The organism is Sphingomonas tabacisoli (assembly GCF_042678385.1).
In the GTDB taxonomy this organism is placed as follows: Bacteria; Pseudomonadota; Alphaproteobacteria; order Sphingomonadales; family Sphingomonadaceae; genus Sphingomonas_B; species Sphingomonas_B tabacisoli.
In genome coordinates, this window is record NZ_JBHUDY010000001.1 from 867,035 (window position 1) to 922,359 (window position 55,325).

Genomic DNA, 55,325 nt, shown 5'->3' on the forward strand with positions numbered 1-55,325 from the left:
GCCGCTCCGCCGCATGCAGCGCCGCCAGCAGCACGCCCGGCGAAGGCGCGACGCGGCCGTCCAGCCCCAGTTCGCCGACGATCAGGTAATGGCTGAGCGTCTCCGCATCGACGACGCCCATCGCCGCCAGCAGGCCGAGCGCGATCGGGAGATCATAGTGCGAGCCTTCCTTCGGCAGGTCGGCCGGCGAGAGGTTCACGGTGATGTGCTTGGGGGGCAGTGACAGGCCGAGCGCGGCGATCGCGCTCCGCACGCGCTCGCGACTTTCGGCAACAGCCTTGTCCGGCAAACCGACCACCACGAATTTCGGCATGCCCGGCGTCAGTTGCACCTGAACTTCGACGGCACGCGCCTCCAGCCCGAGATAGGCTGCCGTCGATACAATCGCGACCATGAAAGCTTCCCCCTGAAGTCAGGCACATAGACGCGAGATTGACGTCATGTCGAGCCGTGCGGCTTGCGCCGCGCGGCGCGTCATCCCATCTGCTCGGGCGTGAAAGCGCCGCCCGATTCCGTCCTCCGCATCGTTTATCTGAGCCTTGGCTGGCTGCTGATTGTGCTGACTCCGGTGATCGGCGCGCTGCCTGGCCCCGGCGGCGTTTTCGTGTTCGCAGCCGGCGCGGCACTGCTGTTGAAGAACTCGAACTGGGTGAAGCGCGCCTATGTTCGGTACACGAAGCGCTATCCCAGCCACGGCCGTTTGGCGGACAAGGTGCTGCGCCGTCCGCCGGCACCCCGCGGTCGCGCAAAACCCGAGACTTCCGATTGACTTTTGCGGCGGCCTTGCCTAACCGCCCGCCAACGGTGTGGCCGCCCTTGCTTGGCGGCCCTTTTTGTTCAGATTTTTGAGGAATGAGCGATGAAGCGCACGTTTCAGCCGAGCAACCTGGTGCGCAAGCGGCGTCACGGGTTCCGCGCGCGGATGGCGACGGTGGGTGGCCGCAAGGTGCTGGCGGCGCGCCGCGCCCGCGGCCGCAAGGTCCTGTCGGCCTAACCAAACTGACGCGCCGCGCGGATTTCCTCGCGGCGAATGCGGGAAAGCGGGCGCCGATGCCCGGTTTCGTCCTTCTCGTCCGTCCGCGTGACGATGGCGATTCGGCGATGCGCTACGGCATCACCGTCACCAAGAAGATTGGCGGCGCGGTCGTCCGCAACCGGATGAAGCGCCGCTTTCGCGCGCTCGTGGCCGAGTTGCTGCCGGAGCGCGGCATGTTGGGCGCAGACCACGTGCTGATCGGCCGCGCCGGCGGCGTGGAGCGCGATTTCGGATTATTGCGGACGGAGCTTGCGAAGGCGCTTAAGCGCTTGTCCCCAAACGCGGTTCGGCCTGAGCTTGTCAAAGGCCTCCCTTCTTCATTCTCCGAAACGGGAAGGGAAGGGAGGGCTTCGACAAGCTCAGCCCAAACCGGAGAGAGAGCGTGAAGCCTCTGCTCATCGCCGCCGCCCGGTTCTGGCAGCGTTACCCTTCGGTGATCCTGCCCCCTTCGTGCCGCTACACGCCTTCCTGTTCGGCCTATGCAATCGAGGCAGTGGAACGCTATGGAGCGGCGCGCGGCGGCTGGCTGGCGGTAAAACGCGTGTGCCGGTGCCACCCCTTTGGCGGGCACGGATACGACCCCGTCCCATGATTGGAGCGAGACTTGGATAACCAGCGCAACATGATCCTCGCGATCGTGCTTTCGGCCCTTGTGCTATTCGGCTGGAGCGCGCTGTCGAATCGCTTCTTTCCGACCGCGAACCCGCCCGCGACGAAGGTCGTGAACGGCAAGCAGGTGCCCGTGCCGAGCCCGACGATTGCGCCGGCTCCCGCTGCAACCCAGGTGGTGCGCAGCCGCGACGTCGTCCTCCGCGAGACTCCGCGCGTGCTGATCGACACGCCCGCGGTGGCCGGCTCGATCAACCTCGCTGGCGCGCGCGTCGACGATCTCGTCCTGAAGAAGCATCGCGAGACGATCGCGAAGAACTCGCCGCCGGTGCGCCTGCTTTCGCCGGAAGGCGCGCCCAATCCCGTCTATGCGCAATTTGGCTGGTCGGGGCAGGGGCTGCAGCTTCCGGGCAACGACACGGTCTGGCAGGCGGACGGCAGCCTGCTCGCGCCGGGCAAGCCGGTCACGCTGAGCTGGACCAATGGCAGCGGCCAGATTTTCCGGATCAAGCTGTCGATCGACCAGAATTACATGATTACGGCGGAGCAGAGCGTCGCGAACGGTGGTGCCGGCCCGATCGCGGTGCGACCGTTCGCTCTGCTGAAGCGCAAGGGCGTTTCCGCCGATCCGAGCACCTGGACCCAGCACACCGGCCCGATCGGCGTGTTCGACGGGACAGCCAACTACAAGATCAACTTCAAGGACCTGGATACCGCCGGCGCGCAGGGCCAGAGCTTCAGCTCCACCGGTGGCTGGCTGGGCTTCACCGACAAATATTGGCTGACGGCGCTCGCGCCGGCCCCGAATGGGCGCACCAGCGGCACTTTCCGGGCAATCGGCGACAAGGTCTATCTCGCGGCGCTGACGCCCGCCGATCAGATGGTCGTCGCGCCCGGCAAGGCGGGGACGACTACGACGCGCCTGTTCTCAGGCGCCAAGGAAGTGGCGACGCTCCAGCATTACGAGAACGATCTGAACATCGCCGGCTTCGACAAGGCGATCGACTGGGGCTGGTTCAGCTTCTTCGAGCGGCCGATCTTCTGGCTGCTCGACACCTTGTTCAAGGCAGTCGGCAATTTCGGCGTGGCGATCATCCTGCTGACGCTGATCGTGCGCGGCGCGATGTTCCCGATCGCACAACGCCAGTTCGCCTCGATGGCGGCGATGCGCGCGCTGCAGCCCAAGGTGAAGGCGCTGCAGGAGCGGCACAAGGAGGACAAGCAGAAGCTGCAGCAGGAAATGCTGGAGCTGTACAAGCGCGAGAAGGTGAACCCGCTCGCCGGCTGCTTGCCGATCGTGCTGCAGATCCCGGTGTTCTACGCGCTCTACAAGGTGCTGATGCTGACGATCGAGATGCGGCACCAGCCCTTCGCACTGTGGATCAAGGACCTGTCCGCGCCCGATCCGGCGACACCGATCAACCTGTTCGGCTATCTGAACTTCACCCCGCCGCACATGCTCGCCCTCGGCGTGCTGCCGATCTTGCTCGGCATCACCATGTACATCCAGTTCAAGCTTAATCCGGCGCAGACCGATCCGGTGCAGCAGCAGGTCTTCTCGATCATGCCGTGGATTTTCATGTTCATCATGGCGCCGTTCGCGGCGGGCCTGCAGCTCTACTGGACGGTCTCGAACCTGCTCGCGATCGCGCAGCAGAAGTTCCTTTATAGCCGCTACCCCGCGCTCAAGAACGCGCCCGGCACAGCGACGACGTGAGCGAGCCCGACGATCTGATCGAACAGGCGCGCAAGCTGTTCGCCGGGCCCATCGCGTTCCTGAAATCTGCGCCGGAGCTGAAATTCCTGCCGGATCAGGACGTGCCGGAGGTAGCGTTCGCGGGTCGCTCGAATGTCGGCAAATCATCGCTGCTGAACGCGCTGACCGGCCGTAACGGCCTCGCGCGTACGTCGAACACGCCGGGCCGGACGCAGGAGCTGAACTTCTTCGATGTCGGCGAGCCGCTGGTCCTGCGGCTGGTCGACATGCCCGGCTACGGCTTTGCGAAAGCGCCGAAGGATCTGCTGCGCAAATGGCGCTACCTGGTGAACGACTTCCTGCGCGGCCGCGCCGTGCTGAAGCGCGTGCTGGTGCTGGTCGACAGCCGTCATGGCCTGAAGGATGTCGATCGCGAGCTGATGGACATGCTCGACAAGGCGGCCGTGTCCTATCGCCTCGTTCTCACCAAGGCCGATAAGATCAAGGCGAGCGAGCTTGCCGACGTGCACCGTCGCACGACCGAAGAGGCGCGCAAGCACCCCGCCGCGCATCCGGACGTGATCATGACATCCAGCGAGAAGGGCATGGGAATTCCCGAACTCCGCGCCGCGGTGCTGGAATCCGTCACCGCTTAGCGGCTAGAGGGGCGCCATGTTGAAACTCTTCATCGGCAACAAGGCCTATTCGAGCTGGTCGATGCGCGGCTGGCTGGCGGTCAAGCAGTCGGGCCTCGCGTTCGAGGAAGCGACCGTGCCGCTGTTCGACGCGGATTGGGATCAGCGCCGCCAGGGCGACGAGTTCGCGGCCGGCGGCGGCAAGGTGCCGATCCTGTGGGAAGACGATTGCGTCGTCTGGGATTCGCTCGCGATCATCGAGTTCCTGGCGGACAAGGTTGGCCGCGATGTTTTCTGGCCGAAGGACGAACAGGCGCGGGCGATGGCGCGCTCGATGGCGGCGGAAATGCATTCCGGCTTCGCCAATCTTCGCCGCGAGCTGCCGATGAACGTGCGCAAGCAATATCCGGCGCGTCAGTTGTCCGCGGAGACGGTGCAGGAAATCGGCCGCGTCCTGTCGACCTGGGCGCACGCCCGGGCGCGGTTCGGCGGCACCGGCAAATTCCTGTTCGACCGCTATTCGGCTGCCGACATCATGTTCGCGCCGGTGGCGACGCGCTTCGTCACCTATTCGGTGCCGCTGCCCGGCTTTGCCGCCACCTATGTCGAGGCGCTCTACACGCATCCGCACATCCGCCAGTGGATCGAGGACGCGCAGAACGAGGACTGGACGATCGAGAAATACGAGCAGGAAGTCGCGGCTTAGTTGTCCTCCGGGAACGGATTGAGCCCGGTCGCGTCCGCCTCGGCGTAGAAGCGATTGACGAGCTGCCGTTCCTGCAGCGTGATGTGCGGGTTCCACACGTCGAAGATCAGCACCGCGCGAAGTTGATCGCTGTCGTTCCATGCTTCATGCTCGATGGTATCGTCGAAACCGAAGGCCGCGCCTTCCTGCCATTCGCGCGTCTCGCCGCCGACGCGGAAGCCGCATTTTTCCGGCACGATCAGGCCGAGATGGATGATGGTGCGCGCGTTGGTGACGCCGGCGTGCGGCGGAATACGCGTCTTCGGGTGAAGCAGCGAGAAGAACGCGGTCGGCGCCCGCCCGGCATGATCGGCGAGCGGCAGCTTCGCCAGAGTAGCCGCGGTCTGGGGGCAGCGTTCGCAATGCGCATCGATGCGCTTGCCGTGCCGCCACAGGAAATAGGCGCTCCACCGGGCGCTATGGTCCAGCTCCGACCATTTGCTCTCCGGGTAACCCGATGGATACTGGACGTAAGGCGCAAAGCCGTCGTCGCCCTTATCCAGCAGGTCCCGCAGCTCAGCCCGAATCGCGGGAGCGGCGGCCTCCAGCTCGTCCATCCAGGGAAAATGGGCACGCTCGAAATATTCGTCGGCGGGGAGGAAGGGGAAGTGCAGCCCTTCGCAGTGATTCGCATAGATTTGCCGCCGGCCCAGCATGGCGTCGATCGCACCCTGCACGCGCCGCGTCTCGCTTCTGGCGAGGCCGGCGAAATGCGGCGCCATCGCCTGATCGAGCATGTCTCCGAAATGCTGCTGATGGCGGAAAGCGAAGGCTCGGCCTTCGGTCAGCAACTGACGGATCTCCGGCGTGAGCTGATCGTCAGGAGGGGCGACCATGCTCGCCTGACTCCAGATCGCAGCCGCTGCGGCGTCGCTGCCCTGTCGCTGCAGCAAGTGCGCTTTGCGGAGCAGCGCGACGAAATGGCGTGCGTCGATGGCGAGAATGCGATCCAGCGCGGTGCGTTCGCCGCTATCGTCACCCAGCTCGCGGCAAGCGCGGGCGAGGTTCAGCCACAGCACCGGTTCCCGAGGATCAGCGGCAGCGGCTCGGCTGAACAAGTTACGCGCTTCATCGAACGCGCCGCGCGCCAGTGCATGCGTGCCAAGCGAATTGAGTGCTTGCGGATGGTCCGGGGCGATCGCCACCACCTGCTTCAGATATTCGACGGCTGCGTTCGGCCGCTGGGCCCGCTGCTCCGCCGCCGCCGCCGACAAAAGTTGCGCCACCTGCGCTTCGTTCACCCGTTATCCCCAATTCCCGTCACCCCGGGCTTGACCCGGGGTCCCGCTTTCTCTTGACAGCTTTCGTAAAGAAGCGGGACCCCGGATCAAGCCCGGGGTGACGTGATACAGCAGGACCGAATATGAAATTCTTCGTCGATACGGCTGACACCAACGACATCCGCGAACTCGCCGAAACGGGTCTGCTCGACGGCGTCACCACCAATCCGTCGCTGATCCACAAGGCCGGCCGCGACTTCCTCGATGTCGTGAAGGAAATCTGTGCGATAGTGCCGGGCCCGGTCTCGGCCGAAGTCGTCGCGCTCGATCACGACACGATGATGAAGGAAGCGGAAGTCCTCCGGAAGATCGCCGACAACGTAGCGGTGAAAGTGCCGCTGACGCTCGATGGTCTCAAGACCTGCCGCAAGCTGACCAGCGACGGCACGATGGTGAACGTCACGCTCTGCTTTTCGGCCAACCAGGCGCTGCTGGCGGCCAAGGCCGGCGCCACTTTCATCTCGCCTTTCGTCGGCCGCCACGACGATGTCGGCTTCGACGGCATGCAGCTCATCAGCGACATTCGCTTGATCTACGACAATTACGATTTCGGCACAGAAATCCTGGTCGCGAGCGTCCGCCATCCGATCCATGTGCTCGAATCGGCGAAGCTGGGCGCCGACGTGATGACGGCGCCGCCCGCCGTCATCCGCCAATTGTTCAACCACCCGTTGACGGACAAGGGCATCGAAGGCTTCCTCGCTGACTGGGCGAAGACGGGACAGAAGATCGGTTGACCTCGCTCGCCGCCGACTTCGCCGATCATCTCCGCCGCGACCGGCGGCGCTCGGTGCATACGGTGCGGGCTTATGAGGCGACGGCCGAGCGCCTGGTCGATTTCCTGCGCGAACATCACGGACGCGAAGTCGATACCGCACTGCTGAAGACCATCGGCGTCGCCGATCTCCGCGCCTTTCTCGCCGATCGACGCAATGACGGGATCGGCAATGCCTCGGCCGCGCGCGAGCTGTCGGCGGTGCGGACCTTCCTGAACTTCGTCGGCGCCGAGCCGCCCAAGCTGCGCGGCCCCAAGGTCAAGAAGGGCGTGCCGCGCCCGGTCTCTCCGGCCGAGGCGATCGCGCTCGCCGAGGATGTGGCGGAAGAACGCGAAGGCTGGACCGGCGCGCGCGACCTGGCGGTTCTGCTGCTGCTCTACGGGGCCGGCTTGCGTATCGGCGAAGCGATGGGCCTGACCGGTGCGGCGCTGCCACTGGGGCAAACGCTCAGCGTGACCGGCAAGCGCAACAAGACGAGGATCGTGCCGCTGCTGCCGCAAGTGCGCGAAGCGATCGAGGCGTATGTCGCGGCCTGTCCCTATCCGCCTGCGAAGGATATCGCATTGTTCCGAGGCGCGCGTGGCGGGCCGCTGGAGCCGTCGCAGATCAGGCGCGCGGTGCGGCGCGCGCGCGGCCGGCTCGGCCTATCGGACCGCACCACGCCGCATGCCCTCCGCCACAGCTTCGCGACGCACCTGCTCGGGCGCGGCGTGGATCTGCGCGCGCTGCAGGAGCTGCTTGGCCATGCAAGTCTCAGCTCCACGCAGATCTACACCGCCGTCGATGCCGCGCACCTGATGGACGTCTATCGCAACGCCCATCCCCGCGCTTGAACCGTCATTGCGAGGAGCGCAGCGACGAAGCAATCCATTGGCCGGTCACTGCACTGGATTGCTTCGCTGCGCTCGCAATGACGGCGGAGAGATCTAGCGCCGCGCGGCAACCTTTCGTTCGATCGCGTCCCAGATCAGGCCGGCGGTATCGGTGCCATTGAAGCGGTCGATCGCAACGATGCCGGTGGGGGAGGTGACGTTGATCTCGGTCAGCCATTCGCCCCCGATCACGTCGATGCCGACGAACAACAGGCCGCGCCGCTTCAGCTCCGGCCCGAGCGCTTCGCAGATTTCCAGCTCGCGCGGGGTGAGATCGGTCTTCGCCGCCTTGCCGCCCACCGCCAAGTTGGAGCGAATCTCGCCTTCGCCGGGGATGCGGTTGACCGCACCGGCCACTTCGCCGTCCACCAGCACAATGCGCTTGTCGCCGCTCGCCACGCCGGGAAGGAAGGCCTGCACCATGTGCGGCTCGCGATAGGCGGTGTTGAACACCTCGATAAGCGAGGAGAGGTTCGCACCGTCGCGGCCGACCTTGAAGATCGCCTTGCCGCCATTTCCGTGCAGCGGCTTGACGATGATCTCGCCATGCTCGGCGAGAAAGGCGCGCACCTCGTCGAGGTCGCGGGTGACGAGCGTCGGCGGCATGAAGCGGGCGAAATCGAGCACCCACACCTTTTCGGGCGCGTTGCGGACGGAGGCGGGGTCGTTCACCACCAAAGTCTCGTCCGCAATCCGCTCGAGCAAATGCGTGGCGGTGATATAGCCGAGGTCGAACGGCGGGTCCTGCCGCATCAGCACCACGTCGACGTCGCGGCCGAGGTCGATCTTGGCGGGCTCGCCGAAGCTGTAGTGATTACCGGGCTCGGGTCGCACCTCGACCGGATGAGCCTCGGTCCAGACGCGGCCGTCGCGATAGTTCAGCCGATCCGCCGTGTAGTGCCAGACTTTATGCCCGCGTTCCTGCGCCTTCAGCATCAACGCGAAGCTTGAATCGCCGGCGATGTTGATGCCCTCAATCGGGTCCATCTGCACGGCGACACGTAGGCTCATCGTCATCCTCCCGGCGGGTCAGCCGACCCAGGCGTTGCGGATGTGGCGAGGCAGCGACCAGGGCGCAAGCAGGATCACGTCGATCCGCAGATCGTCGCCGGGACGACCATAGCGCGCCGCTAGCAGTTGCGCGGCGGAGGCGACGCGAGAGAGACGGTATTCGTCGATCGCGAAATCCAGCTCCGTGCCAGTGGCGCGAGTCTTCACCTCGACGAACAGGGTGGTGCGGCCGCGCCGGGCCACCAGGTCGATCTCGCCGACGGGCGTGCGCACGCGCCGCGCGATCACGCTCCAGCCCTGGAGGTTGAGCCACAGCGCGGCGAGCGATTCGCCGACACGTCCGCGGCGTTCCGCGCGCTTGCGGTCACGCATCCGATTTCAACGCCATCGCTTGAGCGTAGAGCGCCTTCCGGTCGGCGCCGAACGCCTTTGCGACTTCGCCTGCAGCCTTCGCTGGCGGCAGGCGCTTGAGCGCGTCGCGAAGGGCGGCCTCGATGTCATCGGCGGCGGCAGGCGGCGCTTCTCCCGCGGGCGCCACGACGATGACGATTTCACCCTTGGGCGGTGCCTCGGCGTAGCGCCCAGCCAGTTCATCTAGCGTACCGGTGACGGTCTCCTCAAACGCCTTGCTGATCTCGCGCGCCACGGCCGCCTCGCGAAGCCCTAGCCCTTCGGCGAGAGCTTGAAGCGCGGCGCCGAGGCGTGGGCCTGACTCGTAGAAGACGAGCGTCGCCCGAATGCTGGCCAGCTCCGCGATCGCGTCCGCGCGCGCCTTGGCCTTGTTCGGCAGGAAGCCGGCGAACAGGAACCGATCGGTCGGCAGGCCCGCGAGAGTCAGCGCAGCGACTGCGGCGCTCGGGCCCGGAATCGTCGTCACTGCCACGCCCGCTGCGCGCGCATCGCGGACCAGCTTGTAGCCGGGATCGGAGATCAGGGGCGTCCCCGCATCCGAGACCAGCGCCACCGCTTCGCCTGCCATGCGCGCGATCAGATCGGGGCGGACGCGATCGGCATTATGGTCGTGATAGGGAACCATCGGCCGCCTGACGCCGATATGATGCAGAAGTTTCGCCGTCACGCGGCTGTCCTCCACCGCGAGCACATCGGCTCGAGCGAGGATGTCGGCAGCGCGCGGCGACAAATCGGACAGGTTGCCGATCGGCGTCGCGACAATATAGAGGCCGGGTTTCAGCTTTTCTTGCATGTAAGGATCGTCATGGCAGAGGCAGCGACCGCGCCGCAACCTTGGGTCGGAAGAGTAGCACGACTCGGCACGGTCGCCGGGCTGCTGACACTCGCCGCCTGCGTGTCCGGCCCGCGTCGCGGACCGGTAGCGCCGCCCCCGCCGCCCACCGCCGTCGAGACGCCGCGGCCGATCGGGCCTGAGCTGCCGGAGGATCAGAATCGTCATCGCATCGCGCTGCTGGTCCCGCTGTCCGGCGCGAATGCTGCGGTCGGTCAGTCGATCGCGAACGCCGCGAATCTCGCTGTCCTGGATACTGGCGGCAAGCGCATCCGCATTACCTTCTACGATACCGCGACGGGACCCGCCGCTGCTGCGAATCGGGCGGTCGCGGAAGGCAACAAGCTGATCCTGGGGCCGCTGCTCGCCGACGACGTCAAACTGGTCGCGCCGGTTGCTCAGCGCGCGCACGTGCCGCTGATCAGCTTTTCGAACGACACCAGCGTCGCCGGAAACGGCACGTTCGTGATGGGCTACACGCCTGCCCAGTCGATCGACCGCGTCGTCCGCTTCGCCCGCTCGAAGGGCATCAGCAAGTTTGCCGGCCTGACGCCCAGCGGCGTTTACGGTCAGCGCGCGGCGAACGCCTTGCTGCGCTCGGTCGAAGCGGCCGGTGGGCAAGTCACCTCGCTGCAGACCTTCGACCGCAGCAAGGGCGGCATCGCCGCCGCTGTCACCAAGCTCAACGGCGCCTCGCCCTATGACGCCGTGCTGATCGCCGACAGCGCCCGCAACGCAGCGCAGGCCGTCGTGCTGCTGCGCAAAAGCGCGCCGATTGCCAAGGTGCTCGGCACCGAGCTGTGGAATACGGAGACCGGTATCGCCGGCCTGACGCCGCTCCACGGCGCCTGGTTCGCCAGCGTTTCGGACAACCTCTATCGGCAGCTCTCGTCCAAATATCGGCTGCGCTACGGCACCGGGCCATACCGGATCGCTTCGATGGGCTATGATTCGGTGCTGTTGGTCTCGCGCATCGCGCAGGGGTGGCAGGTCGGGAGCGATTTCCCGATCGCTCGGCTGATGGATGAAGGCGGTTTCACGGGCATCGACGGCCCGTTCCGCTTCCGCCGCGACGGCGTCGTGGACCGGGCGCTGGAAGTGCAGCAGGTCGGGCCGGGCGGGCTAACGGTGGTGAGCGCGCCGCCGGGTCGGTTCGAGGACTAGGCGGCCAGCTCCGCGAGCAGGCTGTTCAGCACCAGCATGCCGGCGGGGGTGGCGCGTAGCCGCTCCGATTCGTTCGTGAGCAGGCCATGTTTCCGCAGACGGGCGAGCGCGTTCCGGTCGATCGCCTCCGCCAGCCGCGCGAGCTCCACGCCTTCTTCCAACCGCAGCCCCATCAGAAGCGCCTCGCTCGCCCGCACCGCAGGAGACAGCACGTCTTCGCTCTCGATGCCGTGGCCGTTGCGGGTGATCGCCGCCAGGAAATTCTCCGGCTTCTTGCGGCGGAAGCTCGCACGGTTGAGCCGCCGGCCGTGCGCGCCCGGACCCACGCCGACATAGTCACCATAGCGCCAATAGGTGAGGTTATGCCGGCTCTCCTCCCCGGGGCGGGCGTGGTTGGAGACTTCGTAGGCGGGAAGGCCGGCCTCCTTCGTGGTTGCGCGGGTCAGCTCGAACAGGTCGGCGGCAAAATCAGGGTCCATCTCGGCCAGCTCGCCTTTGCCAGCGAGCGCGGCGAAACGCGTGCCTGGTTCGATGGTGAGCTGATATAGCGACAGATGGCCGGTCCCGAAGCCTAGGGCGCGCCGTAGCTCGGCTTCCCAATCCTTTAGGGACTGGCCCGGCCGGGCATAGATCAGGTCGAAGCTGACCCGGTCGAACGAAGTCTGTGCGGTATCCAGCGCCAGCAGGCCCTCGGTCAGCGAATGGGCGCGGCCGAGAAAGGCGAGGGCGGCATCGTCGAGCGCCTGCAGCCCTAATGAAACGCGATTGACGCCGGCGCGGGCGAGATCGCCGAATCGCTCAGCCTCGACGGAGGAGGGATTGGCTTCCAGCGTGATCTCGATGTCGGGCGCGAAGCCCCAGTGCCGCTCGGCCGCCTCGATCAGTGCGGCGACGGTCTGCGGCGGCATCAGCGAAGGCGTGCCGCCGCCGAAGAAGATCGAGGAAAGCGGCCGGCCCGGCGTCAGCGCCGCTTCATGGGCGAGGTCGGCGAGCAGCGCTTCGCGCCATTGGTCCTGATCGACTTCGCTCCGGACGTGAGAGTTGAAGTCGCAATAGGGGCATTTGGAAACGCAGAACGGCCAATGGATATAGAAGGCGAGGGGGCTTTCGCTCAAAGAAGCGCTGCCCTTAGCTTCTCGAATGCCACCGCGCGGTGGCTGATCGCGTGCTTCGCCTCCGGCTCCATTTCGGCGAAGGTCTGGTCATAACCCAGCGGCACGAACATCGGATCGTAGCCGAAGCCCTTATCCCCGCGCGGCGGCCAGACCAGTGTGCCGTCAACCCGGCCTTCGAAGCTTTCGATATGGCCGTCCGGCCACGCCACCGATAGCACGCAGGCGAAATAGGCGGAGCGGCTGACCTCCGGGCCGAGCAACGCCAGCGCATCCTCGACCTTGCCCATCGCCAGCGTCCAGTCGCGGCCGTTCTCCGTCTCCGCCCAGTTCGCGGTGTAGACGCCAGGCTCGCCGTTCAGCGCCTCGACGCAGATGCCGCTGTCGTCGGCAATTGCGGGCAGGCCCGAAAGGTCGGCCGCTGTTATCGCCTTCAGCTCGGCGTTGAAGAAGAAAGTGGTGCCGGTCTCCTCGGGCTCGGGCAGGTCGAGTTCCTTGGACGAAACCAGTTCCATGCCATAAGGCTGGAGCAGCGCCTTCAGCTCTTTCACTTTGCCCTGGTTGTGCGTGGCGACGACCAGCCGGCCGGGCTCAAGTTTGCGATTGTCTTGATAGTTCAACGTCCCACGGCCTTGGCTTGGGCGGCGAAGATTTCGGCGCAGCCGATGCGGGCGAGGCGGAGCAGGCGGAGCAAGCCTTCCTCGTCATAACAGGCGCCTTCGGCAGTCACTTGCGCCTCGATGATGTTGCCGTCGTTGGTCAGCACGAAATTCCCGTCGCAGTGAGCGGAGCTGTCTTCGGGATAATCGAGGTCGAGGACGGGAGTTCCCTCATAGATGCCGCAGCTCACTGCCGCGACCTGCGAGCGGATCGGATCGGCGGGCAGGCCCAGCTTGTCGACAGCCATACGAAGCGCCACCCAGGCGCCGGAAATCGACGCCGTGCGGGTGCCGCCATCCGCCTGGATCACGTCGCAATCGATCGTGATCTGGCGCTCGCCCAAGGCCTTCAGGTCCACAACCGCGCGGAGCGAGCGACCGATCAGACGCTGGATTTCCTGGGTACGGCCCGATTGCTTGCCCTTGGCTGCCTCGCGACTCCCGCGGGTGTGCGTCGCGCGCGGCAGCATGCCGTATTCGGCCGTCACCCAGCCTTCGCCCTTGCCGCGCAGGAACGGCGGCACGCGTTCCTCGACGCTGGCGGTCACCAGCACCTTGGTGTCGCCAAAGCCGATCAACACGGAGCCTTCGGCGTGACGCGTGAAATTGGGTTCGATAGTGATGGCGCGCATCTGATCGGGCGCGCGGCCTGAGGGTCGCATTCAGTAAATTCCTTTCGTCATCCCGGGACTTGATCCGGGATCCACCGTATTCTTGTGAAGGCCCGATAAGGCAGGTGGACCCCGGATCAAGTCCGGGGTGACGAAAAAGAACAGATTCCCTACATCTCCCGTACCATGGCCACTCAGCCGATCGCCGAACTGTCCGACCGGGCGCGCGAAGTGTTTCGCGTGGTGGTCGAATCGTATTTGGGCACAGGCACCCCTGTCGGGTCGCGCACCATCTCGAAAGTCGGCGGGTTCAATTTGTCGCCCGCCTCTATCCGCAACGTGATGCAGGATCTGGAGGAAGCGGGCTTGCTTTCCGCGCCGCATATCTCCGCCGGGCGGATGCCGACGGAGCAGGGGCTGCGGCTGTTCGTCGACGCGATCATGCAGGCGGCCGAACCCTCGGCAGACGAACGGCGGCTGATCGAGCGGCAGCTTCACGGCGGCCCGATCGAGAACGCGCTATCGGCGGCGAGTGCGGCGCTCTCCGACCTCTCCGCCTGCGCCGGCGTCGTCATGGTGCCCAAGCGCGAACCGCGGCTGCGCCAGATCGGCTTCGTCCCGCTGTCGCGCGACCAGGCAATGGCCGTGCTGGTGGGGCAGGACGGCAGCGTCGAGAATCGGGTGATCGCCATCCCGCCGGGCACCCCGCCTTCGGCGCTGGTCGAAGCGGCCAATTTCGTCAGCGACCAGCTCGCCGGCCTAACGCTCGGCGAGGCGCGGGCGCGGCTGGCGAGCGAGATCAGGCGTGGCCGGGCGCGGCTGGATCAGGCGTCGCAAGATCTGGTCGAGCGCGGTCTCGCCGTCTGGTCCGAGGACGGGGATCGGCGCCCTGTGTTGATCGTGCGCGGCCAGTCGCACCTGCTGGATGCCGCTGCGGCCGATCTAGAGCGCGTTCGGCAATTGCTCGAAGAGCTTGAGGAAGCGCAGGAAATCGCCCGACTGCTCGACAGCGCCGCCGAGGGCGCTGCGACCAAGATCTTCATCGGTTCGGAGAACAAGCTGTTCGCCTTGTCCGGCTCATCGGTCATCGCGTCGCCCTATCGGGGGAGCGATGGGCGGGTCGTGGGCGTTGTGGGGGTGATCGGACCGACACGGTTGAATTATGCGCGGGTGGTCCCAATGGTGGACTTCACGGCACAAACGCTTTCGAGATTGATGGGATGATGGACGAGAACAACACGGTTCGCGAAGAAACGGCGACTGAAGCTCCGGAAGTGGCGGAGCATGATCGGTTGCAGGCGCTGGAAGCAGAGCTGGCCGAGGCCAAGGCCGCCGCGCTCTACGCGCAGGCGGAGACGCAGAATGTGCGCCGGCGACTGGAGAAAGACGCGCAGGACGCGCGCGCCTATGCGGCGACCGGCTTTGCGCGCGACATGCTGAGTGTTGCGGACAATCTGGAGCGTGCGCTGCAGGCTATCCCGAATGATCTGCGCGAAGACGAACGGTTCAAGAGTCTTGTGGTCGGCCTCGAAGCCACGGGCCGCGAGCTCGCGGGCGTGTTCGAGCGCAACGGGATCACCAAGATTTCGTCTCTCGGCGAAAAGCTCGATCCGAATCGCCACCAGGCGATGATCGAGCTGCCCACCGCCGATGCGGAGCCCGGCACGATCGTGCAGGAAATGCAGGCCGGTTACATGATCCGCGACCGTCTGCTACGCCCGGCGCTGGTCGGCGTGGCGAAGGCTGCGGAGCAGGTTGGGGCATAACGCCCCGGTGATCCTCCCCAACTCCGTTCGGGCTGAGCTTGTCGAAGCCCTACCTTCCTGCTCGCACCAGTTGCAGAAGAACAAGGAAGGCCTTCGACAAGCTCAGGTCGAACGGAGTTTAGGAGCTTTATTTGATAAGATGGCAGCGAGTCGCTAAGGCGCGCGCCACTTTAGGAATCGAAAGCCAGTCATGTTCACCTTCCTTCTTGTCGTGCAGGCGCTGATCGCGGCGTCGCTCGTCACCGTCATTCTGATGCAGCGCTCGGAAGGTGGCGGCCTGACCGGCGGCGGCAGCCCGTCCGGCTTGATGTCGGCGCGCGGCGCGGCAGACTTCCTCACCCGCGCGACGGCGATCCTGGCGACGATGTTCATCCTATGCTGCATTGCTTTGGCGACCATCGCTTCGCTTAATCAGCGCACCGGCAAGATCGACGCTTCGGCCGCGACGGGCCAGGCTGCGCCCGCGCCGATCACGGCTCCGACCACCACGCCCAACGATCCGCTCGCAGCAGCGGCCGGTCAGGCGGCAGGCAACGCCACGAACGGGACTGCACCGGCGACCAAGTAACGCGTTGGCCGATCGCCCGGGCGGGGAATAACGCTTGCCCCCGCCCGATTCCCGCGGCTAAGCCTTGTCTCCCATGGCGCGGTATATTTTTATCACCGGCGGCGTGGTCTCTTCGCTCGGCAAAGGCTTGATGGCGGCGTCGCTCGCTGCCCTTTTGCAGGCGCGCGGATACCGCGTCCGGATCCGGAAATTCGATCCTTATTTGAACGTCGATCCGGGCACGATGAGCCCGTATCAGCACGGCGAAGTCTATGTGACCGACGACGGGGCGGAGACCGACCTCGACCTCGGCCATTACGAGCGCTTCACCGGCGTGCCGAGCCGACAGTCTGACAACGTGACGTCCGGCCGCATCTATCAGACCGTCATCCAGCGCGAGCGGCGCGGCGACTATCTGGGTGCGACCGTGCAGGTGATCCCGCACGTCACCGACGCGATCAAGGCGTTTGCCCAGACCGAGGTCGACGATCTCGATTTCGTGCTGTGCGAGATCGGCGGCACCGTCGGCGACATCGAATCGCTGCCGTTCATCGAGGCGGTTCGCCAGCTCCGCAACGACCTTGGCCGCGAAAACACCGTATTCGTCCATGTGACGCTCGTTCCCTACATCGCCGCCGCCGGCGAGCTGAAGACCAAGCCTACCCAGCATAGCGTGCGCGAGCTGACCGCGCTCGGCATTCAGCCGGACGTGCTGGTCTGCCGCTGCGAGCATCCGCTGCCGGAGAGCGAGCGCGCTAAAATCGCGCTGTTCTGTAACGTGCGGAAAGAAGCGGTCGTCCCGGCGCTCGACGCCAGGAGCATCTATGGCGTGCCCCTCCAATATCATGCGGAAGGCCTCGACCGCGAAGTGCTGCGCGCCTTCGGCATCGAGACGCCGCCGGCCTCGCCGAACCTGTCGCGCTGGAGCGACATCATGGACCGGCTTGAGAATCCGGAAGGCGAAGTGACGATCGGCGTGGTCGGCAAATATGTCGGCCTGCCGGACGCCTATAAGTCGCTCCACGAAGCGCTGGTCCACGGCGGCATTGCCAATCGTGTGAAGGTCAACATCCAGTGGCTCGACGCCGAGCTGTTCGAGCATGAGGACGAAGTCGCGACGAAACTGGAGCCGATGCACGGCATCCTCGTCCCCGGCGGCTTCGGCGAGCGCGGCTCCGAGGGCAAGATTTCCAGCGTGAAGTTCGCCCGCGAGCGCAACGTCCCATTCTTTGGCATCTGCCTCGGCATGCAGATGGCCTGCATCGAAGGGGCGCGGAACGTCGCGGGCATCGAAAAGGCCTCGACTACGGAGTTCGGCCCGACCGACGAGCCGGTCGTCGGCCTGATCACCGAGTGGATGTCGAAGGAAGGGTTGCAGAAGCGCAAGGCGAACGGCGATCTGGGCGGCACCATGCGGCTCGGCGCCTATCCCGCGGCGCTCACCGGCAACAGCGTGGTCGAATCGATCTACGGCGGCCGTGAGATCAGCGAGCGCCACCGCCACCGCTACGAGGTCAACGTCCATTATCGCGACGCGCTGGAAAAGGGCGGCCTGATTTTCAGTGGCATGAGCCCTGATGGCGCGTTACCCGAAATCGTCGAGCGGCCGGATCATCCCTGGTTCGTCGGCGTCCAGTTCCACCCCGAGCTGAAGTCCAAACCATTCGACCCCCACCCGCTCTTTGCAAGCTTCGTCGAAGCCGCGGTAAAGCAGAGCCGGCTGGTCTGATCGCGGGCGTAACGGCCGGAACGCCCGGCCTTCCACTCCGTTCGACCCCCCGCAGCGGCGTGCGTCTGCGCCGCTGCATTCAGGAGGAAGATATGGAAGGCCAGACCGGCGCGCGCGACGAAACCTATGACGTCGTCGCGGTGCTCTACCATGCGCTGAAAGGCGCGGATAATTGCCGGAAATACATTCAGGACTCGCCGAATGGCGAACTGCGCCAGTTCTTCGAGCAGGCGCAGCAGATGCAGCGGCAGCTCGCCGAACGGGCGAAGCAGTGCATGCACCGGCAGTTGATGCAGGGCGGCGAGGACCAGTCACAAAGCGGGCAGGGTGCGGGCGCCTTCAGCTTTAGCCAGCAGGGATCGAGCAAGATCGGGCAGCAGAGCGAGACCGGATCGACCGGCATGGGCAGCTCGCAAAACCGTGAGATGAGCGGCAGCGAGTCGAACGAAAATTTCGCGCCTGCCGGCAAGTAAGGAAAACAGGCCTCTCCCCTCGCGGGGACGGGCTTGCTACATGCACTCCATAGAGTTCGAGAGGAGTGCCTCATGTCCACCTATGAAGCGCGTCTCCAGGCGCTGCGCGAGCAGCTGAAGCGCGACCGGCTGGACGGCTTCGTCGTTCCGCTGACCGACGAGCATATGTCCGAATATGTCGGCGCCTATGCCCAGCGGCTGGCTTGGCTGACGGGCTTTCAGGGCTCGGCGGGAACGGCGGTGGTGCTGCCCGAGGAAGCGGCGATCTTCATCGATGGCCGCTACACCCTTCAGGTTCGCGAGCAGGTCGATCCTAAGCACTGGGCCTATGTTTCCGTGCCCGAAACGTCGGTCTCCGATTGGCTCGGTGAGCATGCCGCGAACGGTGCGCGTATCGGCTACGATCCCTGGCTGCACACCCGCGCCTGGGTCGAGGCGGCGACCAGCGCGCTGGCCGAAAAGGGCGCCGAGCTGGTCGCGGTCGATACCAACCCGGTCGACGCGGTCTGGCCCGACCGGCCCGAGCCGTCGCGCGCACGGCTTGTCGTGCAGCCCGACGAATTCACCGGCAAGAACTCGGCCGAAAAGCGCGCCGAGATCGGCGACTGGCTGGCGGCGAAGAAGGCCGACGCGGTCGTGCTCTCCGCCCTCGACTCGATCGCCTGGACGTTCAACGTGCGCGGCAAGGACGTCGAACGCACCCCCGTCGCGCTCGCTTATGCGCTGGTGAACCGCGACGGCACCGCCGATCTGTTCGTCCAGCCCGAAAAGATCGGCGAGGACGTCGCCAAGCATCTGGGCAATGCAGTCCGCCTGCACGACCGCGCCGAGTTCCCCAAGGCACTCGCGGGGTTTGCGGGCAAGCGCGTCGCGGTCGATCCGGAGCGGGCGGTCGCCGCGATATTCGAGCGGCTGGAGAAGGGTGGGGCGCAGACGATCCAGCTTCGCGATCCGGCCGTGCTCGCCAAGGCACTCAAGAACCCGGTCGAGATCGCCGGCCACCAGGCTGCGCAGGCACGCGACGGCGCGGCGATCGTGCGCTTCCTCCACTGGCTGTCGATCGCGGCGCCAAAAGGCGGCCTCACCGAGATGAGCGCGGCGGCAAAGCTGCGCGCTTTCCGCGACGAGACCGGCGTGCTCGAGGACCTGTCGTTCGACACCATTTCCGCCGCCGGCCCGAACGCGGCGATACCGCACTACCGCGTGACCGACGAATCGAGCCTGCCGATCACGATGAACGGCATCTATCTGGTCGATTCAGGCGGCCAGTATCGCGACGGCACGACCGATATTACTCGCACCGTTATAGTCGGCGAGCCTACGCCTGAAATGCGCGACCGGTTCACGCGCGTGCTGAAGGGCCATATCGCGATCGCGACGGCGCTTTTCCCCAAGGGCACGCGTGGCCAGCAGATCGACGCCTTCGCCCGCCGGCCGCTGTGGGAAGCTGGCCTGGACTATGCCCACGGCACCGGACACGGCGTTGGCAGCTATCTCTCGGTGCACGAAGGCCCCGCCCGCATTGCGACCTTCGGCGGCGGCGACGAGCCGCTCGCGGCCGGCATGATCCTGTCGAACGAGCCCGGCTATTACAAAGGCGGCGAATACGGCATCCGCATCGAGAATCTGGTGCTGGTCGTGCCGAAGGACGTGCCGGGGGCCGAGCGTGAGATGCTGGGCTTCGAAACGCTCACTTTCGCCCCAATCGACCGGCGGCTGATCGCGGCCGACATGCTGACCGAGAAGGAGCGCGCTTGGCTCGACGCCTATCATGCGCAGGTCGTCGAAAAGATCGGTCCTCAGCTCGAGGGCGAAGTCAGGGCTTGGCTGGAGGAGGCGTGTCGTCCGCTTTAGGTGGCTCGGCACGCGCCTGCGCTTTCCGCTTGCGCAGATTCTCCCGCAGCGCCTCGGCGAGCCGGCGTTCGCGTTCGTCGTTCTTTGACATGGGCGTGCGCTAACGCGCTTCGCAACGCCTTGACAAGCATCGCCCCCTCGCCCAAGTGCGCGCCTCGCCCGCGGGCCAGTGCTGCCGTAGCTCAGTGGTAGAGCGCATCCTTGGTAAGGCTGAGGTCGTGAGTTCAATCCTCACCGGCAGCACCATTAACGCATCGAAATCGTTCGGTTAGGTGCAAGGCGGGGAGAGCGCGTCGGCCGCTCGATCCCCGAACGATCCGAAACGCCAATGCCGGCCCACCGGCGCGCTCCGCTCCAATATCTTTTCGTTCGGCGCAACGATGGCGCTCCGCGCGTGTCACATCGGCCAGGACAAAAGAAAGGCCGACGCGAACGCCGGCCCTGAAAAGTTTATAGGAGAGGATGCCTGAAAGGCAACTTCCTTGTGCACTGCAGCAATGGCATTTTCAAGTGCATAGGTAGAGATTCCGGTTGCATAAACTGCAATCGCGTTCGGCAATGATGCCCAGGCTCATCGTGTGGGGTCCCTGCAGTCACCGCCCGGTGGGACCTTTGCATCCCCGGAGCGTTGTCAGCCTGCAAAGGAGAGACGAATGTTTGGTTCAAACACAGACGTATCTACGCTTAATTCGCTCGTCGCGACGATGATCGACAGCATCAAAGGCTACAAGGAATCGGCTGATGCCGTGAGCGGATCCCAGTTCCGCGATTTGTTCCTGGACTTGGCACGCGATCGCGAGCAGGCGATTCCCGTTTTGCAATCCGAAGTCGCGCGGCTGGGCGGCAAGCCTGAGGAAGACGGCACTGCTCTTGCTGCAGCGCATCGCACCTTCGTTGACCTGAAGTCATCTATCACCGGTCGCGACGATAAGGCGGTTATCGACGAGGTCGAGCGCGGCGAGGATCACATCAAGAGCAAGTTCGAGGACGCGCTCGCGGCGGACGATCTCTCGACCGAAACGCGCGCCGCCATCCAACGCGCATACGAGTCCGTCCGGCGTGGCCACGACCGTGTGCGTGATCTGAAGCATGCGCTGGAAGGCGCGCGCTGACAGGTTCCTGAGTGCGAGACGTCGTCGGCGGGCGCCGGCGACGTCCGGCATTCATCAATTCAGAGCCAAGCGGGGCGACAAACGTTGCGATCCGCGACTTCGAGACTCTGCCTGCAGCAGGCGGAGCCATCTCCAGCTGGAGCTCCCGCCACGGGGTCGGATCGGCCGCGAGGCCCCAGAAACGTCCCATTGCCATGACAAGCGTGAGAACGGCGATGCTGCTGCGCTGCCGGCATTGTCTCGCAAGTTGCGGCTAACGCCCGCAAAGCTGCGGTGTTACGCTTGCGGTCCTGCATCATGATTTCTGGCCGACGGAGAAGGCTGTGAGCGTAGCTTTCAGGCGCGACAGCGACGAAGAGCATAGGGAGCCGAGGTTCGAGCTGCCGATTCCGACGGGTCCCAACTATGTTACGGCAAGGGGACGGCAGTTGATCGACGAGCGCGTGGCGTCGCTGGAGGCGCGCCTTGCCGATGCAGGCGAGGAAGAGGCCCGCGAGTCCATCGCCCGCGAACTTCGCTACTGGCACACACGGCAGGTGACCGCGCTTGACGCGCCGCCGCCTCCCTCCGACGAGGTCGCCTTTGGTTCCCGCGTGCTCGTTCGCATCGCCGGGCGTGAACGCATGATCGAGATCGTCGGACACGATGAGGCCGACGCCGCGACGGGGCGCATTGCATTCTCCGCCCCGCTTGCCCGAGCGCTGATGGGAGCCACCGAGGGAGAGCGGATCGCGTTCGGCGAGGGCGTGGACATTTTGAAGATTTGCGAGCCGCGCCCATGACCGTCCGCGTTCTGATGGCGGGCGGCACCGGGCTGGTCGGCAGCCTCGTTGCCGACGCCCTGGCAAGGCGACCGGATGTCGAACTCTCGAGTTTGGTGCGTGCTCCGACGAGGCCTCGTGACCGCACAATCGACTTCGACGCGCTCGTGGCCGATCCTGCAGGCACGGTCGGGCCGGTCGATGTCGACGTCGGCATCTCTTGTCTCGGCACGACCATTCGAAAGGCCGAATCGCAAGCCGCCTTCCGGCGTGTAGATCAGGACTACGTGTTCGCGGTGGCGCGTTCCGCCAGAGACAACGGAGCGCGACAGTTCATCTTGATGAGCTCCGTCGGAGCAGGCGGCCGCGCATTCTATCTGCGCGTCAAAGGCGAGGTGGAGGAGGCGGTCCGCGGCCTCGGCTTCGAGCGGCTGGACATCATTCGGCCGGGGCTGCTGCTCGGCGATCGCGCGGAGCGGCGGGTAGCGGAGCGCCTCGCGCAGGCCGCGATGCCGATCCTCAATCCGCTGCTTCGGGGACGGCTTGAGCAATATGCAGCGGTTCCCGCGGCGGCCGTCGCTAATGCGATAGTACAGCTTGTGGGAGCGCCCGGGGCGGGCGTCCATATCGCTCATACGCGAGAGATTATTGGCGGGTCAGACCTCGCGGGTTAGCAGACAGTTGGTCTGCATCGGGGTTTGATGAACCGTTAGCCGCGCCGCTCCAGAACCAGGGACTGAATCGCCTGGCCGAAGAAGCCGTGGCGGTCGGCCAACCGTGCGGTCGCGCTGCCGATGCCGTCCGGCGCGGCCCAGGTTTCCGCTTCCGAGTAAATCCACTCCCCCACCGGCTCGCGCGCCAGGCTGACGGTCAGGTCGCCGTTAATGAACGTCCACTCGGCAAAAGGCAGCAAGGCCGAAATGCCATTGGAGAAGTCCGCGACCGCAACCGCTCTCATCGCCGGCGAGAGCGGTTGGCCGCTGATCAGCGCCCGATGCTGCCGGAACCAGACTTTTCCCGGTCCGGGCTCGCTGAAGCCGCCTTGGATGCGGCGGATTTCGAAGTTCGCGCCGAAGTTCTCCGTCGATGCCGGGATGCCCATTCCAACGCCTGCAACTTGCTCCGGCATCGCTTCGGTCAAAGGCGGCATCCGCACTTCGCCGGGCAGCGGCTGGTCCACCGTTCGAACCTTCAGGATCGTCGCGCGCACGACCTCTGCGTCGCCTGCAAGCAACCGCACCTGCACGAGCTGGATCTTGCGGCCTTCCCGCAACACGGTCGTGTCGATGCCGAGATCGGCCACAGGCACGGGGCGAAACAGGTCGATGGTCGCGCGCGCGATCCGCATCGGCGCTTGTGTCGGAACCTGCTCGGCAGCCCATGCCGCGAGCGACGACGGCGCACCGCCATGTTGCAGCCGCGGGTCCCACGGGCCGGCGGCAAGCGTCGTCGTGGTCACCGTGGTGCCGTCTATGACATAGGCAGTTTCGCTCATGCCCGCGGCTATAGCTCGAAGCTGGGCCGACGCTCCAGTTTCGACGCTCCTTCAAAACTGACGCATCGTCCCAAGGACGAGTAGCGGCGGCACCTGCTTTTCGCGGACATCCCGCATTTCGCGATAGCGGCGAAAGCGGGTATATTGCTTCGACTTGGTTGCTTGGCCGACGCACGGCCGAACCAAGATGCACGAGTGTCGTGGCTGTCTTTCCGCGCGCCCCGTGCGAGCATGAACGGGGGAGACGACGCGATGGTGTCACCGGCCCGCGCAAGTCCCGCATATCGTCGCTGCCTGATCATATGGGCTGCGCGATGGTAAGCGCCGTCCGCCCGTCGGAACAATCGCGTTCGACGCCGCTGGGGAAGCTCGGGTGGATCGTCGGGGTGTTGATCGGCGCGATCCTGCTCGCCTTTGCGGCTGCTTACCTGATCAACAGCCAGGCCCTGGTCGGCAGCATTCACCAGCGCAACGCCGCCAGCCTGGAAATCATCGCGCGCAATCTGGAGCGATGGCCGCGCACGGCGCGTGAGATCGCACGCGCGCGCCAGCCCGGTGACATGGGCATCACGGTGTCGCATCCGGATTTCGGGGCGATCAAGATAGCGTCCGTGGCGGATTGCGCGGCGACGAGTCCGCCGGGTGCGCCGATGCAGGATGGCCTGTTCCAACAGGGCCAGCTTGCCGGGCAGGGAACGCTCTATCACGTCGTGGTGCGGGTCGAGAATGCGCGCCAACCTTGCTATGCAGCGGAGGCTTCGCTGCAAAAGCTCGTGGGGCTCGATCGGTCGGGAGCGGAGTTTTTGAACCTGCTGATCGTCGCGCCGGATCAGTCGGTTCTGGAGCAATTCGGAACCGGCCGTCTGCCGGTCGCCAAGCTGCCTCCGATGACGATCGTGAGCGGCTTCGCCAGAACATTGGTGCAAAGCGCGCTCACGGACAAACCGGTGTCAGGAGACGCGCCTGCCGTAACGCTGGATTCGGCTCCAGGCGCAGCGCGTGTCCAGATCGCGGACGCGGAATATTTTGCCTATGTCCGGCCGTTCCGGGTTGCCGACGCCTCCGGGCGGCCTTGTCCCGGCACCAAGCCCCTCGATGCCGCAAAACCGCAAGCGCCGCCGACGAGCCTTGGCGGTTGCCAGCTCTACGCGATCGGCCTGATGCCGGCCTCCACGCTCAGGGACAATTGGCTGAGGCCGCCGCCGCTCGCCTTGATGGGATTCGGCCTGGCAGTTTTGATCGCGATCGCACTGATTCCCGTCCTTCGATTGCTCTTGATCGGCGGCACCGAGTCGCTCAGCTCGGCCGAAGTCCTCGCCATCCTGTTCGGCATGTATGCGGCGGCGGCGCTTGCCACGCTCGCCGTGCTGTTCGTCGGCGAGGCGATGTATGAGCGCCACAGCGCCGGCCATGAGGCGGCACGCCTCGCCGCCGACATTGCCGTCTCTACCGGGCAGGATGTGAAGGCTTTCAGGGCAGCGGCCGAACGGTGCCGCGGTGGAGAACCGCAGGCGGCGCGCAGCAACGGCCCGCTTCCGGAGCTGTTCGAATCGGGGCACTTCGACGCCGGGGGCCGGAATCCGGAACGCGGGTGCGGCCTGATCGATCTTCCGCCCGCGACGGATATCAGCGCGCGGCCCTATTTTCGCGCGCTTGTCCAACGCGCGATGACCGAGCCCGGCGCCACGGCTGTCCTGACCGAGGTCCGCGCCCAGACGGATGGCGTGAAGAAAACGGCGTTGATCGAGCGCGAGGCGGCCGGCCCCACCGACGCTTGCAACATGGACGCGAGCGCGTCTCCCGCTTCCGGCAGTCCGCCACCGGCCCGGCGGTGCTATTTCCTTGCGTCGACCTTCCTTCCCTCGCTGGTCGCGCCGGTGCTCCCGCCATTCCACCGGTTCCTGGTCGTCGACACTTCGGACGAGCGGTTGCCCGTGATCTTTCACCAGGAAAGCGGGCGCGCCATGATCGAGAACTTCGCCGATCAAATCCGCGCGCCGAACGAAATCGTTCAGGCACTCCGCAAGGGACAGGCGCGCGCGAACGGCTCGGCCGTCGGAGCGCCGGCCAATCCGCCGACGATCATGTTCCCACGCCGCTATGACGGCAGGGTGGCGAGCTTTGCCGCGGCGGCCATTCCGGATTCGCCTTGGGCCGTTCTGGTCTATTTTCCGGTGGACGATGCCGATCGCATAGCTGCCGGCACCGCATCCCGCGCGCTGGGACTATGGGCGGGCGTGAACATCGCGGCGATGCCGCTTGCCCTGTGGCTGCTGCTGGGACGCCGGGGGCGATGGAAGCGCATCTGGCCCTGCGCCGTGCTCGAGGAGACGTATCGGAAGAACACGCCGATCCTGATCGCGGCTGCGGTGCTGATCGGCGCGTGGTCGCTGTTGGTAGGGATATTGGCGCCCGTCGTCGCCGTCGCTGCCGCGGTGCTGATATGCGGCTGGCAGTTTCGCAAGCTCGGCCGCCATGTCGCGGAGGGCCTGGAGCCAAGCGCAGACTCCGCCGCCGATGCCGACCCCAAGCGCCTGCGGCTCACACTGGAAACTGAGCGCGCCTATCGCCGCTACGCGCTTGCAATGCTCGCCTGTATCGCCGCGGCGCCGATGACCGCCTTCTGGTCCGATTCCCGCCAGCTCTCCGCGCACTTGACCGATCTGCGCCGTGCCGATGCGGCTGCGATGGGCGTCCTCGGCCGGGCGCGCAGCATATCCGCGCTTCAGGACGTGGTTCGGTCGGCTGCGCCCGGAAGCATGCCGGCGCCGATCCGGGACGCGTTCGCGCCCTGGCCCGACCATCCGGTGCCCGCCGCCGAAACGGCCATCCGTCCCGACTGGACCGTCGCGGGATTCGCGCGCGAAATGCAGACGCAGCTTGCGACGGAGCCGGTGATGATCTGCCGTTCGCCTCCTGCCGCGGATTGGTATTGCGCCTCGCCCGACGACAAGCAGCCCATTGCGGCTCGAACCGGCGTTCGCCCGCGATCCGCATGGCTTCACGATCCTTATTCCTGGGGCGCGATCGCCATTCTCGCGCTCCTGCTGGCCGGAATGATCTATGCAGTCGTCTATCAGGCTCTATGGGCGCTGACGGGATTCGGGATTCCGCTCGACGCCGTCACTTGGCCGACATTGCTCCTCGGCCGCGTTTCGCAGGCCCGCGACGGCAATCGGCTGAAGCTCGCCCGCAAGTCCATGCTGGTGGCCCCGCAGCGTGCGGTGCGGGCTGCGGTGTGCGACGGCTCCGTGGCGATCATCGTCGATCTTGCCTCCGAGCTTCTCGGCGTCCCGGACGCTCTGCTCGACGATGCGCAGCGCACCGGCGTTTCGGTCGCGCCGAAGCCCTGGACGTGCCTGCCGAACGGCGCCCCCGCGCGGCTAGTCGTGATCGGACTGGAGCTGGTCCTGCGCGACGCCAAAAGGCGGCGCGCCGCGCTCGCCTATCTGGAGCGGGCCGCGGATGCGCTGTCGCCAAACGCCTCGAATTGCCTGGCGAGCCTGGTGGTCATTGCCGAGATGTCGCCGCTCGAGCGGATTCTCGACGCGTTCGGCACGCACGAGGAAACGGACGAGGTGCGCGACTCGATGCGCGAGGAATTGCGCTGGGCGCGGCTGTTCCAGGATTTCACGACTTTCTCCTTCGCGCCGATCGACAAATTGGGTCCGGGCGATCTCGGCCTTCCGCCGGAGTGCCGGCGATTGGCGGAGGAGCTCAGATGGCTGCCCGGGACCGTCATCGACGGCGTGATCGGCGACCATAGCTCCGCAAATCTACAGCCCGAGCCGGCTGGATATTATCCTATCGACGCGAGCCTCTATCAGTCGCACTACCGGCCGCTGATCGCCGCATGGGCGCGGGCGATCGACCCGGTCACGGAAGCGGCGGCGGTCGATTTCATGCGTTCCAACCTGATCGAATATTACGAGCAATGCTGGGCGGCCTCGTCGCTTCCGGAGCGCGTGGTGCTCGATGCGATCGCGCGGGGCGGGTTCGTGAACATGCGCAAGGCGGTCGCGCTCCAGTCCCTTGTCCGGCGCGGCCTGATCATCCTCGACCCGGCTCCGCGCCTGATGAACAAGAGCTTCGCCATTTTCATCCGGCAGACCGAGCGGCCGGACACGCTGGCTGCCTGGCGGGCGCGGCAACCGAAGAGTGCCTGGTCGAGCATCAAGCTTCCCATGGCGATCGCGTTGCCGGCGCTGGTCTTGATGCTCGGCCTCGCCTCGGCTCAATCGGGCCAGGAGCTGACGGCGCTTATCTCGCTGATGGCGGCCGGCGCGCCCGCGCTCATTGGAAGCGTGCTGCGAACGACCAGGGCGAGCGCCTAGTTTACGATCGCGTAGCGGCCTTCGAAGTCGACCGGGGTCGGCGTCAGGTTGCGCACGGTCAGCCAGTAAGTCACGCCAGATGTGGCGCGCTCGCTTGCGACCGACCATTCGATCTCTGGAGCGCCGGTGCGCACCGTGACCGGCACGAATGTCCAGATCACGTGCCAGTCGGGATTCCAGCTATGGGTGAACCATTGGGCGGTCTGATTCCCCTGAAGGGTGCCGGTGAACTGGACGCCGACTTGCATTCCGACCTCCTCAATCCCGCGACAGGATTTCGTAGCGCGCGTCGAACTCCACGGCGGCCGCGCTTCGGTTGGTGATGTCGAGCCAATAGGTCACGAGTTCGCGTGACGCGCGTTCGGTCCGGACGCGCAGCTCCAAGGTAGGCCCGCTCAAGCCCGGATTGCGTGGGATCGCGGTCCAGCAGACCTGCCAGCACGCCGGCCAGCTGTGCGTGAACCAGCGCCGGGTCTCCGCGGCCGCCAAGGTATCGCTGAACTGGACGCCGACGCTGGGCGCGACCTGCTGCGGCATGAAAGGCTTGAGCACGTTGCGGATCGCCCGGCGGCAGACCGAGCAGAACGGCGTGCCGAGCGTGCGCATGTAGCAATCGTGCTCGGCCCGATAGGCGCCGCAACGGCTGCGGTCGCAGCCTTCGAACAGGCCGACGGTTCCGGCTGCGACCGGGCTGGGGCGATTGTCGGAGTTGGCGCAATTCGGGTTCGACATGGTCGGCAGCGGCGTCGCGGGCAGGATCAGATCGCGCCACTTGGTCGTCGCGCGATTGGTGTCGGTGGTGGCGTTCGGCGCGGTCGGCTCGCCGCCGGTGCTGTTGTCGCGCGCGTCGGTATATTCGTCGGTAAGGTGAAAAGCCGAATGGCCAAGCTCGTGGATCCCGATCTGCGAGGCGCTCGCATGCGTTGAAAACCAGGCGACGCCGCCACCGGCGCCTCCATAACGGCTGCTGTTCACGATGCCGATCGTGGCGCGCACTTGCGGCACGGCAGCTTGCGCCGTCGCCAGCGCGAGCGCCTGGTTGCCGGCGAGCAGGCGCCCGAGCCCGGCCGTGCAATAGGTCGCATCGAAATAGGTGCGCGCGGACAGACCGGAGCCGTTGTCGCCATCGGCGCAGGGATTGGGATCGTCTGCGCCGCTTTCGTCGGAGGCGACGTCCACGCAGTAGATGTTGATCGCGCACCACAGTTCGTTGAACGGCGGGGTTGCGAACAACTGGTCGATGAAGCGCGCGCAGGCGGCGCGGAACTGCGGCATCTCCGGCTCGCGAAAGCCTTCCGCCAGGATGACGAGGTTCCAGCGCCGCGCCGGGTCGCCGTGATCGACGAGCTTTTCCGTGCGCAGGACACGGCCGTCGGCGGCGCTCATTTCCGGCTCTTTCTGCGTGGACTCGGTGGCGGCTCGTCGGCCTCCGGCCGAAGCCGCACCCGCGCGATTTCGGTCGAGCCGGGCGCGAGCGTCGCGTCACCCAGCATCGACTGCGGCGCATCAAGCACAAGGTCCGAAGCCTCCTCCAGGTCTGGCACGATCACCTGGAAAGCATCTTCCTTCTGCGGATCGACCACATAGCGCATCGGTTGCGCGGGATCGGCGGAAAAGACTTCGCGCTCCGGCTCGACCGGGCTGTTGATCCGGCTGCTGAAGACAGTGGCGTCATCGTCGGTTCGCAGCTCCACGCGAAAGCTCTCCGGATCGCGTTGCGGGTCCGGGGCGGGCGGGATCATCTCGACGCGCTCGCTCGATATCAGCTCAACGGTGCTGCCTCTGGTGCGGAACGTGAGGCGCCGCGCATAGCCCGGCGAGTCCGGCGGTGCGGGGGAGGGAGAAGGCGCGGCCATAGCCTATACGCTCCCGGCGAAGGTTGCGCCGTTCCAGCGATAGTCGAGAATGGTCGCAAGACTGGATCGGGCAATGTCCTCGGACGGATAGAGGAGCAGCAATTCGTCGCCGAGCCGCGATCGGCCCGCGACGAGGCCGGATATGTTGGTCCAGCGCTGCCATCCCCCTTGATCCGTCAAAGATGTGGGAGCGGGCAGGGGATCCTGGTGCCAGCCGGCCGCCTCGAGATGGGGCGCGACCGGGATATAGAGCCCGGTGACGGCCTGTTGGCTGCAGCCCGTGTCGGTGCAGGCCCAGAGATTCCAGGACGCGGACGCGATCGTGCCGGCGCCGGGCGCTGCGGAGTTGACCTGCCGGGCAAGCACTTGCGGCGCACCTGCACCGGAAGCGCCGAGCGCAATCGGATCGTTGGCCGGATCGGCGAGCGCCGTGGCGGGAACGATTTCCAGCACCCGCCCGGTGACGGCGAGCAGGTCGTCCGGCGGTTGAACGCCGGGGCCCGCCGTGGGCAGGGCCCGCGCCGGGCTCAGCAGCGGCAGCGTGCCGCCCAGGTTGCGGATCGCCGCCAGCGCCTCGTCCAGCGCGGGCGCGAAATCCGACCGGATCGTGTAGCTGACGGGGGTCGCGGCCTGCGCCGGCCCGGCCGGGCGGTCGTTGCGGCGCGTAACGAAGGTGATCGCGGTATGAGGCTGTCCGAAGCCGGCCGCCACGTTCGGCCCCGCGACGCCAAGCGTCGAGGACAGCACTTGCAGCCGCAGCTCCGGCAGGTCCTGCAGCAGATTCAGATAGCCGCCGACTTCGGTGATGTTGAGGGGTGGCGGCACCCGCGACGGGAATAGGCTGCCGGCGAGCGCGAGGCGGCGCAGAATGATCTGCTGCGCTTCCTGCATTTCGGGCGAAATCGACGTTTCGAGGATTTTGGTGAGGGCGTCCAGCGCACGGTCTTCAACGCTGGAGGCGGTCGCTTCGGCCATCTGTGCCTCCTGTGTCTCGCGTGGATCGTGCGTTCAGCCTGTGGGCCCCGGGCCGGCATCGGTCGCGGTGCCGCCGCCGGGAGCGGGCGTGCCACCTCCGCCGCCACCGCCGCTGGAGCCACCACCACCGCCGCCGGATGATCCGCCGCCGGAGCCAGTGCTTCCCGTCCCGGCGCCGCCCGAGCCGCCGCTGCTGCCGGTAGAGCCGGCGCCGCCCGTCCCCGAGGCGCCCGATCCCGAGCTTGTTCCGCCAGAGCCCGAGCCGGCTCCGCTGCCGCCGGAACCCGAGCCGCTTCCGCCGGAGCCGGATCCGGACCCAGTGTCGCCGCTGCCCTTGTTCTTCGCTTCGATCGCCTTGGGCACCTGCTCCATCGCGGCCTTGGCGAGGCCGGACGCTTCGCTGATCGTCTTGTTGAGGCTTTCAGCCGTCGTCTCGGTCTGCACCTTCGCCTGGGCGGCCAGCTCGGCAAGGCCCGTCAGGTTCTGCGGCAGGTTGCTTTGCGGCAGCTTGTCGATGAGCGCCTTGGCCAGATCGGCGGGACTGAGGGCGGTCGGCCCTTGATTGATCGTCACCATCGGCCCTGCGGTCAGGCCGGAGGGCGCCTGCGCGCCGGCGGGGCCGACGAGCTGGTTGCCGCCGCTGAACAACTGTGCGAGCTGGGACGGATCGCTGGCCGTGTCGCCGGGCGAATCCTGCCAGTTCCAGAATCGGGTGAGGTCGATCTTCTCGCAAGCGTTGCAGTCGCCCAGGATCGCCTCGCCGAGCACGCCGCGCGCCGGGAGCGTGATCGAGGATTGCGACGGCGTGAAGGACTGACGGTGGAAGCGCAGCAGCGCTTCCTGCAGGTCGCGCGTCGAAAAGCGAGTCTTCTGCTCCGCCTGGATCGGGATGAAGAACGGCATGATCGCGCAATTGCCGAAATAGCCGAGCACTTCGTTGGCGATGCAGTTGAGCAGCGGCACTTCGTCGGTCGGGTCGTTGACCCCGCCTTCCGGCACACCGATCGTGAAGCGTTCGAGCAGGATGGCCCGCTCTTCGGGCGTCAGCGACTGCCAGACCGCCTTGGAATAGGGCACCGTGTTCTGGACGACGTGCTGCAGCGCCGCCTCGATCTTCAGCAGGTCGGCGAAGCGGAGTTCCGGCGGCACCCGCTTAGCGGCGACCGGCAGCACGCCGCTCATCACCTCGGTGCCGCCGGGGCCGTTGTAGAATTCGATCACGTCGATCCCACCGATCCGTGCAGTCGGATCGGTGACGACGGGGCCGCCCAGCTCCCGCTCCAGATCGGCGGGGGAGAGCGTTATGTCCAGCTTGGCCGTGTTGTTCAGATAGCCGATGACTTCCGTAAAGGAGAGAGAGGACGGCAGCGCCAGCCGGTAGGAGAAAGTGCGGAAGGCCCGGCTGAACTCCAGACGCGCAAGGTCGCTGCGAGCGACATGGTCGGGAAGCGCGAGCGCCGCCGTGCGCGGCTCGAACTGCCCCTGGCGGCGGGTGCGCAGCCCTTGGATGAGCGCGGCCCTGGTCTCGTAAGTGGCCGGAACCGTCGCGCTGGACGCGTTCATCCGGACCGGACCGACGCGCGCGCCGCTGGTCGAGATCGCGGTGACGTAGATGTCCTCGAACGGCAGGAAGGTGCCGTTCACTTGGACGTCGATGATGTCCTGCGCCGCGCCGCTGGAACTCTGCACCGTCATCGACGGGTTGGCGGCGAAGCTTTTCAGCAAGCGCATGCCGTAGCTCAGGTCGGGACGAAAATAGAGGCGCGCCGCGATCACGTCATGGTAGCGCAGCAGCATCGCATAGCGCACCAGCAGTTCGTCGCGGGCGTAGTTGCGCGAGGCGAGAGTGCGCGGCTGGCCCCAGGGCAGGAACTGCACCACCTCCAGCGGCACGAAGCAGACGAGCTGGACGTCGTCGACCTTGGTGCTGACCGCGAAATGCCGCAGCACCTGCCAGTATTGCATCGTCAGCGCGTGGCAGTGGTTGTGATTGGTGATGACCTTCGACACCACTTCCTGCCGCTCGCTTGCCGAGGCGAGGCGGACGGCAGTGCGGCTGGCGTTGCGGCGCGCATAGGCGGCGCGGTTCAGGTTCGAATGGAAATCCTGTGTAGCGTTGGAGACATAGTCTCGGCTGGCGTTCTGCCAGCTCGACGTGCTGCCGGTCGTGGTCGAATCCGAATAGCCGCCGGCAATGCCGAGGCCCGCGACGATGCCGCTGAAGAAGCCGCCGACACCCAGTCCGCCGCCGATCGATCCGGCTTCCGTGCTCGTGCGTATCTTGCTGCCGCCGCTCGCGGATTCATCGAACGCGCTGTTGAAGACGGCCGAGGTCGAGGAATCGGCCTGTTCGTTATAGCGCTGCAGCTCCTCCGCCGAGAGCGCTTCGGTCTCGCGAACGCTCAGCGTCTCGCGTGTCTCGCTGACCGCGATCCGCTGTTGCTCGCCGGGCGCCAGCGGCAGCGAATAGACCAGATCCCCCAGCGACATACCGCTGGGTATCCAGACCTGGTGCATCCGCACGGTGTAGCCGATGCCGAGGCTCGACGCTTTCGGCACCAGCGTCGGAAAGCGCTCGATCGCGTCGCGGAAATCGGTGACGTCGATCGGCGATTCGATCGGCACGCGCTCCACCAGCTCCCATTGGCCAAGCTGCGCCATCGCGTTGGCGACATCCTGCGCCGGGATATACTTCATCGTGCCCGGAGCGGTCGCCGCGACCGTGACGAACCGGCCGTCTTCGCGGCGGAAGCGATTGCCGATCCGCTTGCCGCTCAGATTGGGTGCGATCAGCCGCACGAGCAGCGAGAAGCCGAACCGGTCGATCACGCCGGTGTTGGAGCGGAACGATCGCGCGCAATCGCCTTCGCCCAGCGTCATCTGCGGCGGCGGCGTGGCGAACGTCTCCGGGTTTTGAACGACATCGTCCTCGCTTTTGGGGATCGCGATGTCCTTCAACTGCTCGATAATGCTTTTGGGCAGCGGGCTGACCGGCGCGTCGAGGGGCACGACCCCCAGGCTGCCGTTGCTGGCGATCAGATCGGTGCGCTTGATCGCCGTCTCGATCTGGCGGTTGCCGCCTGTGACCAACAGCCTCAGCCCGGCCTCGGGAACCGGGCGTGGCGGCAGCGCGAGACGAAAGCCGCCGCGATCGTCGGTGCGCACCTCTGCCTGCGGCCAGGGCCGCGTTTCGCCGTCCACCGGTGGCGGCTCCAGCGAGCGGACGGAGACGTTGACGGCGGGCGAGGCGTCGGGGTTGAGCAGCCGCCCGTCGAGAAACGGTGGCAGGATTTCCGGCACTTTGGGGAAGAAGTCGGTCAGGTCGCGGCCGACCCGCTTCAGCGTGCCATAGACTTCGCCGATCGATTTCAGCCGATCATGCAGCGCGGTCTCGATCGCATCGCGCCGCAGCTCGAACTTCACGCCCGCGGCCTCGAGATCGATGAGCGGCAGAGCGGGGATTTCGCGCACCGCTTCCGCTTCGTGGCCGGAAACGGCGGCATTCGAGCGCGCATCGGCTGCGCGCAGGAAATCCGGCATGCCGTTTACGCGCAGTCCGTCGGTTTCGTCAGGCACGGGCGTACCTCCCAAGCATAATCGACTAAACTTTATGCGAGGAGCCGATTTCGTGGATATTCGCTTCGGCGCGCCAGAATAGGTCGCGCAAAATCCTCACCCGGTCAGATGAGAGACAGCATCCAGCGATTTCTTTTCGGCTTCTTGTCTAATCCGGCGCCGATTTCAGGCGGAGGATTGCGGCCCTGGTCTTCAATTGTCGGTAACGTTCTTGAAAACGACTTAGCCCAGAGATTCGGGACTATAACCTTAATCAGTCCTTGTCGCAATATGGGACGGATTCGGATGGTCTCTGCGCCGCGCCGGGACCACGATCACCTTGCGACGCTCATGCCACAACTCCCGGTCCGTGCTGTCGTCGTAATGCTGGATGACGACGATGGCCTGGCCGTCGTCCTCGGCCTCGAACTCGGCCTGCTGGACGATATGGCTCGCCGCATCGAGGCAATAGAGGCGGTAGGAGGCCATCAGGCGCTGCCTCCCGCCGCGTCGAACCGGAGCGGCCAGTGCTGCGGCACTTTGGTGCCGCCATAATCGGGTGCGCTTTCGGCTTCGAGACCGGGCGTGAGCAGCAGCTGCCGCACGATTTCGGGGACCATGGCGGCGGCGATCGCTCTGCCCAGGCACTCGTGAATGCCTTGGCCGAACGTAAAGGCGTCGCTCAGGTCCCGGCTGGGATCGAAGCGCATCGGATCGGGGAAGGCCGCCGGATCGAACATCGCGCTGTGCGTGACCGCCAGCACGGTCCGCCCGGCCCGGACCGTGGCCGAATGGGGCGTATCGGCAGCCAGCACCGTGTCGCGCGTGGCTGTGCGGAAGAAATAGGGAAAGGCCGGGCGGAATCTGAGAGCTTCGAAAACGAACGGATCGAATGCCGCGGGGTTGCTGGCCGCTGCTTCTGCCGCCCGACGGCGTTCCGGGTCGGTCAGCAGGAATTCGAGTGCGTTGACGGTTGCGTGGCTGGTCGTCTCGACGGCGCCGATCAGCAGGCCGCCGGTGTTGAACAGGACCTGCTTGAGATTGAACTTGAGCGCATCCGAAAAGCTTAGGCGGATCAATCGCGACATCGGATCGTCGCCCTCCAGCCCGACCTTGGCCGCGATCGTGCGCCTGAGCACGAGCCGGCCCAGGTAAAAGGCGAGGGCGAAGCCGGCCTTTTTGCGGTTCGCGATGATCTCTTCCGATGAGACCGGGCCGGGCGCATCGAAGGCCTGGTTGTGAAACGCGTCCTGCTGGTTCCAATAGGACCATTCGGCGAGCTTCTCGGGGTCCGCATTGCGGAAGCCGAAGAAGTGCTGGACGAGCGCAACGGGCACGCCGCGGCCGATCTCATGCGCGAAGTCGATGCGGCCATTCGCATCCTCCAGGCGCCGCGCGACTTCCTCACCTACGAAGGCGCGCATCGCGGGGATGTCCTCGAAATCGAGGATCGACCGCATGATCGACTTTTCCCGCCAGTGCCGGGCGGTGTCGTCCTGCGCCATGAAATAGTCGCCCTGCTTGGGCTCGTAGAGCGCGACCGAGAAGCTGTTGTGCCGACGCAGGATCAGCGTGCAATCGGCATGGCGCGTGCAGAAATCGAGCTCGGGCAGTTGCACGACCGGCCGGTCGCGCCGCAGCTCTTCGAACAGCGGCAGCGGCTCGCTGTAAAGCCAGCCGCGCAGCAGCGGCCATTTCTCCGTCTCGGGGACGGCGTCGAGCCTCGCCAGATAGCTCATCAGAGCGTCTTCAGATATTCGACGAGCGCCCAGCGATCGGCATCGCTCATCGCGCTCGCACCATAGTCGTGGCCGACATTGGCATTCGCGTCTCTCGGCCGGCTGCCGTCATAGGCGTCGAAGCGGAAGCTGTTCCCCGGGGCTTCCGGGCGCCAGTCATAGCCGACGTAGCGCGGATCATAGTCGCGCGTTCCGAGATGGAAGCTCCGCGGCCGCTGATCGGCCGGCAGCAGCAGATGGTAGAGCGTCGGCACCGACCCGTTGTGGAGATAGGGCGCCGTCGCCCAGATTCCCTCCAGCGGCCGCGCCTTATAGGCCAATAGCCGGTGGTCGGTCGTGGTGCAGAAGGCGCGCCGGCCTTCGCGGACCTGCTCCGGGGTCGTCGGGACGACATCGCCCTGGAACACCACGATCGGCCGGTTGAGGCCCAGGAAACCGCCGGCCGCGGTCGCGACGATCTGGCCTTTCTTGCCGACCAGCGCCCCTTTCACGGAGGTCGCGAGCATGGTCACGACCGGAGCGACGGCCGGGAGAGCCTCGCCGCTGACAAAACCGTCTTTCGTGTTTCGCAACAGGCCGGTGCGCGACTCGTAGGTCAGCGCGTTGCAGGCCATCCAGATGTCGGTCAGATTCTCCGGGCGCGCCGAATGGAACGGCACCATCACTTCGGTGGGCTTGCCCGGAACCTGCCGGTCCGGCGTTCGGTGGCAGGCCACGCAGTGCTGCACGAAAAGCTCGCGCCCGCGCGCCGCCTTGGCCTGATCGATCGGTGGAAAGCTCGCCGGCCAGGGCGGCGGCTGCAGCTTGGCGACGACTCGTTCGAGGCCTTCCAGGTTCGCCGCATTCACGCTGGACCGGAAGCCCGCGAGCGGCTGTCCGGGGCTGCCGGCCTGCACCGGAAGCAGTTCGCCGAACACGCCCAGCACTTCGCCGGTGTTGCGCCCCATCGCGCCATAGTCGAAATTGCCGAGACGGGCATTCTCCGCCGCGCCGTTCCACTGCACCTGCTTCTGCTTGTTGATGTTCCACAGGAACGGATAGCTGACAGGAGCGTCGGCGGGATTGACGATCGGCTGGGCGGGATCGTCCGCGAACAGCACGATCTTGTTATAGATGTGCCCGAACGCATCCACGCGCGCGAAGCCGGCGCGCACCGGACTGCGATTGAGATTGGCGGTCTTTTGCTGCCAGCCGATCAGCGTGTCGAAAGCCTGGCGCAATGCGTCGCGATTCTGCGGCGTATCCTTGCCGGCAAGGACGCGAGCGGCGAAGCGATCCCATTTCTGCGGGTCGTCGCGGGTGGCGACGAGCGCCCGATCGAGATCGCCGACCAGCGCGTCGAAGTCGCCCAGCCCCGGCCCGCCATCGACGCGGATCGGCTGCCCCTGGTAGCGGATCTCTGCGGTATGACAGGCGGAGCAGTTGAAGCCGAGCCACGGCTCCGCCCGCTGCGCGCTGTCGCCGCGCTGCCCGGCATACCAGCGCAGCTTCGTAACCTTCAGATTGTCGTCGGGCTGGCGGTCGATCGCGAAGCCGACCGGCAGCCGGTTCGGGCGGTCGGCAGCGGCGGCGATATAGCCATAGCCGAGCAGGTGCCGCTCGTCGGCGAACATGGCGGCGGAATCGGCCTGCTCGAGCGCCTGGAACCAGGCATAGGGAATGAGGCGCGAGCCCTGGGTGCCGTAGTACCAGCCGTTGCGATCGGCTGCCGACCAGCCCTGCGCATATTCGGCTTCGGCGCGGTAATACATGCATCCGCTGATCATCGCCGAAGCGACCAGCGTGCTCGCCACTCCGGCCAGTACGTTCAATCGAGTCGCACGCATAAGCTGCCTCCCGAAACACGTCGCGACGACCCGGGAGAATTTCTTCTTGTGCATGGCCACTATCGCAAATCGAAGCGGCGACGGCAATCCGCATTAACTTGACAAATGACTTAATGAGACGAACACTTGACTTGCTGCGACGGAGTCGTTTGCGGCGCAGGTGTGCCGGGTCGCGTCACTGGTCGGGACACAGCGAAGCTGTGACTGTCCGCCTTCGAGGGAAGGAAGTGACAGTGGCGTACGGAAATTTCTGCATCGGCCTGGTGCTGGGCTGGGCGGCCTTGTTCGCGGGTGGCACGTCTTTGGCTGCCCGCCTGATCCTGTTTGGATGGATCGCGATCCTCATTCTTCTCGCATCGATTGCGCCGCAGCCCGGCTTTGCGGCGCGCGGCATCGTCATGGGCCTTTGCGCCCATTTGTTCTTCCAATGGCGGCTTCGGGAGTCTCGCGCATGACGATGGAGCAGGGGGGCGCGCTGGGTTTCGGCCTGGTGATCGGCTGGTTCCTTTATTTCGTGAACCGCTACCGGCGGAGCGAGGCATCGTTCACCGACATCACTACTGTCCTGGGTGCCGTGGGCGGCGCCGCGGTCACCAGCCTGTTCCCGGGCGGGACCGTGCTGTTCGGCGCCTATGGCATGGGGCTGGCGATCGGGTTCTTCGGCTATTTCCTGGTCCTCGTTGTGATGGTCGGCATATCGCCCAATTTCGGCGTCGACTATTTCCTGGATGGACGGCGCAAGGCGCCCGGCGACGGTGAGACGATCCCCGGCGAAACGCAGGCGCCGAGCTTCGTCTTCGACGAAGCCGGGGCGCCCGCGATCAAGGCGGGGGTCGCGGCGGGGGTCGCCGCTGCCGCCGCCCTGAAGACGGGGAGCTGAAGCCATGTGCGGCGAAGGATTCGTGAAGGGCGACACGGTCTTCAAGGCTTATGTAAAGCCTTACAACACGCCGTGGCGCGAAGTGCAGGCGGTCGATGCCGACGGTCTCGCGATATTCGAGGGCTGCATCATTCTTGGCCGCACCGATACGGTGAGGCAAAGCCACGCCATGCTGCAGCAGCAGGCGTTGGCAATGCCGCTGCTGCTCACCAATCCCGGCATCGAGACCCGTGGCGCAGCCATTATCGGCGCGCAGTTCCGGTGGAAGAACCGGACCGTCCCGTACATGCTTGCGCCGGACGTTCCTGATCCCGACCGCGTGAACAAGGCGATCGCGCACTGGCACGAAAAGACGAGCATCCGCTTCGTGCCCCGCGACACCCAGACTGACTTCCTGCTGATCAAGCGCGATCAACGCGGCTGTGCGTCGATGGTCGGCCGGCAGGGCGGCGTGCAGGAACTGATCCTGGGCGATTTCTGCACCACCGGAAACATCATTCACGAGCTGGGCCACACAGTTGGCCTTTGGCACGAGCAGTGCCGCATCGACCGCGACCAGTTCATCGAGATCGATCTCGACGAGGTGCAGCCGTCCCAACGGCATAATTTCGAGCAGCGGATCGTGGAGACGATCGATCTTGGCGCCTATGATTACGGGTCGATCATGCACTATCCGCCAAGCGCCTTTGCGGTCGCGCCGGGTGCGATCACGATCAAGCCGAAGAAGCCGCTGCCTGCCGGCGTCGTGATGGGGCAGCGGGATGGCCTGAGTGCCGGCGATATCGCCTCCGTCGAGGCGCTTTACGCAACCGAGCCGAAGCCGGTCTGAATGGCCGACCCCTCGCTCATTCTCGATCGGCGCGCGGCCCTGGCCGGCAAGCCGGGCCTGCATGCGGTGCTGATCGGGGTGAGTGAGTACGCCAACCTGCCCAGCGCCGACGATCCGCCCGGCGACGGTCTCGCGGCGCTGCGGCGGCTGCGGTCTTCGGCGATCAGCGCCTATGGGCTGTTTCAGAAGCTGCAGGCCCTGGATGCGGACGGACGGCTGGTACGGCCGCTCGCCACCGTCCGCCTCCTGCATTCCCCGGCGCCCGAGGAACTGGCGAAGGAGCCGGCGCTGGCGGCGATCGGTGGCGCGCCTGCAACGCGGTCCGGAATCGCGAAAGCGCTGGATGCCTGGCGCACGGACGTAGCGACCGCCCGCGACAACCAGGCCTTCTTCTATTTCTGCGGCCACGGCATCCGGCGCTCGCTCGAGGAATCGATCCTGCTCGCCGCCGATTTCCTGGAGCCCGGCAGTCCCAAGCTGTTCAACAGCTTCCGGCTCAGCAATGTGCGCAACGGCATGGTGCCCGGGGCGAGCTTCCCGGAGATCGGCCGCGAGCAATTCTATTTCGTCGACGCGTGCCGCGAAAAGCCGGACGCGCTCGACACGCTCGACACGACCGAGACGCCCAAGATCTTCGACGCCGAGCTCGGCGGCCTCGACGACCGCCGCGCGCCCATTTTCTTCGCGACCATGACGGGCGGCGTCGCGGCCGGGCTTGCCGCACAGCCGACCTTCTTCGCCAACGCGTTGATCTGGGCGATGGACAACGGGTCGTTCGGCTCCCGGACGATGGACAATCTGGGCGTTGTCTGGCCGGTCACCGCGCCGTCGTTGAAAGTCGGCATCGAGGCGTCCGACGCGTTGTTCGACAGCCGCGTCGAGCTGACCGGCCTGGTCGCCGATCCCGTGCTTTGCTTCAGGCGTGATCCGCCCCGGCTGCCGCTCAAGGTTGCGCTTGCCCCCGAGCCGTTGCCTGCGCCGGTCAAGACGCTCTCGCTCACCGAAATGAACACCCGCGCCAGGCTGGATATCTCGCCGTCCGACCATGCCGGCCCGCTCAGCGTAGACGTCTCGGCCGGCATGTATCAGATGACGGTCAAGCCCCGCTCGAAGCTGTTCCAAAGGGTACGCTCCGACATTCTGTTCCTGTCGATCCAGTCGAAAATGCCGCTGATATTCGATCTGGGCGCCGTCCCGTGAGGCGCATGGTCCAGATGGTCCAGCCGGCGCCCCCCGGCTATACCGATATCGGACCGTTGCCGGTGCGCGTTCGCACCAGGACCGGCGAGATCGTCGGCAGCGGCGTGACCGGCGCACCGATCGAAGTGCCGGCCGGCAGCTATTTCGTGACGGTCATGCTGCCCAATGGCCAGGAAGTCGGACTGTCCCAGCGCGTAAAAGCGGGGCAGGAGACGCCGAACATCGCCGGAGCTGCCCCGTCTGCGGACTTGCTGCCTCCCGCCGCCCTGGCTTCATCCCCCGCGGCCGAGGCCGACGACAGGAAGCTGAATGCCGGACTGTGGCACGGGGACTGGATGGCCGCCTGGGCGAACGGCCCGCCGGACCTGTCCGGCGTGGCAACCGGTGAGATCGCTCTGGTGTCCTCTTCATTGTCCGTCATTCCGCAGCGCGCCGGAGGCGACCGCGTGCTCGTTCTGCCGCTTGCCGATCGATATCGCTGCGCAGTGCTTCCCTATGATGCGTGCAGGGTCTGCATCGACTCGTCCGCGCAGGAGCCCGCGATCGCAGTCCGCGCGGTCGAGTCGCCGGAGGGGCCCGTCGTCGAGGTACGCTCGATCGTCAGCCAGGAGGCGAACACCCTGCTCGGCTTTGTCGAAAGGGGCGTGCTGACCAACATGGTGGCCGTGACCGAAGACGAAGTAAGGCGCGGCGAGCAGGCGTTGTCGCAATCGGGCGCATCGGTGCTCCGTGCGATCACCGGCGCCTATGTGCTCCTTCGCGCGAACGCGATCGAAGGCCTCGACCGCTGGCTTGCGCAGCTTGAGGCCGCCGGCGGCGATCTTCCCGATCTGCTGCCGCTTCAGGCCGAGCTTGCCGCGCGCTCGGGCGACCATGGGACGGCGGTGGCGAGGATTCGCCAATGGCTCGACCAGTCGCGCTGCCCATGGTTCCGGGCCGGCTTGAGCTACATGCTCGACCGGCTTCGCTTGTACCTGGATGTCTCCGACAATCAGCGCGCCAGCTTCGATCTCGACGCCGCGACCTATCGGCGCTTCGAAACCGTCCGCGGGGCCATGGACCGGATGCTGACGTCGATGCTGACATCGCGATACATCGCGACCTTCGATGTCCCGCGCAGCCAGAAGGGAATGACTTAAAGTAATAAATCGACGGGTCGCCAAATCTTGGTCGAGTTTGCTGGGTTCAGAAATACCTTTGCAAGTATTCATGAACAGGAGACGGACGATGAGCAACGGCGTACCTAATCAGGATCAATGGTGCTTCGCATGGTTTGCCGGCGAAGACGGGTCCGACAGTCAAAAGAAGGCTGCACTGGTCAAATCGTCGAAATGGGCGCCTGGCTCCAACATCAGGATCGCTTTTCTTGATGGGACCGCGCAGCAAAAGGCGCTCGTCAAGCAATATGCGGTCGAGTGGATAACGAACCTCGCAAATCTCAAATTCAGCTGGGTCAACGATCCCGCCCAGTCGGATATCCGGATTTCCTTCAAATATCCCGGATCCTGGTCGGTCATCGGCACGACCTGCAAGACCGTCCCCAAGAACCAGGCGACGATGAATTTCGGGTGGCTGACCCCGACGGTCACGCCGGCAGAAGCGAGGCGCGTGATCCTGCACGAGTTCGGCCACGCAGTCGGCCTTATTCACGAGCATCAAAATCCGAAGGGCGGCATTCACTGGAACAAGCAGGCGGTGATCGACGATCTGTCGGGGCCGCCCAACAACTGGGACCTCCCGACGATCCAGCACAACATGTTCGATGCCTATGCCGCTTCCGAAATCAACGGGACGAAGCTCGATAAGGATTCGATCATGCTCTATCCGATTCCGATCAGCTGGACGACTGACGGCTTCTCGGCGGGTCTGAACGGGCAGCTCTCGGCCACCGACAAGACCTTCATCAAGCAACAGTACAAGTAGCGACGATGCCGCTGGCGGATCGCGCGCTCATTGTCGGTATCGACCGTTATTCGGCGCTGGGCGCGCTGTCCGGCGCCGAACGGGACGCTGCCGCCTTCTACGACTGGGTCACGACCGCGGGCGGGGTTCAGCCCGCCAACGCCACCAAGATCGTGTCGAGCAATTTCAAAAAGGCGCCCAAGAGCAAGCCGTGGAACGAGCGACCGGCGCAGCAGGCGATCGACGATTTCTTTCATGCCGTCCAGGCGGCCTCGGACGCCAACAACGCGGCGGGCGAGGGCCCCCAGGTCGGCAAGCGGCTTTACATGTTCTTTTCAGGGCACGGCTTTGCGCCGGCACTCGACAGGTCCGGCGTCCTGATGGCCAACGCCTCGCCGGCCGCGCCGATCAACGTTGCCGCGATGCTATGGGCTAACCGGATGTATGAAGGCGGGTGGTTCGACGAAGTCCTGCTGTTCCAGGATGCTTGCCGTCAGCCGATGCGGCAGGCCGATCTGTCGCCTCCCTTCCTCGTCTCGCTCGGTCTGTCGGGCCTGGAGAAAAGGCGCCGCTTCATTGCGCTCTCCGCCAAGAACGACCAGCTCTCGCTCGAGAAGAAAATCAATGGCGCCGACGTGCGGGGCGTGTTTTCCGTGACGCTTCTGGACGCACTCAAAGGCGGCGCACGCGATCCGCTGACGGGCGAAATCACGGCCGCACAGCTCAAATCCTATCTTCAGTCGAACATGAAAACCTTGTTGACGTCGCAGGAACTCGCCGATCCGGAAATCGCCAGCCAGCCGGAGGTTTTTGATCCGGACCCGTTCGTCATCGTCGGCCCGCCGCCCGGCTGGGCCGCGGCGGTGGCCGAGGAATTTCCGGTTTCGATCGGCCTCAAGGGATCGCGCGATGCGCGGATCCTGGACCACGACCTCAAGGACCGGATCGTTCAGGCGGGCGCTCCCGATCCATGGCCGGTGACGTTGCCGCGCGGCCTCTTCCGGGTCCTGGCTCCCCCCTATAGCAGCGAGGTGTTCGAGGTGACCGGCGCGCTGCGGCCCAATGGAGTCAAGGAGGTGACCAATGTCGCCGTCCAATAGCGTGCTCAGGATCAGGTCTGATGATCCCACGGCCCAGATCAAAGTCCTGGATGCGTCCGCCAACATCGTCGCTCAGGGATTGCGCTCGCTGGAAGCGCCGCTTGCGAATGGCCTGTACAAGATTCGCGTCCGCGTGGGTTCGTCGTCGCAGGAGCGTCTTGTCGCGCTCGACGACCAGCTTCCCGAACAGACGTTTCCGCGGCTGGAATTCGCTTCCCCAATTCCGATCGATGGGACCGAGCGCAGCCACGAATATCACCAGGACGCGATCAAATGGGCCTGGGATCATCCCGCGCCGGCGCGGGGCGCCGGATCCCGACTGCTCGTCTGCGCGCGCGAATGGTCGCCGGGCGGGACGCGGGGCCACCCCAATCCCGCGGCGTCGTTGTCCATCGTGCTGCCGTCGGGCGAACGCATTCCCTTTGCATCCGTCGCGCACGTGCGTTCGCAAGGGGACGCCATTGCCGTCGGCGTCTTCGACGTGAATCCTGGCTTCTATTCCATCGAAGTCGAGCTGCCGGACGGGAGCCGCCTGCGCCGTGCGATGCACGCCAGCCCGGGCTGGGCCACTCAGCTCTATATGCTTTTTCACGGCGTTGGCGATCAGAGGGTTCCCAACCTGGCCGATGGGTCGGCGGTGATCGCCAAAAGCCCCGTGGTGCATGACGAAGAAACCCGATTGGCGGAAATCGCTCTCGACGCGCTGACGCAGCATCGAGCGATCCTTTCGGACCAGATGCGCGGGCTGTTGTCGGGCAAATTCAGCCAGCCTTTATTGGGGCTGGTCGGCGCTCACCTGCTTCTTCGCGACGGGGTGAGTGACCTGGTCCACAAGGTCGTGAAAAACCTTGTCCGCATGCTGGGCGCCGATCATCCCGACGTTGTCGCGATCAAGACGAAGGTCGACAAGACTGTGCCAGGCGCGGTGACGGAGCCGCCGATGCTTCGGGCAAGCTGGGATTTTCTCGTGGAAGCGAGCGGCACAGTTCCGCAGCTCATCCCGCCGACAACGCCGGCCGGTCAAATGGCCGAGTCCGTCGTTCCCGCCGGAGCCTGGCTGGTGTGGCAGCCCGCAGGCCAAGGCGGCTCAAAGCTCGAAGTCCTGCGCGCCTATCTGCGCGCGCAGTCTCGGGATTCATTTGCGTCGGATGACGCAAGCCCGAGTTTCGACGCGGCCCCTGCCGATCTGGGCGAAGCCGCCCGTGCCGATCTCGCCATCGCGCTCGGCCTCCCGCGTCCGGCGCTCGACGGTCTTCTTGCGAGGCTCTGATCGACGCTCCCGTCCCCGCTTCCGATCTCGTGCTCGGCGAGGCACGCGCGTCGGTCCAGCGATCAGCGCTGGCGCCTCCGGCCGGCTTTTCCGCAAATCTGGGGGCAGCGCGCTGCGTCATACTCGAGAGCAATCCGAGAGACCTGCAGCTCGCAGTGCCGTTTCTTGTGAACGAGGGCGTGTGGATCGGACTGTTGGTTCCGCCGAGCACCGATCTCGTGTCGGCGACAGTGGACGGAATCGCGCTCGCGTTCGCAGACATCGGAGAATATCCGAGTGGCGACCGCTTCCTGCGCTCTGCGCCTTTTGGCGGAGACGGCCGCGACGCGAATGTCGAAGTGACCTTGTACGACGAGCAGGGAACTCTCGGCATGCGCCTGGCGCTGATGGCCTCGTCGGCGTTCACCGCACGCTTCGGAGCCGGCGTGAACGACCAACCTGCGCCGACGACCTATGGCAAATGGCGGCTGCCCTGAGTTCGCGCATTTTGATCAGGCGTGGCGAGAAACTCTGTAAGTTTCATGTAAATCTTTTGTCGGTTTGATGTAAAAAGAGCCTCGCCGGGAGTTGACGAGGCTCTCTTTTCTCATAGAAGCGAGCCGGAGCATCAGATGTTGCTTCAAACGCATTACGCGCCATCATTGTCCGGTGTTCCGAGTGAAGTAAAAAGTTTCTTTTTACAATGAACCAGAGCGCGGATTCGGTGTTTACCTGCTTGAGCGAAGGCGTCTGCCGTGCGGGGTGCAACGACAGCTCAGGGAGCAGGACGAATGAGAAATTGGGTGCTGGCAGCCGCTGCGGCGGCAGTCTTCGCAGGTCCCGCAAGTGCGGCGGTGATCACGCTTCAAAGTATCACGAATAATGGCCCGAACAACTTCACGTTCAACTATCAGGGCACGCTCAATCCCGACGAGGGCGTGCGCACGGGCGACCGGCTGATCATCTTCGATTTCCGCGGCTATATCGCCGGGTCGGTGTTCTCGAACCTCGCCAACGTCACGGCGACCGTCGAGAACAGCTCGAACGTTCCGGTTATCACCCCCGGCCAGTCCGACGATCCGAACATCCCGAACCTGGTGTTCACCTACACAGGACCGAACTTCCAGACCACGGGCGGCCCCTTCGCGTCGATCGACTTCAACGGGCTCGGCGCGCGTTCGACCTTCGGCGGCACGGCGTTCGACGCCTTCTTCGCCCAGACGACGAAGAACACCCCGCCTGCCGAAGCGATGACCGTCTCGTATCAGGTCGGCACTGTTCGCGTTCCCGCGGGCGTTCCCGAACCGGCAAGCTGGGCGATGATGCTGGGCGGCTTCGGCCTGCTCGGTGCGGTTGCTCGTCGCCGAAATGCTGCTGCGCACGTCATCGCGTAACCGACCCTGTTCTGAGCGAGTGAAACCCCGCCGGCCCATGATCGACGGGGTTTCAGGAAGCGTCGCCGTCAGTTTTCGGAGAACATCATGAATCGAACAAGCGCATGTTTGGCAGTCACCCTCGCTGCCGCCCTTTCTGTCGGCAGCGCGCCCGGCCAGGCCAAGGGCTGCATAAAGGGTGCGCTCGCCGGCGGGGTCGCCGGCCATGTCGCGGGCCATCACGGCCTGATGGGTGCTGCAGGCGGCTGCGTCGCTGGCCATTATTACGCGAAGCATAAGGCGCGGCAAAAAGCGGCAGCGCACGCGTCCGTGCATCGCTAAGCGCTTACGACGGCACGCGTCTTGGCGATGCCGGCGAGCACGCGGCCGATCGGTCGGCAGAGCATCCTGCTTTCGGCGACATGATCGAGCAGGAGGTCGTGGTCGCGTATCGTCATGGTGCCGTCGGCCGGCGTGTCGGCGATGTCGTGCATGACGAGGATTGCCCATTGGCGTCTGGCGCGGGCCCGGTCGAGGTATCGAAAGACATCGTCCAGCGACCGTGTGTCGTAGCCTATGGCGAGCGCCTGCATCTTGTAGGGATGCTGCCTCACCCATTGCGGCGCGTTCGGTTCGCCTTCGCTGGTGCGCGCGCTGTGCAGGCCGAGTCGCCGCAACCGATGCTCGAAGCGAAGCATCTGCACGGTGGCGCTGCCGGAGCCGATATCGGTCACGTCGCACGGATAGGCGAAATCGCGGTCGCGCCTCGGTCCGAACGTCCGGTCGAGCCACGCTTCCATCGGCGCAATCTCGCGCTCGAAATAGTCGCTCGCCCGGATGTCCTGCAGGTCGCAGCGGTGATGGACGGTGTGATCCGCGACTTCGTGGCCGGCCCGCCCGACCGCGATCCAGTCCTGGACCCGCGGCGCGATGTTGGTCCAGGTGACGAAGAATGTGCCCCGCAGGCCGTGCCGCGTCAGCGCCGGGGCGGCGATGTCGAGATGGCTGGGCAGGCCGTCGTCATAGCTGAGGCTGACTGCCCCTTCCGGCCACGGCTCCGATGGATCGGCACGGCCGCCGCAGCCGAACAGTGGCAGGCTCAAGGCGGCAATGAACTCGCGACGATTCACCCCTCATGCTCCCCTCCGTGCAGCGACATGATGCGAGATTGTCGCATCGGCCGCAATTGCGTGGGGACAGGGGAGGGCGGTAGCCGCTCGCGCTATTTCAAGGTTTTCAGATAGCCGATAAGCGCGGCGCGCTTCTTCGCATCGGGAACGCCGGGGAAGATCATGCGCGTGCCGGGCACGGCCTTCGTCGGGGCGGTGAGGAAAGCGTCGAGGCTGGCGGCCGTCCAGGCGCCTTGCTGCGCTTTCATTGCCGGCGAATAATTGAAGCCCGCGACGGACGCCTTCTTGCGGCCGACCACGCCGGCGAGGCTCGGCCCCAGCCGGTTCTCGCCGGCCTTGGTCGAGTGGCAGGCCGCGCAGGACGCGAAGCTGGGATCGACTTGCGCCTGCGCGGCGCCGGCCGTCCCGGCGAGCGCGAAGAGGACGAGGGTCTTGGCGAACGACATGAGAGAACTCCGAAGCTGGGCCGAAAAGGTCAAAGGCTCATGCCGCCATCGACGACGATGTTGGAACCGGTCATGAACAGCGCCTCGTCGGACGCGAGCAGCACCGCCACTTCGGCGATTTCCTGCGTCGTGCCGATCCGCCCCATCGGCTGGCGGGACACGAACGCAGCGCGTGCCGCCGCCTCGTCTCCCTGGGCGCGCAGGCGCTCGGCGAGGGAAGGGCTGTCGACCGTGCCGGGGCTGATCGCGTTGCAGCGAATGCCTTCCGTGACGAAGTCCCGAGCGACCGAGAGCGTGAGGCCGATCACCGCCGCCTTGCTGGTGCCGTAGGCGAAGCGGTTGGGGGCCGGCATCACCGACGAGACGACCGATGCGATGTTCACGATCGATCCCCGCTGGCGCTGGCGCATTCCGGGCAGGAAGGCGCGAATGGTGTTCGCCATCGACATGACGTTGATCGAGAAGCTGCGCTCGAGATCGGCAAGCGACCCGTCGAGAATGGTGCCATTGGCGACCCAGCCGGCGCAGTTGACGAGCACCTCGACATCCGGATGCGCCGCAGCGACCTGCGCCACTTCGTCGGCGTCGGTCACATCCATGCGCGCGGTGCGCACGCTGCCCTCGCCCGCAAAGGCGACATCCAGTTTATCTTGCTGCAGGTCGGTTGCGATGACGGTCGCGCCTTCGCGCAGATAGGTCTCGGAAATAGCGAGCCCGATGCCTTGCGCCGCGCCCGTGACCAGGCAGATCTTTCCGGCAAGTCTGTTCGACATTCGAATATGCTCCGTCAGGCCGCGTAGAGGCCAATGCCGCCGTCGACCCGCAGGACCTGGCCGCTGATGAATCGACTTTGGTCCGATGCCAGAAAGGCGACGGCGTCGGCGATCTCTCCCGGGACGGCATAGCGGTCGAGCGAGGGGCCTTCCTCCATCATCTTGGGATCGGTGGTGCGGGTGGCGAGGAAGCGGGCGGTCTTGGCCGGGCCCGGGCTGACGACGTTCACGCGCACGCCCGCCGGCCGCATCTCCAGCGCGAGGCAGCGCGTGTAATGGACGATCGCGGCCTTGGCGCAGCCATAGATGACTTCGGGCGAGACCGCCTGATGGCCGTTGAGTGATCCGAAATTGACGATCGCGCCTTTGTTGCGGGCGGCCATGCCGGGCGCGACCGCGCGGCACATCAGCATCGTGCTGATGAAGTTGCGTTTGAAGACTGCCATCGCATCCGCCATGCTGATGTCGACCGCGCCATTGGGGTTGGGCTTGGTGCCGGCCGCGCCGATGTCGCCCCCCGCGCAATTGACCAGGATCGAGACCTGCCCAAGCCTGCTTTCGACCTGGCGCACGATATTCGCCACCGCTTCCTCGTCGGTCACGTCGCCGGTGACGCCGATCGTGCGCGTGCCTCCGCAACCGAGCGCCGCTGCGACCGCCGTGAGATTGGGGCCTTCGCCATACTGGGCCGGCGCATCTTCGTCGATGTCGTGGACGGCGACGTCGGCGCCAAGGCTGACGAGCTTCTCTGCAATCGTATGGCCCAGCCCGCGCCCGGAGCCGGTCACTAGCGCGACCGCGCCCTTCAGGCTGCCCGAACGCTGGACAGCCAACTCCGAATTCGGCGCAATATCAGCCATTACCCCTCCATCTGCATACAGTCTGACTTGCGCTTTCAAAGCATTTGAATTCAGAAGCGAAGCCGTGCGATTGCCCTTTGAATGCCGGTAAGCGGGTCGATTGACAACCCGCAATCTGCATTTAGTATACAGATTTGCAGGCAAGGCAGACTCGACTGAAGATTGAGCGCCGGTGTGGGGAGGAATGGAACTTGAGTGAAATGCCGCCATCAGCCAGCCTGACACCTGACCAGCGGCGCAGCCTCGTGCCAACCAAGGTGCGCTACGGCGTGGTAGGCTTCGCGCTGTCGCTCGCGATCCTGTCCTACATCCAGCGGGTCGCGATTTCGCAGGCGGCGACGCCGATTGCCGCCGACCTTCATCTGGACAAGCAGCAGCTCGGCGCCGTGCTGGGTGCGTTCGGGCTTTCCTACGCGCTGTTCGAAATCCCGATGGGGCTGTTCGGCGACAAGATGGGCGTCCGGCGCGTGCTGGCGCAGGTCGTGCTCGCCTGGTCCGCCTTCACGGCGCTTACCGGGGCGGCCTGGAACCTGACTTCGCTATGGATTGTGCGGTTCCTGTTCGGCGCCGGTGAGGCGGGCTGCTTTCCGAACCTCACGCGCATGCTGAGCCAGTGGCTGCCGCGCGGCGAGCGCATCAAGGCGCAGGCGCTGATGTGGGCGTCGACGCGCTGGGGCGGGGCCGTGACGCCGCCGCTCGCCCTGTTCGGCATCAATCTGTTCGGCTGGCGCTGGAGCTTCGTCGCTTTCGCGCTGCTAGGCGTGGTCTGGTGCGCCGCGTTCCTGCGCAGCTTCCGCGACAATCCGCGCGACGATCCCCGCGTGAATGCAGCGGAACTCGCCCTGCTCGAAGAGTCGCAGGCGCTGATTTCGCACAAACATTCGGAAGGCTGGTTCCGGTTTCTCTTTCGCCCCAAGCCGCTGATGCTGATGGCCCAGTATTTTTGCTGGTCCTATGTCTGGTATTTCTTCGTGACCTGGCTGCCGACCTATCTACGCGAGGCGCATGGCCAGAGCGCGGCGGCGACGGCGGGCCTGGCCGTACTGCCGCTGCTGTTCGGCGGCTTCGGGTCGCTGGTGAGCGGCCTGCTCCCGGTGCGCATTTCGCGCCGTTGGGTTGCGGTCGGCGCCTTTGCCGCGGTCACGGTTCTGCTCCTACTTGTGCCGCACGTCTCGAACGTTGCGATCGTGATCGCGATGATGGCGGCGATCAGCTTCTGCGGCGATCTGACCGTCCCGATCTCCTGGAACTCGTGCGTGGAGGTCGGCAAGAGCTACACGGCAACCGTCTCTGCCGCGATGAACATGTTCGCGAACTTTTCGGGCTTCATCGCGCCGGTGGTGGCGGGCGTGATCCTCGCCCACAACGGCAATAACTGGAACCAGGTGCTCCAGCTCATGGCCGTCTTCTCCGCACTCGGCGCGATCCTCTGGATCCTGCTCGATCCGTCGGCGGAGCGGAGCGCGCGCCAAGGCCCGGTCGCGCTCGAGGAAAGCCTGCAACCCTGAAGCGCCACCGGCGCGCCCAACAACCAAGGTGATGTGATTTGAAGATCGATTTGACGGGTAAGACGGCGGTGATCGCCGGCGCGAGCGGCGGCCTCGGCGAGGCGATGGCGCACGCGCTGTCGGACGCAGGCGCGTCGATCGCGCTGGTCGCGCGCAATGCCGAAAAGCTCCGGGCGCTCGCCGAGGCGCTGACCGCAAAGGGCGGCACCGCGGCGACCTTCACCGCCGATCTGGTCAATGAGGACGACGTCGCGCGCCTGGCCAACGACGTGAATGCGCGCTTCCCCAACCCGCAGATCCTGATCAACAGCGCCGGCACCAACATCCGCAAGAACCTGGTCGACTTCTCGCTCGCCGAGTTCCGCAGCGTGCTCGATTCCAGCCTGATCAGCACGTTCCTCGCCTGCCGCGCCTTCGTGCCGGGGATGCAGGGCACCGGCTATGGCCGGATCATCAATCTGGCCTCGATGCTGGCGCATGTCTCGCTGCCGGCCCGGACGGCCTATTCCTCGGCAAAGGCCGGGTTGCTGGGCTTCACCAAGGCGCTTGCGCTCGAGCTGGCCGATCAGGGCATCACTGTGAATGCAATGAGCCCCGGCCCGTTCGGAACGCCAATGAACGCTCCGGTGATGAACGATCCCGTCGCAAACGCGCAGTTCCTCGCCAACCTGCCAGTCGGGCGCTGGGGCAAGGTCGAAGAGATCGGCGCGCTCGCCTGCTATCTCTGTTCGGACCTCGCCGGCTTCGTGACGGGCACCGACATCACCATCGACGGCGGCTGGACCGCGAAGTGACGATCCACACGAACAATCGGAGAGGTATGCGCATGCGTAAAAAGCTGATGGTGTTGGGCGCGCTTGCATGCGCGGCGTCGCTGGTGACGGCGGCTGGGTCGCAGCCGCCAGCTGCCGGCGTCGACAGGAACGGCGTTCCAACGGGCGCGGAAAAGCCCCGCATCCCCGGCCAGAACCTGGCCGGCATGCACATCTACATCCGCGCCGGGCTCAAGACCCATATGCCGGGCCAGCACGATTATCCGCAGTTCCTCGCCGACTGGAGCAAGCTGCTGACGATGCACGGCGCGGTGGTCGACGGATCGCTCCACGCGCCGACGGCTGAAGAGCTCGCGAACACCGATGTGATGGTCGTCTACAAGGGCGACATGGGCTTCATGACCGCGACCGAGCGCGCGGCGCTGCACGATTTCGTCAAGCGCGGCGGCGGGCTGGTGATGCTGCACGACGCGCTGTGCGGACCGGACCCGGCGGAGATGGCCAGCTATGTCGGCGGCGGCAAGAAGCATGGCGAAGTCAACTACACGCTCGACGCGAAAGTGCCGTACACGATCGTCGACCGCAACTCGCCGATCATGAAGGGCATGACCGAGATCACGCTCGATCCCGAGGAATCCTTCTACAAGATGACCTGGGCGCAGAGCCCCAAAATCCATGTGCTCGCGACCACGGTGATCGACGCCACGCCGAGCGCGCGGACGGGCGGCGGCGTCGGTCAGGTCGTGCCGCAGATCTGGACCTATGAGCACACTCTCCCCGGCGGCAAGCCGGCGCGCGCGTTCGTCTGGATGCAGGGGCATGAATACGCCAACTTCGCCAACCCGCAGGTACAGGCGATGCTGTTGCGTGGAATCTCATGGGCCGCGCACCATCCGGTCGACGAGCTCGTCGACTACAAACAGCCCGAAGCGCCGGCGCGGCCCGGCCGGAACGGCTGAGCCGATGCGGCTGCGCGTTGCGCTGATCTCCGCTGTCCTGCCGCTGCTCGCGCAGCCGGCAGCGGCCGCCGATTATGTGGTGTTCCGGAACGACGTGGTGGTCGACCGGCCGCTCGATAAAACCTGGGCGCGGATCGGCGGCTATTGCGCGATCGCGGACTGGCTCAAGGTCACCTGCGAGCAGGTGTCCGGCTCCGGCGATGTCGGCAGCGTGCGCAAGCTCAACGGCTCCACGATGGAGACGATGGTCGCCTGCACCGCCCATTCCTACACCTATTGGCAGACCGTGGGCGCGATGGGCGCGACTTCATATCACGGCACCCTGCAGGCCGATCCGGTCGGCAAGGGCAAGACGCGGCTGACTTACACGATCTTTTACGATCAGTCGGCGCTCGCCTCGGATGCAGTGCGGGCCAGCGAACGGACGCGTCTCGCTACGCGGTTCGTCCAGCCGCTCCAGGAAATGAAGAGATTGGCGGAGAGAAAGTGAGCGGCTTCCTGAGCAACAAGATCCATCGCCGGCTGTTGGTCGCGGTGCCGGCGATGCTGCTGACGGTGTCGGTCGCCTTCGCGCAGCAATCGCCGCAGCGGCCTGCCAACACGGATGACGACGCGGCCGCCGCGGTGCAAAAGCCGGCTGGCGCGTCTGCCGCTCCGGCGGGCGGAAATCGCGCCGGCGGACGGATGACCAGCGCCGAGGCGACGCGTGCGTTCCTTGGCCTCGGCGTCGCGCCCGATGCGGCGGCGGCGGAGCGGGGCAAGCCGATCTACGCGCAGAACTGCGCCGGCTGCCACGGTCCGGACGCGCGCGGCGGCATCGGCCCCAACCTTCTCTATTCGTCGCAAGTCCTGGACGACGATCATGGCGAAAAGCTCGTCCCGTTCCTGAAAGTCGGGCGGCCCGACAAGGGCATGCCTCCGTTCGCCGGCACGCCCGATCGCGACCTGACCGACGTTGCCGAGTTTCTGCACCTGCAGGTTGAGAATTACGCCAATCGCGGCACCTATCAGAACAACAACAATGTGCTGGTCGGCAACGCCAAGGCGGGCGCCGCCTATTTCGCGAAGAACTGCGTCCAATGCCATTCGGTGACGGGCGATCTGAAAGGCGTCGGCGGGCGCATCCGCCCGCTCGATCTGCAGCGGGCGATGATCTTCCCGCCGCGTGAGGATCATCCGAAGCGCGCGATCCGTGCCACCGTCACCACCGCGGCCGGCACGGTCGAGGGCGTGGTCACCAGGATCGACGATTTCGTCGTGGTGCTGACCCAGGACGACGGCACCGTCCGGCCGTTCGCGCGTGGCGAAGGCGTCACGGTCGCGCTCAAGGACCCGCTCGCCTGGCACAAGGACTTCGCTTTCCGCTTGAAAGACAAGGATATGACCGATCTGGTGACGTATCTCGGGGGCCTGAAATGACCCGCCGCGGAACCGTCCCGCTGCTCGGCGCCGTTCTGGCCGCAGCCCTCGCCAGTGCCGCGAGCGCGCCGGCGAACACGCTCGACGCGGCCAAGCTGGGCCAGCCGCCGGTCGATAGCTGGCCGACGCATCATGGCGACTTTACGGGCCGGCGCTTTTCGACGCTCAATCAGATCAACGACCGCAATGTGCAGGCGCTGCAAGTCTTCTGGACGTCCCGCTTCGCCGATGTCGGCGCCCAGCGCGGCGCGCCGCAGCCGGTGATTAAGGGCACGCCGCTGATGGTGAACGGCGTCCTCTACGTGACGCTGCCGAACCTGGTTTATGCGCTGGACGCGCGGACCGGCGTGCGGTTGTGGACCTACAAATGGGTCGACAAGGGCGGCCATCTGGTCGGCAACCGCGGCGTCGGCATGTACAAGGACTGGCTCTATTTCATGGGGCCGGACAATTGGGTGATCTGCCTCGACAGCGCGACCGGCAAGGAGCGCTGGCGCAAGGAAATAGCCGACGCGCGCAAGCAGTATTTCTCGACCTCGGCACCGGTCGTGGCCGGCAATCACGTGCTGGTCGGCGTGGGCGGCGACGCGATGGACATTCGCGGCTTTCTGGTCTCGCTCGATCCGGAAACCGGCGAGGAACAGTGGAAATTCTATGTGACGCCGGGCGCGGGCGAGCCGGGCATCGAGACCTGGCCGGACGCGGAATCGGCCTCGCACGGCGGCGGCGGCACCTGGATGCCGGGCACCTACGATCCCGAGCTCAAGACGTTGTACTGGGGCACCGGCAACGCCAATCCTGTCTATGCCGGGCAGGGGCGGATGGGGGACAATCTCTACACCGCCTCGATCGTCGCGCTGGATGTCGAAACGGGCAAGCTGCGCTGGCACTTCCAGGCGATGCCGCACGACACCCATGATTATGACGGCACCAACGTCCCGCTGATCTACACCCGCAAGATCGGCGGCAAGGACCGCAAGCTGCTGACCTATGGCGGCCGCAACGGTTGGCTGGTCACGATCGACCGCGAGACCGGCAAGCCGCTGCTGTCGACGCCCTATATGGACGGGTTGAAATGGGTGAAAGGCGTCAACCCGAAGACGCTCGAGCCGATTTCCGATCGCGACAACGATCCGAAAGTCACCGGCTCGATCGGCAACACCAACCCGACCAATTGGTACAACCCGACCTATAGCGACACGACCGGGCTGTTCTACATCAACACCGTCCGCGGCCTCAGCATCTATTACCTGTACGACACCAGCCCCAAGCCGGCCGGCTATGGCGGCGGGCCGTCAGGGGGGCTTGGCGAGAGCCAGCGGATCCTGATGGCGATCGATCCGCTGACCGGCAAGCATGTCTGGGAACATCCCTATCCCAATATCGGCAGCCCCGGCAGCACGGTCGGGCCGGGCCTGATGTCGACTGCGGGCAACCTGCTTTTCACCGGCGA

General features: G+C 65.7%; 58 protein-coding genes and 1 tRNA gene (2 of these 59 running past the window's edge). 38 read left to right on the top strand and 21 right to left on the bottom strand.

Going from position 1 to position 55,325, the window contains the following annotated elements:
• A protein-coding gene (locus tag ACFSCW_RS04785; RefSeq protein ID WP_380887427.1) for a YifB family Mg chelatase-like AAA ATPase crosses the window boundary here: on the bottom strand, positions 1 to 394 show its 5' portion. The gene continues 1,115 nt to the left of window position 1, outside the view; the window shows 394 of its 1,509 coding nt (coding positions 1-394); its start codon is at positions 392 to 394; the stop codon falls past the left edge of the window.
• A 99-nt stretch (positions 395 to 493) separates the two neighbouring features.
• Between ACFSCW_RS04785 and ACFSCW_RS04790 the strand changes: the two genes are divergently transcribed.
• The 7 genes from ACFSCW_RS04790 (at position 494) to ACFSCW_RS04820 (ending at position 4,682) form a co-directional block, all read left to right on the top strand.
• On the top strand, positions 494 to 769 hold the full coding sequence (locus ACFSCW_RS04790; RefSeq protein ID WP_380887429.1) for a hypothetical protein: 276 nt from the start codon (positions 494 to 496) through the stop codon (positions 767 to 769).
• Between the two features lie 90 nt (positions 770 to 859).
• Positions 860 to 994: a 50S ribosomal protein L34 gene (gene rpmH, locus ACFSCW_RS04795; protein ID WP_380887431.1), complete on the top strand. Its 135-nt coding sequence runs from the start codon at positions 860 to 862 to the stop codon at positions 992 to 994.
• Between the two features lie 5 nt (positions 995 to 999).
• A complete protein-coding gene (gene rnpA, locus ACFSCW_RS04800) occupies positions 1,000 to 1,422 on the top strand; it encodes a ribonuclease P protein component (protein ID WP_380890013.1) in 423 nt (140 codons plus the stop codon).
• Positions 1,419 to 1,628: a membrane protein insertion efficiency factor YidD gene (gene yidD, locus ACFSCW_RS04805; RefSeq protein ID WP_380887433.1), complete on the top strand. Its 210-nt coding sequence runs from the start codon at positions 1,419 to 1,421 to the stop codon at positions 1,626 to 1,628. The genes rnpA and yidD overlap by 4 nt, the downstream gene beginning before the upstream one ends.
• A gap of 12 nt (positions 1,629 to 1,640) precedes the next feature.
• Entirely contained in the window at positions 1,641 to 3,362 is a 1,722-nt protein-coding gene (gene yidC, locus ACFSCW_RS04810) for a membrane protein insertase YidC (RefSeq protein ID WP_380887435.1), read from the top strand.
• The gene (gene yihA, locus ACFSCW_RS04815; RefSeq protein WP_380887437.1) at positions 3,359 to 3,997 is read left to right on the top strand and encodes a ribosome biogenesis GTP-binding protein YihA/YsxC; all 639 of its coding nucleotides are present in this window, start codon (positions 3,359 to 3,361) and stop codon (positions 3,995 to 3,997) included. The genes yidC and yihA overlap by 4 nt, the downstream gene beginning before the upstream one ends.
• Before the next feature lie 19 nt (positions 3,998 to 4,016).
• Positions 4,017 to 4,682: a glutathione S-transferase family protein gene (locus ACFSCW_RS04820; RefSeq protein WP_380890015.1), complete on the top strand. Its 666-nt coding sequence runs from the start codon at positions 4,017 to 4,019 to the stop codon at positions 4,680 to 4,682.
• On the opposite strand, the gene ACFSCW_RS04825 is transcribed toward ACFSCW_RS04820, so the two are convergent.
• Positions 4,679 to 5,962: an aspartyl/asparaginyl beta-hydroxylase domain-containing protein gene (locus ACFSCW_RS04825; protein ID WP_380887439.1), complete on the bottom strand. Its 1,284-nt coding sequence runs from the start codon at positions 5,960 to 5,962 to the stop codon at positions 4,679 to 4,681. The genes ACFSCW_RS04820 and ACFSCW_RS04825 overlap by 4 nt on opposite strands.
• Before the next feature lie 122 nt (positions 5,963 to 6,084).
• Here ACFSCW_RS04825 and fsa point away from each other — a divergent pair, with 122 nt between their 5' ends.
• Positions 6,085 to 6,738 carry a fructose-6-phosphate aldolase gene (gene fsa, locus ACFSCW_RS04830; protein WP_380887441.1) on the top strand — a complete coding sequence of 218 codons (654 nt, stop codon included), beginning with the start codon at positions 6,085 to 6,087 and terminating at the stop codon, positions 6,736 to 6,738.
• Positions 6,735 to 7,610, top strand: coding sequence for a tyrosine recombinase XerC (locus ACFSCW_RS04835; RefSeq protein ID WP_380887443.1), 876 nt, complete (start codon positions 6,735 to 6,737; stop codon positions 7,608 to 7,610). Before fsa ends, ACFSCW_RS04835 begins: the two co-directional genes overlap by 4 nt.
• Before the next feature lie 93 nt (positions 7,611 to 7,703).
• Here the strand turns inward: ACFSCW_RS04835 and gshB are convergent, their stop codons facing one another.
• The 3 genes from gshB to rsmI are packed head-to-tail and all read right to left on the bottom strand — an operon-like array spanning position 7,704 to position 9,864.
• Positions 7,704 to 8,660: a glutathione synthase gene (gene gshB, locus ACFSCW_RS04840; RefSeq protein ID WP_380887445.1), complete on the bottom strand. Its 957-nt coding sequence runs from the start codon at positions 8,658 to 8,660 to the stop codon at positions 7,704 to 7,706.
• An 18-nt stretch (positions 8,661 to 8,678) separates the two neighbouring features.
• Positions 8,679 to 9,032 (bottom strand): YraN family protein, encoded by a 354-nt coding sequence (locus ACFSCW_RS04845; RefSeq protein WP_380887447.1) that lies wholly within the window; start codon positions 9,030 to 9,032, stop codon positions 8,679 to 8,681.
• Positions 9,025 to 9,864, bottom strand: a complete 840-nt coding sequence (gene rsmI, locus ACFSCW_RS04850) for a 16S rRNA (cytidine(1402)-2'-O)-methyltransferase (RefSeq protein ID WP_380887449.1) — start codon at positions 9,862 to 9,864, stop codon at positions 9,025 to 9,027. The genes ACFSCW_RS04845 and rsmI overlap by 8 nt, the downstream gene beginning before the upstream one ends.
• 12 nt (positions 9,865 to 9,876) lie before the next feature.
• On the opposite strand from rsmI, the gene ACFSCW_RS04855 reads away from it, so the two are divergent.
• Positions 9,877 to 11,067, top strand: coding sequence for a penicillin-binding protein activator (locus ACFSCW_RS04855; protein WP_380887451.1), 1,191 nt, complete (start codon positions 9,877 to 9,879; stop codon positions 11,065 to 11,067).
• Here the strand turns inward: ACFSCW_RS04855 and hemW are convergent.
• Genes hemW through rph form a run of 3 tightly spaced genes read right to left on the bottom strand, consistent with a single transcriptional unit; the run spans position 11,064 to position 13,500 of the window.
• Positions 11,064 to 12,182 carry a radical SAM family heme chaperone HemW gene (hemW, locus tag ACFSCW_RS04860; RefSeq protein ID WP_380887453.1) on the bottom strand — a complete coding sequence of 373 codons (1,119 nt, stop codon included), beginning with the start codon at positions 12,180 to 12,182 and terminating at the stop codon, positions 11,064 to 11,066. The genes ACFSCW_RS04855 and hemW overlap by 4 nt on opposite strands.
• Positions 12,179 to 12,799: an RdgB/HAM1 family non-canonical purine NTP pyrophosphatase gene (gene rdgB, locus ACFSCW_RS04865; protein WP_380887455.1), complete on the bottom strand. Its 621-nt coding sequence runs from the start codon at positions 12,797 to 12,799 to the stop codon at positions 12,179 to 12,181. Before rdgB ends, hemW begins: the two co-directional genes overlap by 4 nt.
• Entirely contained in the window at positions 12,796 to 13,500 is a 705-nt protein-coding gene (gene rph / locus ACFSCW_RS04870; protein WP_380887457.1) for a ribonuclease PH, read from the bottom strand. Before rph ends, rdgB begins: the two co-directional genes overlap by 4 nt.
• 135 nt (positions 13,501 to 13,635) lie before the next feature.
• Here rph and hrcA point away from each other — a divergent pair, with 135 nt between their 5' ends.
• The 10 genes from hrcA (at position 13,636) to ACFSCW_RS04920 (ending at position 22,365) form a co-directional block, all read left to right on the top strand.
• On the top strand, positions 13,636 to 14,673 hold the full coding sequence (gene hrcA, locus ACFSCW_RS04875) for a heat-inducible transcriptional repressor HrcA (RefSeq protein ID WP_380887459.1): 1,038 nt from the start codon (positions 13,636 to 13,638) through the stop codon (positions 14,671 to 14,673).
• On the top strand, positions 14,670 to 15,215 hold the full coding sequence (grpE, locus tag ACFSCW_RS04880; protein ID WP_380887461.1) for a nucleotide exchange factor GrpE: 546 nt from the start codon (positions 14,670 to 14,672) through the stop codon (positions 15,213 to 15,215). Before hrcA ends, grpE begins: the two co-directional genes overlap by 4 nt.
• Before the next feature lie 190 nt (positions 15,216 to 15,405).
• Positions 15,406 to 15,783 (top strand): preprotein translocase subunit SecG, encoded by a 378-nt coding sequence (secG, locus tag ACFSCW_RS04885; protein WP_380887463.1) that lies wholly within the window; start codon positions 15,406 to 15,408, stop codon positions 15,781 to 15,783.
• Positions 15,784 to 15,856: 73 nt separating this feature from the next.
• Positions 15,857 to 17,491: a CTP synthase gene (locus tag ACFSCW_RS04890; protein WP_380887465.1), complete on the top strand. Its 1,635-nt coding sequence runs from the start codon at positions 15,857 to 15,859 to the stop codon at positions 17,489 to 17,491.
• Between the two features lie 92 nt (positions 17,492 to 17,583).
• Positions 17,584 to 17,964, top strand: a complete 381-nt coding sequence (locus tag ACFSCW_RS04895; RefSeq protein WP_380887467.1) for a hypothetical protein — start codon at positions 17,584 to 17,586, stop codon at positions 17,962 to 17,964.
• A 72-nt stretch (positions 17,965 to 18,036) separates the two neighbouring features.
• Positions 18,037 to 19,818 carry an aminopeptidase P family protein gene (locus tag ACFSCW_RS04900; RefSeq protein WP_380887469.1) on the top strand — a complete coding sequence of 594 codons (1,782 nt, stop codon included), beginning with the start codon at positions 18,037 to 18,039 and terminating at the stop codon, positions 19,816 to 19,818.
• Between the two features lie 171 nt (positions 19,819 to 19,989).
• Positions 19,990 to 20,064: transfer RNA gene (locus tag ACFSCW_RS04905), tRNA-Thr, on the top strand.
• Between the two features lie 407 nt (positions 20,065 to 20,471).
• A complete protein-coding gene (locus ACFSCW_RS04910) occupies positions 20,472 to 20,930 on the top strand; it encodes a PA2169 family four-helix-bundle protein (protein WP_380887471.1) in 459 nt (152 codons plus the stop codon).
• A gap of 428 nt (positions 20,931 to 21,358) precedes the next feature.
• Positions 21,359 to 21,712, top strand: a complete 354-nt coding sequence (locus tag ACFSCW_RS04915; protein WP_380887473.1) for a GreA/GreB family elongation factor — start codon at positions 21,359 to 21,361, stop codon at positions 21,710 to 21,712.
• Between the two features lie 14 nt (positions 21,713 to 21,726).
• Entirely contained in the window at positions 21,727 to 22,365 is a 639-nt protein-coding gene (locus tag ACFSCW_RS04920; RefSeq protein WP_380887475.1) for an NAD(P)H-binding protein, read from the top strand.
• A gap of 35 nt (positions 22,366 to 22,400) precedes the next feature.
• Here the strand turns inward: ACFSCW_RS04920 and ACFSCW_RS04925 are convergent, their stop codons facing one another.
• Positions 22,401 to 23,186, bottom strand: coding sequence for a thioesterase family protein (locus tag ACFSCW_RS04925; protein WP_380887477.1), 786 nt, complete (start codon positions 23,184 to 23,186; stop codon positions 22,401 to 22,403).
• 314 nt (positions 23,187 to 23,500) lie between these two features.
• On the opposite strand from ACFSCW_RS04925, the gene ACFSCW_RS04930 reads away from it, so the two are divergent.
• Positions 23,501 to 27,520 (top strand): hypothetical protein, encoded by a 4,020-nt coding sequence (locus ACFSCW_RS04930; RefSeq protein WP_380887479.1) that lies wholly within the window; start codon positions 23,501 to 23,503, stop codon positions 27,518 to 27,520.
• On the opposite strand, the gene ACFSCW_RS04935 is transcribed toward ACFSCW_RS04930, so the two are convergent.
• The 8 genes from ACFSCW_RS04935 to ACFSCW_RS04970 all read right to left on the bottom strand — a co-directional run bounded on the left by ACFSCW_RS04935 (position 27,517) and on the right by ACFSCW_RS04970 (position 37,471).
• Positions 27,517 to 27,768 carry a hypothetical protein gene (locus tag ACFSCW_RS04935; RefSeq protein ID WP_380887481.1) on the bottom strand — a complete coding sequence of 84 codons (252 nt, stop codon included), beginning with the start codon at positions 27,766 to 27,768 and terminating at the stop codon, positions 27,517 to 27,519. The two genes, ACFSCW_RS04930 and ACFSCW_RS04935, sit on opposite strands and share 4 nt — an antisense overlap.
• Before the next feature lie 10 nt (positions 27,769 to 27,778).
• On the bottom strand, positions 27,779 to 28,906 hold the full coding sequence (locus ACFSCW_RS04940; RefSeq protein WP_380887483.1) for a M64 family metallopeptidase: 1,128 nt from the start codon (positions 28,904 to 28,906) through the stop codon (positions 27,779 to 27,781).
• A complete protein-coding gene (locus tag ACFSCW_RS04945; RefSeq protein ID WP_380887485.1) occupies positions 28,903 to 29,376 on the bottom strand; it encodes a hypothetical protein in 474 nt (157 codons plus the stop codon). The genes ACFSCW_RS04940 and ACFSCW_RS04945 overlap by 4 nt, the downstream gene beginning before the upstream one ends.
• A gap of 3 nt (positions 29,377 to 29,379) precedes the next feature.
• Complete coding sequence (locus ACFSCW_RS04950; RefSeq protein WP_380887487.1) at positions 29,380 to 30,351, bottom strand: hypothetical protein; 972 nt, start codon at positions 30,349 to 30,351, stop codon at positions 29,380 to 29,382.
• Between the two features lie 33 nt (positions 30,352 to 30,384).
• The gene (locus tag ACFSCW_RS04955; RefSeq protein WP_380887489.1) at positions 30,385 to 33,927 is read right to left on the bottom strand and encodes a hypothetical protein; all 3,543 of its coding nucleotides are present in this window, start codon (positions 33,925 to 33,927) and stop codon (positions 30,385 to 30,387) included.
• Positions 33,928 to 34,176: 249 nt separating this feature from the next.
• Positions 34,177 to 34,395 carry a hypothetical protein gene (locus ACFSCW_RS04960; RefSeq protein ID WP_380887491.1) on the bottom strand — a complete coding sequence of 73 codons (219 nt, stop codon included), beginning with the start codon at positions 34,393 to 34,395 and terminating at the stop codon, positions 34,177 to 34,179.
• Positions 34,395 to 35,645, bottom strand: coding sequence for a cytochrome P450 (locus ACFSCW_RS04965; RefSeq protein WP_380887493.1), 1,251 nt, complete (start codon positions 35,643 to 35,645; stop codon positions 34,395 to 34,397). Before ACFSCW_RS04965 ends, ACFSCW_RS04960 begins: the two co-directional genes overlap by 1 nt.
• Positions 35,645 to 37,471, bottom strand: a complete 1,827-nt coding sequence (locus ACFSCW_RS04970; protein ID WP_380887495.1) for a di-heme-cytochrome C peroxidase — start codon at positions 37,469 to 37,471, stop codon at positions 35,645 to 35,647. Before ACFSCW_RS04970 ends, ACFSCW_RS04965 begins: the two co-directional genes overlap by 1 nt.
• 233 nt (positions 37,472 to 37,704) lie before the next feature.
• On the opposite strand from ACFSCW_RS04970, the gene ACFSCW_RS04975 reads away from it, so the two are divergent.
• The 11 genes from ACFSCW_RS04975 to ACFSCW_RS05025 all read left to right on the top strand — a co-directional run bounded on the left by ACFSCW_RS04975 (position 37,705) and on the right by ACFSCW_RS05025 (position 46,346).
• A complete protein-coding gene (locus ACFSCW_RS04975) occupies positions 37,705 to 37,926 on the top strand; it encodes a hypothetical protein (protein WP_380887497.1) in 222 nt (73 codons plus the stop codon).
• Positions 37,923 to 38,351 carry a hypothetical protein gene (locus ACFSCW_RS04980; protein WP_380887499.1) on the top strand — a complete coding sequence of 143 codons (429 nt, stop codon included), beginning with the start codon at positions 37,923 to 37,925 and terminating at the stop codon, positions 38,349 to 38,351. The genes ACFSCW_RS04975 and ACFSCW_RS04980 overlap by 4 nt, the downstream gene beginning before the upstream one ends.
• A gap of 4 nt (positions 38,352 to 38,355) precedes the next feature.
• On the top strand, positions 38,356 to 39,180 hold the full coding sequence (locus ACFSCW_RS04985; RefSeq protein ID WP_380887501.1) for a M12 family metallopeptidase: 825 nt from the start codon (positions 38,356 to 38,358) through the stop codon (positions 39,178 to 39,180).
• On the top strand, positions 39,181 to 40,380 hold the full coding sequence (locus ACFSCW_RS04990) for a caspase family protein (RefSeq protein WP_380887503.1): 1,200 nt from the start codon (positions 39,181 to 39,183) through the stop codon (positions 40,378 to 40,380).
• The gene (locus ACFSCW_RS04995) at positions 40,377 to 41,519 is read left to right on the top strand and encodes a hypothetical protein (protein ID WP_380887505.1); all 1,143 of its coding nucleotides are present in this window, start codon (positions 40,377 to 40,379) and stop codon (positions 41,517 to 41,519) included. The genes ACFSCW_RS04990 and ACFSCW_RS04995 overlap by 4 nt, the downstream gene beginning before the upstream one ends.
• 88 nt (positions 41,520 to 41,607) lie before the next feature.
• Positions 41,608 to 42,303, top strand: coding sequence for a M12 family metallopeptidase (locus ACFSCW_RS05000; RefSeq protein WP_380887507.1), 696 nt, complete (start codon positions 41,608 to 41,610; stop codon positions 42,301 to 42,303).
• A gap of 5 nt (positions 42,304 to 42,308) precedes the next feature.
• The gene (locus ACFSCW_RS05005; protein ID WP_380887509.1) at positions 42,309 to 43,382 is read left to right on the top strand and encodes a hypothetical protein; all 1,074 of its coding nucleotides are present in this window, start codon (positions 42,309 to 42,311) and stop codon (positions 43,380 to 43,382) included.
• On the top strand, positions 43,366 to 44,652 hold the full coding sequence (locus ACFSCW_RS05010; RefSeq protein WP_380887511.1) for a hypothetical protein: 1,287 nt from the start codon (positions 43,366 to 43,368) through the stop codon (positions 44,650 to 44,652). Before ACFSCW_RS05005 ends, ACFSCW_RS05010 begins: the two co-directional genes overlap by 17 nt.
• Before the next feature lie 155 nt (positions 44,653 to 44,807).
• The gene (locus ACFSCW_RS05015; RefSeq protein ID WP_380887513.1) at positions 44,808 to 45,128 is read left to right on the top strand and encodes a hypothetical protein; all 321 of its coding nucleotides are present in this window, start codon (positions 44,808 to 44,810) and stop codon (positions 45,126 to 45,128) included.
• Positions 45,129 to 45,422: 294 nt separating this feature from the next.
• Entirely contained in the window at positions 45,423 to 46,025 is a 603-nt protein-coding gene (locus tag ACFSCW_RS05020; protein WP_380887515.1) for a PEPxxWA-CTERM sorting domain-containing protein, read from the top strand.
• A 108-nt stretch (positions 46,026 to 46,133) separates the two neighbouring features.
• Complete coding sequence (locus tag ACFSCW_RS05025) at positions 46,134 to 46,346, top strand: hypothetical protein (protein ID WP_380887517.1); 213 nt, start codon at positions 46,134 to 46,136, stop codon at positions 46,344 to 46,346.
• On the opposite strand, the gene ACFSCW_RS05030 is transcribed toward ACFSCW_RS05025, so the two are convergent.
• The 4 genes from ACFSCW_RS05030 to ACFSCW_RS05045 form a co-directional block, all read right to left on the bottom strand.
• The gene (locus ACFSCW_RS05030; RefSeq protein ID WP_380887519.1) at positions 46,343 to 47,134 is read right to left on the bottom strand and encodes a polysaccharide deacetylase family protein; all 792 of its coding nucleotides are present in this window, start codon (positions 47,132 to 47,134) and stop codon (positions 46,343 to 46,345) included. The two genes, ACFSCW_RS05025 and ACFSCW_RS05030, sit on opposite strands and share 4 nt — an antisense overlap.
• A gap of 92 nt (positions 47,135 to 47,226) precedes the next feature.
• Positions 47,227 to 47,580 (bottom strand): c-type cytochrome, encoded by a 354-nt coding sequence (locus ACFSCW_RS05035; protein ID WP_380887521.1) that lies wholly within the window; start codon positions 47,578 to 47,580, stop codon positions 47,227 to 47,229.
• Between the two features lie 29 nt (positions 47,581 to 47,609).
• Positions 47,610 to 48,353, bottom strand: coding sequence for an SDR family oxidoreductase (locus tag ACFSCW_RS05040; protein ID WP_380887523.1), 744 nt, complete (start codon positions 48,351 to 48,353; stop codon positions 47,610 to 47,612).
• A 14-nt stretch (positions 48,354 to 48,367) separates the two neighbouring features.
• Positions 48,368 to 49,213, bottom strand: coding sequence for an SDR family NAD(P)-dependent oxidoreductase (locus ACFSCW_RS05045; RefSeq protein WP_380887525.1), 846 nt, complete (start codon positions 49,211 to 49,213; stop codon positions 48,368 to 48,370).
• A 200-nt stretch (positions 49,214 to 49,413) separates the two neighbouring features.
• Here ACFSCW_RS05045 and ACFSCW_RS05050 point away from each other — a divergent pair, with 200 nt between their 5' ends.
• The 6 genes in view from ACFSCW_RS05050 to ACFSCW_RS05075 are tightly spaced (at most 38 nt apart) and all read left to right on the top strand, a layout consistent with a single transcriptional unit that may run on beyond the window.
• A complete protein-coding gene (locus tag ACFSCW_RS05050) occupies positions 49,414 to 50,721 on the top strand; it encodes an MFS transporter (RefSeq protein WP_380887527.1) in 1,308 nt (435 codons plus the stop codon).
• 38 nt (positions 50,722 to 50,759) lie between these two features.
• Positions 50,760 to 51,515, top strand: a complete 756-nt coding sequence (locus ACFSCW_RS05055) for an SDR family NAD(P)-dependent oxidoreductase (protein ID WP_380887529.1) — start codon at positions 50,760 to 50,762, stop codon at positions 51,513 to 51,515.
• 32 nt (positions 51,516 to 51,547) lie between these two features.
• Positions 51,548 to 52,453 carry a ThuA domain-containing protein gene (locus tag ACFSCW_RS05060; protein WP_380887531.1) on the top strand — a complete coding sequence of 302 codons (906 nt, stop codon included), beginning with the start codon at positions 51,548 to 51,550 and terminating at the stop codon, positions 52,451 to 52,453.
• 4 nt (positions 52,454 to 52,457) lie between these two features.
• Complete coding sequence (locus ACFSCW_RS05065; protein WP_380887533.1) at positions 52,458 to 52,943, top strand: SRPBCC family protein; 486 nt, start codon at positions 52,458 to 52,460, stop codon at positions 52,941 to 52,943.
• On the top strand, positions 52,940 to 53,872 hold the full coding sequence (locus ACFSCW_RS05070) for a c-type cytochrome (protein ID WP_380887535.1): 933 nt from the start codon (positions 52,940 to 52,942) through the stop codon (positions 53,870 to 53,872). Before ACFSCW_RS05065 ends, ACFSCW_RS05070 begins: the two co-directional genes overlap by 4 nt.
• Positions 53,869 to 55,325: the 5' portion of an outer membrane protein assembly factor BamB family protein gene (locus ACFSCW_RS05075; RefSeq protein WP_380887537.1), read on the top strand. It continues 193 nt past the right edge of the window; 1,457 of the gene's 1,650 nt are visible here — the first part of the coding sequence; its start codon is at positions 53,869 to 53,871; its stop codon lies beyond the right edge, outside the window. The genes ACFSCW_RS05070 and ACFSCW_RS05075 overlap by 4 nt, the downstream gene beginning before the upstream one ends.

Bases quoted from the DNA above. Each gene is read 5' to 3' on its own strand.
- gshB (WP_380887445.1), bottom strand. From the start codon at position 8,660: ATGAGCCTACGTGTCGCCGTGCAGATGGACCCGATTGAGGGCATCAAC.
- ACFSCW_RS04950 (WP_380887487.1), bottom strand. From the start codon at position 30,351: ATGGCCGAAGCGACCGCCTCCAGCGTTGAAGACCGTGCGCTGGACGCC.
- ACFSCW_RS05010 (WP_380887511.1), top strand. From the start codon at position 43,366: ATGTCGCCGTCCAATAGCGTGCTCAGGATCAGGTCTGATGATCCCACG.
- ACFSCW_RS05040 (WP_380887523.1), bottom strand. From the start codon at position 48,353: ATGTCGAACAGACTTGCCGGAAAGATCTGCCTGGTCACGGGCGCGGCG.
- rph (WP_380887457.1), bottom strand. From the start codon at position 13,500: ATGCGACCCTCAGGCCGCGCGCCCGATCAGATGCGCGCCATCACTATC.
- ACFSCW_RS05000 (WP_380887507.1), top strand. From the start codon at position 41,608: ATGAGCAACGGCGTACCTAATCAGGATCAATGGTGCTTCGCATGGTTT.
- ACFSCW_RS05045 (WP_380887525.1), bottom strand. From the start codon at position 49,213: ATGGCTGATATTGCGCCGAATTCGGAGTTGGCTGTCCAGCGTTCGGGC.
- ACFSCW_RS05065 (WP_380887533.1), top strand. From the start codon at position 52,458: ATGCGGCTGCGCGTTGCGCTGATCTCCGCTGTCCTGCCGCTGCTCGCG.
- ACFSCW_RS04980 (WP_380887499.1), top strand. From the start codon at position 37,923: ATGACGATGGAGCAGGGGGGCGCGCTGGGTTTCGGCCTGGTGATCGGC.
- rpmH (WP_380887431.1), top strand. From the start codon at position 860: ATGAAGCGCACGTTTCAGCCGAGCAACCTGGTGCGCAAGCGGCGTCAC.
- secG (WP_380887463.1), top strand. From the start codon at position 15,406: ATGTTCACCTTCCTTCTTGTCGTGCAGGCGCTGATCGCGGCGTCGCTC.
- ACFSCW_RS05060 (WP_380887531.1), top strand. From the start codon at position 51,548: ATGCGTAAAAAGCTGATGGTGTTGGGCGCGCTTGCATGCGCGGCGTCG.
- ACFSCW_RS04985 (WP_380887501.1), top strand. From the start codon at position 38,356: ATGTGCGGCGAAGGATTCGTGAAGGGCGACACGGTCTTCAAGGCTTAT.
- ACFSCW_RS05035 (WP_380887521.1), bottom strand. From the start codon at position 47,580: ATGTCGTTCGCCAAGACCCTCGTCCTCTTCGCGCTCGCCGGGACGGCC.
- ACFSCW_RS04890 (WP_380887465.1), top strand. From the start codon at position 15,857: ATGGCGCGGTATATTTTTATCACCGGCGGCGTGGTCTCTTCGCTCGGC.
- ACFSCW_RS04935 (WP_380887481.1), bottom strand. From the start codon at position 27,768: ATGCAAGTCGGCGTCCAGTTCACCGGCACCCTTCAGGGGAATCAGACC.
- ACFSCW_RS04900 (WP_380887469.1), top strand. From the start codon at position 18,037: ATGTCCACCTATGAAGCGCGTCTCCAGGCGCTGCGCGAGCAGCTGAAG.
- rsmI (WP_380887449.1), bottom strand. From the start codon at position 9,864: ATGCAAGAAAAGCTGAAACCCGGCCTCTATATTGTCGCGACGCCGATC.
- ACFSCW_RS05050 (WP_380887527.1), top strand. From the start codon at position 49,414: ATGCCGCCATCAGCCAGCCTGACACCTGACCAGCGGCGCAGCCTCGTG.
- ACFSCW_RS04855 (WP_380887451.1), top strand. From the start codon at position 9,877: ATGGCAGAGGCAGCGACCGCGCCGCAACCTTGGGTCGGAAGAGTAGCA.
- ACFSCW_RS04895 (WP_380887467.1), top strand. From the start codon at position 17,584: ATGGAAGGCCAGACCGGCGCGCGCGACGAAACCTATGACGTCGTCGCG.
- ACFSCW_RS04930 (WP_380887479.1), top strand. From the start codon at position 23,501: ATGGTAAGCGCCGTCCGCCCGTCGGAACAATCGCGTTCGACGCCGCTG.
- ACFSCW_RS04960 (WP_380887491.1), bottom strand. From the start codon at position 34,395: ATGGCCTCCTACCGCCTCTATTGCCTCGATGCGGCGAGCCATATCGTC.
- ACFSCW_RS05005 (WP_380887509.1), top strand. From the start codon at position 42,309: ATGCCGCTGGCGGATCGCGCGCTCATTGTCGGTATCGACCGTTATTCG.
- ACFSCW_RS04945 (WP_380887485.1), bottom strand. From the start codon at position 29,376: ATGGCCGCGCCTTCTCCCTCCCCCGCACCGCCGGACTCGCCGGGCTAT.
- ACFSCW_RS04910 (WP_380887471.1), top strand. From the start codon at position 20,472: ATGTTTGGTTCAAACACAGACGTATCTACGCTTAATTCGCTCGTCGCG.
- ACFSCW_RS04965 (WP_380887493.1), bottom strand. From the start codon at position 35,645: ATGAGCTATCTGGCGAGGCTCGACGCCGTCCCCGAGACGGAGAAATGG.
- ACFSCW_RS04845 (WP_380887447.1), bottom strand. From the start codon at position 9,032: ATGCGTGACCGCAAGCGCGCGGAACGCCGCGGACGTGTCGGCGAATCG.
- hrcA (WP_380887459.1), top strand. From the start codon at position 13,636: ATGGCCACTCAGCCGATCGCCGAACTGTCCGACCGGGCGCGCGAAGTG.
- ACFSCW_RS04940 (WP_380887483.1), bottom strand. From the start codon at position 28,906: ATGAGCGCCGCCGACGGCCGTGTCCTGCGCACGGAAAAGCTCGTCGAT.
- ACFSCW_RS04990 (WP_380887503.1), top strand. From the start codon at position 39,181: ATGGCCGACCCCTCGCTCATTCTCGATCGGCGCGCGGCCCTGGCCGGC.
- fsa (WP_380887441.1), top strand. From the start codon at position 6,085: ATGAAATTCTTCGTCGATACGGCTGACACCAACGACATCCGCGAACTC.
- ACFSCW_RS05020 (WP_380887515.1), top strand. From the start codon at position 45,423: ATGAGAAATTGGGTGCTGGCAGCCGCTGCGGCGGCAGTCTTCGCAGGT.
- ACFSCW_RS04920 (WP_380887475.1), top strand. From the start codon at position 21,727: ATGGCGGGCGGCACCGGGCTGGTCGGCAGCCTCGTTGCCGACGCCCTG.
- grpE (WP_380887461.1), top strand. From the start codon at position 14,670: ATGATGGACGAGAACAACACGGTTCGCGAAGAAACGGCGACTGAAGCT.
- ACFSCW_RS04925 (WP_380887477.1), bottom strand. From the start codon at position 23,186: ATGAGCGAAACTGCCTATGTCATAGACGGCACCACGGTGACCACGACG.
- ACFSCW_RS04970 (WP_380887495.1), bottom strand. From the start codon at position 37,471: ATGCGTGCGACTCGATTGAACGTACTGGCCGGAGTGGCGAGCACGCTG.